The organism is Nocardioides sp. PD653-B2 (genome assembly GCF_002117935.1).
Classification (GTDB): Bacteria; Actinomycetota; Actinomycetes; order Propionibacteriales; family Nocardioidaceae; genus Nocardioides.
In genome coordinates this window covers 1-55142 of the sequence record NZ_BDJE01000025.1, presented here as the reverse complement: position 1 = coordinate 55142, position 55142 = coordinate 1, and the positions used below count along the sequence as shown (strand labels likewise).

Genomic DNA, 55142 nt, shown 5'->3' with positions numbered 1-55142 from the left:
GCGCGCTACGGAGACAGCTTCGACTCCGCCGTCCGCCCGCTTCTCGAGGCGCTCGAGGAGCACGTCATCCTCCTCAAGCTCCTGGGCGAGGCGACGACCGGCGACATGCTCACCGTCCGGATCGGGCACGAAGGCCCCTACCAGGAGCTCTCGTCGACCAGCGTGGTCGCCACCGGCTACGGCCCGGGCGACGAGGGCTTCGCCCGGCTCGGCATCGTGGGGCCCACCCGCATGGACTACCCCGGCTCGATGGCGTCGGTGCGCGCCGTGGCGCGCTACGTGTCGCGCATCCTCGACGAGGCCTGAGCCTCGACCCCCCGCACCCTCCCGAGACCACCACAGAAGGAACAGCTTTGAGTCAGGACCTGTACGAGCTTCTCGGTGTCGACCGTGACGCGGACGGCGACACCATCAAGAAGGCCTACCGGCGACTCGCCCGGCAGTTGCACCCCGACGTGAACCCGGACCCGGACACGCAGGAGAAGTTCAAGGAGGTCTCCCTCGCCTACGAGGTGCTCTCCGACCCGCAGAAGCGCGCGGCGTACGACCGCGGCGGCGACCCCTTCGGCGGCGCCGGGGCCGGGTTCGGCCAGGGTGCCGGCTTCTCCTTCACCGACATCATGGACGCGTTCTTCGGTGGTGGCGGTGCCGCCGGCCAGGGCCGTGGCCCGCGGCCGCGCGAGCGCCGCGGCCAGGACGCGCTGATCCGGCTCGAGGTCGAGCTCGCCGAGGCGGCGTTCGGCATCACCCGCGACCTCAAGGTCGACACCGCGGTGCTCTGCGGCACCTGCCACGGCGAGGGTACGGCGGCGGGCACCCACCCGATCCCGTGCGAGACCTGCCGCGGGGCCGGCGAGGTGGCCCACGTGCAGCGGTCCTTCCTCGGCGAGATCCGCACCCTGCGCCCGTGTGCCGCCTGCCGCGGCTTCGGCTCGATCATCCCGGAGCCCTGCCGCGAGTGCTCGGGTGACGGTCGGGTCCGCTCACGGCGCACGCTGACCGTGAAGATCCCCGCCGGCGTCGACAGCGGCACCCGCGTCCAGCTGACCGGCGAGGGCGAGGTCGGGCCCGGTGGCGGCCCCGCCGGCGACCTGTACGTCGAGATCCACATCGCCCCGCACGACACCTTCACCCGGCACGGCAACGACCTGCACTGCACGGTCACGCTGCCGATGACCGCGGCCGCGTTGGGCACGGTGCTGACCCTGCCGACCCTCGAGGCCGACGTCGTGTCCGGCGAGGCCGCCGACTCCGAGCTCGAGACGTCGTTCGACCTCGAGGTCCGGCCCGGCACGCAGTCGGGTTCCGAGCAGGTGCTCCGCGGCCGCGGCGTGCCCGGGCTGCGCGGCGGCCGTGGCGACCTCGTCGTCAACGTGGTCGTCGAGACGCCCTCGCGGCTCGACCCGCGCCAGGAGGAGCTGCTCCGCGAGCTCGCCGCGATCCGGGGCGAGGAGCAGCCGACCGGCCAGGTGCGCCCGAGCTCGAAGTCGGTCTTCGGCCGGCTCCGCGACGCGTTCAACCAGCACTGATCCGATGTCGCTGCCCGTCCACCTCGTCCCGTCGCTGGCCGGTGTCGCCGTCGGCGGCGAGGTGACGGTCGAGGGCGACGAGGCCCACCACGCGGTCGCCGTACGCCGGCTGCGGGTGGGGGAGTCGGTCGTGCTGACCGACGGGGCCGGCACGTCGGTCACCGGGGCGGTCGGGTCGACGGGCAAGCGCGTCTTCGCGGTGACCGTCGAGTCGAGGACGTCCGTCGGGCCGGCGGAGCCGTCGATCGTGGTGGTGCAGGCCGTCCCGAAGGGCGACCGCGGCGAGCTGGCGGTCGAGGTCCTGACCGAGGTGGGCGTCGCCACGATCGTGCCCTGGTCGGCGTCGCGCAGCGTCGCCGTCTGGAAGGGCGAGCGGGTCGAGAAGTCGCTGGCGCGCTGGCGTTCCACCGCGCGCGAGGCGGCCAAGCAGGCCCGGCGCTCGTGGTTCCCCGAGGTCGCCGACCTGGCCTCGACCTCCGACGTCGTCGACCTGGTCGGCCAGGCCGACCTGGCGGTCGTGCTGCACGAGGAGGCGTCGGTCCCGCTGGCGTCGTTCGAGGTGCCCGACTCCGGCCGGATCGTCGTCGTGGTCGGTCCCGAGGGCGGCCTGTCGCCCGACGAGATCGACGCGTTCGTCGCGGCCGGCGCGGTGGCCGTCAGGCTGGGCGCCGAGGTGCTGCGCACCTCCACCGCGGGGCTCGCGGCCGTGGCCGCGCTGCTGTCGCGCACGTCCCGCTGGGGTTGAGCCTCACTCCACCGTGATGGTCTTCGAGTCCTCCGTCGGGCCGCCGCCCTCGCCGTCGGACGGGTCGTCGGTCATCGCGACGAACGTGTAGTCGCCCGGCTCGAGCCCGGACACGTCGACCTCGGTCTCCCAGGGGTAGAGCTTGTCCATCCAGCCCTCCGCGGTGGCGAAGCCCGTCTCGACGACCTCGTCGCCCTGCCGGATCTGCCAGGGCGTGTTCGCCTCGAACGAGCTGGACACCCCGCTCGCGGTGAACGACCCGCTCACGGTCGCGCCCTCCTCGGGCGAGGTCACACTGACCAGGGCGAGCGTCTCGACCGGGTCGGCGGCGGTGAAGGCGTCCTCCGACGCGATCCCGAAGATCTGGGTCGAGTTGCCGTCGGAGTCGGTGAACGCGACCGGGATCCGCTCCTGCAGCACCCCCTGTGCGGTGTAGACGAGCTGCTGCACCGCGAGCAGCGCGTCGTCGGTGCTCATCCCCTCGGGGGCGCGGGTCCAGGAGTCGTCGGGCAGCGGGATGGCGGCGGTCTCGTCGGTGGTCCCCCCGGCGAAGGTGCCGGCCGGGAGGAGGGTCCGGTAGTCGGCGTCGAGCGCGTCACCGGACGCGGCCAGGGTCAGGGCCTCCCCGAGCGGGTCGGCGGCGTCGACCTTGCGGAACTCGCGGTAGAGCCGCGGCCCCTGCGGGGTGTCTCCCACGAAGTAGACCGGGACGGTGACCTGGTCGGCCGCCGGCTCCGACGACTCGCTCGGCGACGCCTCATCCGAGTGCTGGCCGTGGTGCTTGGTCGACCCGCTCGTGGGCGTGGTGTCGTCAGCCGAGTCACTGCCGCACCCGGCGAGCGCGACGGCGGAGGCGGTGAGCAGCACGGCGATCCGGGCGCGAACAGACATGGCATCCATCTTCCCGGTCCTCGACGGCTATCGGACGACGATCGTGCGCGTGTCGGTGAAGGGACCCGGACCCTCGCCGTCCGACGGGTCGTCGGTCATCGCGACGAACGTGTACGTGCCGGGCGCGACACCTGTGAGGTCGATCTCGGCCTCCCAGCGGTAGAGCCTGTCCACCGAGCCTTCGGCAGTCGTGGAGGACGACTTCACCACCCTGTCGCCCTGCCGGATCTCCCACACGACCGTGCCCTCGTTCGAGTTCGCCCGGCCGCGGGCGGTGAACGAGCCCTCGTACTCGTTGCCCTCGGCGGGGTCGCTGATGCTCACGAGGTTGAGCACGTCGTTCTCCGGCTCCGCGTCGTACGGCCTGTTGCCGCGCTGACCGTCCAGCCAGAACCACACCGGCAGCCGCTCGCCGGCCGCTGCCTGCAGGGTGTAGGCGACCTGCTGGACGGCGAGGTCGTCGGACAGGTCGTTGACGCCCAGCTCGACGTCGATGCCGTCCTCGTCGACGGTGACGTCACCGAACGAGTCGGGCGTCCACGACGTCCGGTAGTCGGGGTCGCTCGCGGGCTGCTCGATGCGGTCCAGGGCCGCCTGCAGCGGGTCGCCGGCCGGCACCTCGTCGTACTCCCGGTAGAGGCGAGGCCCCATCGGGGTGTCGCCGACGTAGTAGGCCGCGACCAGCTGGGTCTGCTGGTCGTGGCCGTGGTGGCTCGGCCCCGCGTCGCCGCCGTCGTCCCGGTCGAGCACCGCGAACGCAGCGACCGTGGCGGCGGTGGCCAGCACGGTCGCACCGACGGCGTAGAACCACGGCCGGGCGGCCGAGCGCATCGGGCTCGCCGTACGCGCCCGGATCTCGTCGAGCCGGTCTGCGGGCTCGACGTCGGCCACGGCGTCGTGCAGCAGCGTGGAGAGGTCGTCGGTCATCACAGGTCCTTCTCGAGCAGGGTCCGGAGGGCGGCCGAGCCGCGGGACGCGTGGCTCTTCACCGCGCCGCGGCTGATGCCCATCGCGTCGGCGATCTCGGCCTCGGAGAGGTCCAGGTAGTAGCGCAGCGCGAGCACCTCGCGCTGGCGCTGCGGGAGCGCGCGCATCGCGTCGAGGACGGCGGAGCGGCGGTCCGAGGCCAGGGCCGGGTGGTCGGCGCCGGGTGCGTCGGCCGGAGCGCTCTCCCGGGCGAGGTGTCGCGACACCACGGCCCGGTGGCGCAGGGCCGAGCGGGACCGGTTCACGACCGTCTGGCGCAGGTAGGCCAGCGCGTGGTCGTGGTCGCGCAGCCTCGACCAGCGGGCGTGCACCGCGACGAACGCGTCCTGCACGACCTCCTCGGCGGTCCCGACGTCGCGGACCAGGAGCACGGAGAGCCGGACCAGCTGGCGCCAGTGCGCGGCGTACAGCTGCTCCAGCGCCTCGTCGGCCGTCCAGGCGGGGCGGTCCGTCACGGTCATCACGCTAATGGCACGCGCCGGAGGTCGATCCGGTTTACTGGCCACCAGGAGGAATCGTGGAGGACTGCCTGTTCTGCAAGATCGTCGCGGGGGAGATCCCGGGCGAGGTCGTGCATGTCACCGAGCGGACGGTCGCCTTCCGCGACCTCAACCCGCAGGCGCCGACGCACGTGCTCGTCGTGCCTCGGGACCACTACGCGAACGCCGCCGAGCTGGCCGCGGCCGACCCCGTGGCGTCCGCCGAGCTGGTCACCACCGCGGCCGCGGTCGCCACCGCCGAGGGCTACGACGACTACCGGCTCGTCTTCAACACCGGTGCCGGCGTCGGGCAGAGCGTGTTCCACACCCACGTGCACGTGCTCGCCGGTCGCCCGATGACGTGGCCTCCCGGATGACTCGCCGCCTGCGCGGCCTCGCCACCGTGGTGGCCGCAGCAGTCCTGGTGCTGCCGCTCGCAGGCTGCGTCCAGGAGGACAGCGACCGTCGGACCGGCTCGCCGACCCAGCTGCTCGACCCGCCCGACCCGCCGGAGGTCGAGGCCGGCCAGCTGGCCGCGATCAAGCCCGGCAAGCACCTGCCGCTGCGCAGCGGTGAGAAGCGGATGACGCTCACCATGCCCGCGCCGTACACGCCCTCGGCGCCGAACGGCACCGGCACCGACGACTACCGCTGCTTCCTGCTCGACCCGTCGCTCGACAAGGACGTGTGGCTCACCGGCAGCAACGTGCTGCCCGGCAACCCCTCGGTCGTGCACCACGTGATCCTCTTCCGGGTCCCGCCCGACAAGGTCGCCGAGGCCGAGCAGAAGGACGCCGCCGAGGACGGGGAGGGCTGGACCTGCTTCGGCGGGACCGGCCTGAGCGGTGACTTCACCAACACCGACGACGCCTCCTGGCTGGCTGCGTGGGCGCCCGGGGGCGACGAGACCAAGGTGCGGGACGGGTACGGCGTCCGCCTCGAGGCCGGCTCCCGGGTCGTGATGCAGGTCCACTACAACCTGCTGAAGGGCGCCGCGCCCGACGTGTCCAGCACGGAGCTGCGCTGGATGGGCGGCGACCGGGACCTGACCGCGCTGCACACCTACCTGATGCCGGCGCCGGTCGAGATGCCGTGCCGGCCCGACCACGCCGACGGGCCGCTGTGCGACCGCGACGCCGCGGTCGCCGACGTGATGTCGCGCTTCGGGAGCGCCGGCAACACCAACAGCCTGCTGCACCTGCTGTGCGGCACCGAGGTGAAGCCGTCCAACACCACGTCGTGCACCCGCACGATCGGCCGGCCGATGACGATTCTCGGCGTGGCCGGCCACATGCACCTGCTGGGCCGCTCGATCACGATCGAGGTCAACCCGGACACCCCGGACGCGCGGACCGTCCTCGACATCCCGGTCTGGGACTTCGACAACCAGGGCACCAAGCCCATCGACCCGGTCCACCTCGACCCGTTCGACACGGTCCGGGTCACCTGCCGCCACGTGCAGTGGCTGCGCGACGTGCTGCCGGCGTTCGAGGGGATCCCGGACAAGTACGTCATCTGGGCGGAGGGCACGACCGACGAGATGTGCCTCGGGATGCTCCAGGTCGCCTACGACGACGAGTGAGCCGTCAGGCTCCGCTGGATCTCAGAACGTGTAGAAGAGCCGCACGACGTACAGCACCACCGGCAGCCCGAAGACCGCGAGCATCACCCACGCGGTGATCCGGTGCATCGGCTTGGTGGAGTCGAGCGAGCCGGCGAAGTCCAGGATCGCGCCGTCGGGGACGGTGTGGTTGAGACCCATCTTGCGGGCGTCGGGCGGTAGGTGCTGACCGGCGTACCAGTACGGCGGGGTGTCGTCGTCGTGGTCGTCGTACGCCTCGTCGTCGTACGCCCTCTCCACGCTCATCCCGCCACCGTACGCCGCGCTCGCTGCTCGTGTCGGCTCAGGGCGAACGCAACCCGCTGGGCCAGGCAGGGAGGCTCCCGTAACATGGAGGGGCTCGACAACCCGACTGGAGAGGCCGCCCGCCCGGGCATCCATGACTGACAGCAACCCCCAGGGAGACCAGCCCGCCAACGCCACGCGTCACACGGTGGTGGTCCCCAACAGCATCAACATGGTCAGCCTGCTCGGCCCCGGTGACGAGTTCCTGGGGATCATCGAGGGTGCCTTCGACGCCGAGATCCACGTGCGCGGCAACCGGATCACGATGAGGGGCGAGCCCGGCGAGGTCGCGCTGGCCGAGCGGCTGCTCGACGAGCTGGTGACGATCATCCGCACCGGCCAGGGCCTGACCAACGAGACCGTCGAGCGGGTGCACACCATGCTGCGCGCCGAGACGACCGAGCGGCCGGCCGACGTGCTCAGCCTCAACATCCTGTCCAACCGGGGCCGCTCGATCCGCCCGAAGACCCTGAACCAGAAGCGGTACGTCGACTCGATCGACAAGCACACGATCACCTTCGGGATCGGCCCCGCCGGCACCGGCAAGACCTACCTCGCGATGGCCAAGGCGGTGCAGGCGCTCCAGGCCAAGAACGTCAACCGGATCATCCTGACCCGGCCGGCGGTCGAGGCGGGGGAGCGGCTCGGCTTCCTGCCCGGCACGCTCAGCGAGAAGATCGACCCCTACCTGCGCCCGCTCTACGACGCGCTGCACGACATGATCGACCCCGAGACGATCCCGAAGCTGCTCGCGGCCGGGACCATCGAGGTGGCGCCGCTGGCCTACATGCGCGGCCGGTCGCTCAACGACTCCTTCATCATCCTCGACGAGGCGCAGAACACCTCGCCCGAGCAGATGAAGATGTTCCTGACCCGGCTCGGCTTCGGCTCCAAGATCGTCGTGACCGGTGACGTCACCCAGACCGACCTGCCCAGCGGCGTGAAGTCGGGCCTGCGGGTCATCGAAGGCATCCTCGACAACGTCGACGACATCGCCTTCAACCGGCTCACCGCCCACGACGTCGTCCGCCACAAGCTGGTCGGCAAGATCGTGGCGGCCTACGACGAGTTCGACGCCCGCGCCGAGCTGCTGCAGGCCAACCGACCCGGGGCGCGCAGTTGACTCACCCCACGAAGTTCCTCGCTCCTTCCGCTTCGCTCCCCCCGCTCACGACTCCGCGGGGACCCCGATGACGATCGAGATCCTCAACGAGTCCGGCCGCGACCTCGACGTCAAGCGGCTGGCCGCGCTGAGCCGCTTCGTCCTGGACCGGATGCGCGTGCACCCGCTGGCCGAGCTGTGCATCAAGGCGGTCGACGAGCCCACCATCGCCCAGCTCAACGAGCAGTGGATGGAGAAGGAGGGGCCGACCGACGTGCTCGCCTTCCCGATGGACGAGCTGCGCCCGGGCCTGGTCAACGAGGAGCCCGAGGAGGGCGTGCTCGGCGACCTCGTGCTGTGCTACGACGTCGCCGAGAGGCAGGCGGCCACGGCCGGTCACTCGACCGAGGCCGAGGTCGAGCTGCTGACCGTGCACGGCATCTTGCACCTGCTGGGCTACGACCACGCCGAGCCCGAGGAGCACGCCGAGATGTTCGGGCTCCAGGACGAGCTCCTGGCCGCGTGGCGCGCCCCGAGCACCTCCGGTGACTAGCGGCGACGTCTGGCTGCTGCTCGCGGCGGCCGCCCTCGTCCTCCTGGCCGGGCTGTTCTCCGCGGCCGACGCCGCGATCGGCTCCTTCTCGCGCGCCCGCGCGGAGGAGCTGCTCGACGACGGTCGCCCCGGCGCGCGCCGGCTGGTCGCGCTGCTCGACGACCTGCCCCGCTACCTCAACACCGCGCTGCTGTTGCGGCTCCTCTGCGAGATCTCGGCCATCGCGCTCGTGACGCTCCAGGCGTACGACCTCTACGACGGCGCCTGGTGGCCGACGATGCTCACCACCATCGGCGTGATGCTGGTGATCTCGTTCGTCGCCATCGGGGTCGCGCCCCGGACCGTCGGCCGTCAGCACTCCGAGCGGGTCGCGCTGATCTCGGCGGCGCCGATCGCCACGGTCACCGCCGTCCTCGGCCCGATCCCGCGGCTGCTGATCCTGCTCGGCAACGCGCTCACCCCGGGCAGGGGTTTCCGCGAGGGGCCGTTCTCGACGGAGACCGAGCTGCGCGAGCTGGTCGACCTGGCCGAGGCCTCCGCGGTGATCGAGTCCGGCGAGCGGAGGATGATCCACTCGGTCTTCGAGCTGGGCGACACGATCGCGCGCGAGGTGATGGTGCCGCGCAACGACGTCGTCTACATCGAGCGCTACAAGAACCTGCGCCAGACGATGTCGCTGTTCCTGCGCAGCGGCTTCTCCCGGGTCCCGGTGATCGGCGAGAACCTCGACGACGTCGTCGGGTTCGCCTACCTGAAGGACGTCGTGCGCCGCGACTTCGAGGCACCCGACGTCGAGTTCACCCAGCGCGTCGACGAGGTGATGCGGCCGGCGTACTTCGTGCCCGAGTCCAAGCCCGTCGACGGCCTGCTCTCCGAGATGCAGGCCAACCGCCAGCACATCGCGATCGTGGTCGACGAGTACGGCGGCACCGCCGGCCTGGTCACGATCGAGGATGTGCTCGAGGAGATCGTCGGCGAGATCACCGACGAGTACGACGAGGAGACCGTCGAGGTCGAGCGGCTCGACGACGGCTCGATCCGGGTCTCCTCTCGTTACCCGATCGACGACCTCGACGAGCTCTTCGGCTTCGAGGTCGAGGAGGAGGACGTCGACAGTGTCGGCGGCCTGATGGCCAAGCACCTCGGCCGGGTCCCGATCGCCGGCTCGACCGTCGAGGCGCACGGCCTGCGGTTCGAGGCCGAGGGCTCCTCGGGCCGGCGCAACAAGATCGACACCGTCCTGATCAGCCGGGTGGCCGACGACGACGAGAACGAGGATGACGATGAGTGATCTCCCTGGGCTGTCCGCCGAGGACCAGAAGCTGGTGACCCTCGCCCGCGCCACCCGTGCGCGCACCGGTGCGCTCGAGGGTGCCGCGGTCCGTGACGCCGACGGCCGGACCTACGCCGCCGCCACCGTGGACCTCCCGTCCCTGCAGGTCTCCGCGGTCGGCGTCTGCGTCGCGATGGCGGTCGCCTCCGGCGCCAAGGGCCTCGAGGCAGCGGTCGTGCTGTCCGCCGCAGGGTCCGTTGCCGACGCCGATCTCTCCGCGCTGCGCGACCTCGGCGGTGCGGGCGTCGTCGTCCACCGGGGTGACGCGCGGGGCGCGATCGCGGAGACCGCCACCACCTGAGTCCTCGGTGGCACGCAGCCCGAGAACCGGGACCGGAAATGCGAACGTCACAGAGCAGGAGTAAGTTCCCAGACGTGAGTTTGCGGGGCTGGCCAGCACACGAGAACGCCGTCGAGCGGCTCAGGTCGTCATACACCCAGATCCCGGCGGGTGCGCCGGTGCGGTTGGCGAAGAAGACCTCCAACCTCTTCCGGCCGCGGGCCGCGACGACCGCACCCGGTCTCGACGTCGGCGGTCTCGACGGCGTGATCGCGATCGACGTCTTGTCGCGGACCGCCGACGTGCAGGGGATGTGCACCTACGAGGACCTCGTCGACGCGACACTGCCGCACGGCCTGATCCCGCTGGTGGTGCCCCAGCTGCGCACGATCACCCTCGGCGGTGCCGTGACCGGTCTCGGCATCGAGTCCACCAGCTTCCGCAGCGGGCTGCCCCACGAGTCGGTCCTCGAGATGGACGTCTTCACCGGCGCCGGCGAGGTCGTGACCTGCAAGCCCGGCGACGACCTCTTCGACGCGTTCCCCAACTCCTACGGCTCGCTCGGCTACGCGACCCGGCTCACGATCGAGCTCGAGGCGGTGCCCGAGTACGTCGCCCTGCGCCACGTCCGCTTCGACGACGCCGAGCTGCTCGCCAAGACGGTGGCCGACATCGTCGAGACGCAGGCCTACGACGGCGTCCGGGTCGACGGCCTCGATGGGGTCGCGTTCGCGCCGGGGGAGTACTACCTGACCCTGGCCACCTGGAGCGACGAGGGCGGCGCCACCAGCGACTACGCCGGTCAGCAGGTGTACTACAAGAGCATCCAGCAGCGCGAGACCGACCTGCTCACGACGTACGACTACCTGTGGCGCTGGGACACCGACTGGTTCTGGTGCTCGGGCGCGTTCGGTGCCCAGAACCCGACGCTGCGCCGCATCTGGCCGCGGCGCTGGCGGCGCTCCGACGTCTACCACAAGCTGCTCGGCCTCGACCGGCGCTTCTCCATCGCCGACCGGCTCGACAAGCGGGCCGGCCGCCCCCTGCGCGAGCGGGTGATCCAGGACGTCGAGGTGCCGGTCGACCGGCTGCCCGACTTCCTCGAGTGGTTCGACGAGGCCGTCGGCATGCGGCCGGTGTGGCTGTGCCCCCTCGTCGCCAGACGAGGGTGGCCCTCCTACCCGCTCGAGCCGGGCGAGACCTACGTCAATGCCGGGTTCTGGGGCACCGTGCACGTCGGGCCCGACGCGCCCGAGGGACCGCGCAACCGCGCGATCGAGGAGAAGGTGCACCAGCTCGGCGGCCACAAGTCGCTCTACAGCGAGGCGTTCTACGACCGCGAGACCTTCGACCAGCTCTATGACGGCGCCAACCTGGCCGCCGTCAAGGGTCGCTACGACCCAGAGGACAGGCTGACCAGCCTCTACGACAAGGCGGTGAAGAGAAGATGAGCCGGACGATCACCATCGGGGACGCTGTGGGCTCTCTGCTGCGCGACGGAATGCCGGTGCGCTTCACGGCGTACGACGGCAGCTCCGCCGGCCCGCCGGACGCCGACATCCATCTCGAGCTCCTCAACCAGCGCGGGCTGTCGTACATGATGACCGCGCCCGGCGACCTCGGCATGGCCCGCGCCTACGTGTCGGGCGACCTCGACATCCACGGCGTCCACCCGGGCGACCCGTACGACGCGCTGAAGCTGCTCCAGAACCACCTGAACTTCCGCCGGCCGTCGCCGGCCGAGGCGCTCGCACTGGTCCGCGGCCTGGGCCTGTCGAACCTCAAGCCCCCGCCGCCGCCCCCGCAGGAGCACCTGCCGCGCTGGCGTCGGGTCGCCGAGGGCGTGCGGCACTCGATGACCCGCGACGCCGAGGTGATCCACCACCACTACGACGTCTCGAACACGTTCTACGAGTACGTCCTCGGCCCCTCGATGACCTACACCTGCGCGGTCTTCCCGACCGCCGAGGCGACGCTCGAGGAGGCGCAGGCCCACAAGTACGACCTGGTCGCCCGCAAGCTCGACCTCCAGCCCGGCCAGCGGCTCCTCGACCTCGGCTGCGGCTGGGGCGGCATGGTGCGCCACGCGGCGCGCGAGTACGGCGTCAAGGCGCTCGGCGTCACGCTGTCGCGCGAGCAGGCGTCGTGGGCGCAGCAGGCGATCAAGGAGGAGGGTCTCGACCACCTCGCCGAGGTCCGGTTCATGGACTACCGCGACGTGCAGGAGACCGGGTTCGACGCGATCTCGTCCATCGGCCTCACCGAGCACATCGGGGTGAAGAACTACCCGGCGTACTTCGGCTTCATCCGCGACCACCTGCGCGACCAGGGCCGGGTGCTCAACCACTGCATCACCCGCCACGACAACGTGAAGCGCGACACCGGTGCGTTCATCGACCGCTACGTCTTCCCGGACGGCGAGCTGATCGGCTCCGGCAAGATCATCACCGAGGTGCAGAACGCCGGGCTCGAGGTGCAGCACGAGGAGAACTTCCGCGTCCACTACGCCAAGACCCTCGCGGGCTGGTGCCAGAACCTCGTCGACAACTGGGACGCCTGCGTCGCCGAGGTCGGCGAGGGCACCGCGCGCGTGTGGGGCGTCTACATGGCGGGCTCGCGCCTCGCCTTCGAGCGCAACGAGATCCAGCTGCACCACGTGCTCGCGACCAAGACGGTCGACGGGGACAGCGGCTACCCGCTGCGCCACACGTTCTGAGCTGCCCCGGACCGAGCTCGCGACCGGCGTGTCGAGACAGGTCAGTAGGTGGTCTCGATACGCCGCCTCGTCCCTCGGCGGCTACTCGACCGACGAGGCCCGATAACGTGTCCCGGTGAGCACCCGGGCCCAGCAGTACGACGCGCAGGTGCTGCGCCGCGAGCCGCTCGCGGCGCACCTCGTGCGGCTGACGCTGGGCGGGCCGGGCATCGCCGGGTTCGTCTCGACGGGCATCCCGGACGAGTGGGTCGGCGTCGTCGTGCCCGGCCAGTTCCAGAGCCGTTACTACACGGTGCGGGCCTGGTCGGCGGGTGAGCTGGTGATCGACGTGGTCGTCCACGACGAGGGCCTGGTGACCGAGTGGGCGAGCGGCGACTGCGTCGGCGACACGGTCACGGTGACCGAGGCCAAGGGCTCCTTCGCGATGCCCGACGACGCCGCCTGGCTGATGCTGGTCGGCGACCTCACCGCGATGCCGGCGGTGGCGCGGATCAGCGAGACCGTGACCACCCCGACCCGGATCTGGGCCGAGGTGCCCGACGACCTCCCCGCCTATCTCCCCGAGGGCGCCGACGTCACCTGGCTCGCCCCGCCTGCCGAGGGGCAGAGCGCGCTGGCCGCGGCCGTCGAGGCGATCGACTGGCCAGCGGGACCCGGCTACTTCTGGATGGCGGGGGAGTCCGCGCAGATGCGGGCGATCCGCAAGCACCTGATGCGCGAGCGGCGGATGCCGAGCGCGGCCTATGACGTGATGGGCTACTGGCGAGGCGGTGCTCAGCGCCAGCCGCGCGCCGTCGACCCCGGTCCGATCTATCGCGCGGGCAAGGCGGCAGGCAAGACTGACGAGCAGATCTGGGCCGAGTACGACGACGCGAGAGCAGCCGAATGACCTCCACGAACGAGCAGGGCCACAAGAGCGGGTTCGTGTCCTTCGTCGGCCGCCCCAACGCCGGGAAGTCGACGCTCACCAACGCGCTGGTCGGCACCAAGGTCGTGATCACCTCCGACAAGCCGCAGACCACGCGCACCGTCGTGCGCGGCATCGTGCACCGCCCCGACGCCCAGCTGATCCTGGTCGACACCCCCGGCCTGCACCGGCCGCGGACCCTGCTCGGCGAGCGGCTCAACGACCTGGTGAAGACCACGCTCGGCGAGGTCGACGTCGTCGCCGTCTGCCTTCCGGCCAACGAGAAGGTCGGCCCCGGCGACCGGTTCATCGTCAACGAGATGGCCAAGGTCAAGCGCACGACCAAGGTCGCGGTCGCGACCAAGACCGACCTCGCCACCCCGGAGCAGCTGGGCCAGCACCTCCTCGACATCCAGCGCCTCGGCGAGGAGACCGGCACCGACTGGGCCGAGATCGTGCCGGTCTCCGCGAAGTCCGGTGACCAGGTCGCGCTGCTCCAGGACCTGCTCGTCGGGCTGCTGCCCGAGGGCCCGCAGCTCTACCCGGACGGCGACCTCAGCGACGCACCCGAGGAGATCCTGGTCGCGGAGCTGATCCGCGAGGCGGCGCTCGAGGGGCTGCGCGACGAGCTGCCCCACTCGGTCGCCGTGGTCGTCGAGGAGATGGGGCTGCGCGAGGACCGGCCGGCCGACAAGCCGCTGCTCGACATCCACGCGAACCTCTACGTCGAGCGCGACTCCCAGAAGGGCATCATGATCGGGCCGAAGGGGACCCGCCTCAAGACGATCGGCACCACTGCGCGCAAGCAGATCGAGGCGCTGCTCGGCACGCCGGTCTACCTCGACCTGCACGTCAAGATCGCCAAGGACTGGCAGCGCGACCCGCGCCAGCTCCGCAAGCTGGGGTTCTGAGGTGGACGCCCCGGGACCCGTCGCCCGCTGGCACGCGATCGCGGAGGCACGTGACCCCGCCGGCCTCGACGACCTGCTCGCCGACGACGTGTTCTTCCGCTCGCCCGCCGTGCACACGCCCCAGCTCGGCAAGCAGCTGACCACGGCGTACCTCACGGCCGCGATGACCGTCCTCGGTCCGAGCCTGCGCTACGTCCGGGAGTGGTACGACGAGCGCTCGGCGGTCCTGGAGTTCGAGGCCGAGCTCGACGGGCTCTCCGTCCACGGCATCGACATGCTGGTCTGGGGCGATGACGGACGGCTGATCGAGTTCACCGTGATGGTGCGCCCGATGAAGGGACTGCAGAAGCTGATCGAGCTGATGGTCGCCGAGCTGACCCGCTAGTCACTCGTTGGTCGAGCAGCCGCCACGAGGATCGAGCGGCGGCGTATCGAGATGCCCGGAGGGGCGGGATCCGTGGAACTTCGCCGCGGCTCACTGGTGGCCTTGCAGGGTCTCGATACGCGCCGTCGCGACCTCCTTCGTCGGTCGCGGACGCTACTCGACCTTCGCTCACCACGTGAGCCGCGACTTCGTCGCGGCTCACTGCTCGCTCGGCGCCCAGCAGAGCCCGTAGGTCTGGCCGGCGGCCCACTGGTCGGCGGTCGGCCACTCGTAGCCCCACCGGAAGTTCAGCGTGTCGTCGGCGACCGCCCGGGCGGCGTCCTGGCAGGGCGTGTCGCCGGCAGCACGCACCTTCTCGAGGCCCGGGTAGGCGCCGGCCCGGAACGGGACCGTCGCGATCGCGCGCCACGAGTGCCGCTCGGAGCAGATGACCCGGGCGAAGTCCGGCGTGCCGGGCTCGGCGGTGCCGCACGTGCCGTACCGCTCCTGGCCCGCGGGCTTGTCGAGCACGCTCGCGAGCCTGCCGGTCAGCGGCGCCAGCTTCCCGTCGCCGGCCAGCGCCGTCAGGTCGCAGCGGAACCAGGACGCGCCGGCGTCGGACTCCTCGACGGTCGGGGTGAACCAGACGGCCCGGAGCATGCTGAGCCGCCGCGCCTCGCGCGTCCCCCCGACGAAGTCGGCCATCCGGCCGGGACAGGTCTCAGCCACCTGGGCCTGCGCGTGGTCGGAGTCGACGGCGAGCAGGTGTCCGTCGACGGCGGTGTCGAGCCTGCCCACCGCGAAGGTCATCGACGTGTGGTCGGCCTGGCAGTCGACCGGGTCCGCGTCGCTGGTGGGCGCGACCGCCTGGTCGTAGTCGAGGTCGTAGCAGGCCCGGTTCTCCGGCACGGGTACGGCGGTCGCCGTCGGCGGCGCAGGGGCCGAGGTGCTGGGGGCCGACGTGCTGGGAGTCGGCTCCGCCGAGGGCTTCCCGCCGCCGGTGCAGGCGGTGAGGGCCGCGACGACGAGCGCGACCAGGAGGGGGAGGAGCAGGCGCCTCATCGGTCCGTCTTCGCCCAGCAGACCGAGCGGCGGTTGCCCGCCTGCCACTCGGCCTCGTGGAACCACGTGTAGCCGAAGTCGTAGTCGACCGGGTAGTTCAGCCACGCGCCGACGGACCGCGAGCAGAAGTCGCGGGTGGTGACCTCGACCAGCCGGTCACCGGGATAGTCCTCGCCGAGCTTGGTCAGCGCGATGGTCGTGACCGCGCGCCAGCTGTGCGGCTCGGTGCACGGCACCTTCACGGAGCCGGAGACCGTCTCACCGTCCGCGCAGACCGACCACCGGTCCCGGGGCTTGCCGAGCAGCAGCCCCTTGGCCGTGGTCGGCAGGTCCACGAACTCCCTGCTCTGCTCACCACCTCCCACGACGTCGCAGCGGTACCACCGGGCGCCGTCGTCCCACGCGGCCTCGGACGGGCGGAACCACGCCCAGCTCACGACGGTGCGCATCACCAGGCTCTCGTCGGCGCCGAGGAACTCCATGAAGCTCGTCGAGCAGGTCCGGTAGGCCCAGGCGCCGAGGTCCTCGTCGTCGCGGTCGGCGTCGTCGAACGAGTCGGGCAGCTCGCCGACGGCGTACGTCTCGGCGGTGTGTGCCTCGGCGCAGTCGACGACCTCGCCGGCGTTGGCCGGCTCGGCGACGTCGTCCGGGGTGAGCACTCGGCAGGCACCCAGCACCGGCGGCTTCTCGTCGGCGACCGGCACCCCGTCGTCCGAGCCGCAGCCGACCAGGGCCAGCGCCGTGGCCACGACGAGTGCGGCACCACGCAGACGTCGGTGCGGGACCAGCGGCACAGCGTCTCCTCGGGTGGGCCTCGTCGGTCGGGCGACGGACCGCGTGATCGTACCGCCGCCCGCCTGTCCTCCCGCGGGGGCGGAGGAGGACGTGTGGCCGTGGGCGGCCGTGGGCACGGTGGGGCATGCGCCGTCGACACATCCTCGCCATCATCCAAGCCGGCGGTGCCGGCAGCCGGATGGACGTCCTGACGCGGGAGCGCGCCAAACCGGCGCTGCCGTTCGCCGGGTCCTACCAGCTGATCGACTTCTCCCTGTCCAACCTGGCGCACAGCGGGATCACCGACGTCTGGCTGTCCGTCCAGTTCCTGGGGTCCTCGCTCGGGGAGCACGTGCTCAACGGGCGCCCGTGGGACCTCGACCGCAACCGCGGCGGGCTCCGCTTCCTGATGCCGCAGGAGGGCACCGGGTCGACCGACGAGGAAGGCTTCGCGACCGGCAACGCCGACGAGCTCTACCGCATCCGCGACCAGATCCGGGAGCACGACCCCGACCTGGTGGTGGTGATGAGCGCAGACCACGTCTACCGCTTCGACCTGATGGACGCGGTGCGCACGCACCGGCGCCACCGGGCCGAGTGCACGGTCGTCACGACGGAGGTGCCGATCGAGGAGGCCGGGGACCACGCGACCGTCGTGGCGGACGGCGACGGGCGGGTCACGGCGTTCGACTACAAGCCGGACACGCCGACCACGACGACCGTGGCCACCGAGATCTTCGTCTACGACCCGGCTGCGCTCGTGGAGGTCGTGGAGGAGCTGCACCGCGAGCTCGGCGGCGACGCCGAGGAGGGCGACACCGGGCTCGGCGACTTCGGGGAGCACCTGGTGCCGCGCCTCGTCGACCGTGGAGGCGTGGTGGCGCACCCGATGCCCGGCTACTGGAAGGACCTGGGCCAGCCGCACAAGTACCTCGCCGCGCACCGCGACTTCCTCACCGACGACCAGGGCGTGCTCGGCGACCCGGACTGGCCGATCATCAGCCACCAGCCGCAGCGCCCGCCGGCGCGGGTGCTCGACGGCGGCCGCGTCGTCGACAGCCTGATCGCCCCGGGCGTGCGGGTCGGCGGTACGGCGATCCGCAGCGTGCTCGGCCCTGGAGTCGTGGTCGAGGAGGGGGCGCTGGTGCGCGACAGCGTCGTCTTCGCCGATACCGTCGTGCGCGAGGGTGCCCGCCTCGACTGGGCGGTCGTCGACAGCGGCTGCGTGATCGAGCGTGGTGCCGAGGTGGGCTCGCCCGACACCGACCCGGACGACCCCGACGCCATCGTGCTGGTCGGCCGCGGGTCGACCGTCGGTGCGGGCGTCACCCTCGGAGTCGGAGCCCGCCTGGAGCCGGGCAGCACGGCGTAGCGCTGACGACGCCCGTGCGGTCCGTGGAACCACTCCCGGCGAGCCGGCGTCCCAGGGGCATGACGGCATCGGTTCGGATGGGTTGCGTCGTCCTCGTCTGCGGGGTGCTCACGGCCTGCGCGGGCAGCACGGGCGGCAGCGACTGCGTGAGTGACTACGCCCCCGTCGCCAGCGCCACCACGTGGGCCGGCTTGAAGGACGCGATGCTGGACACCGTGAGGTGGGGCCGTGTCGACTCCGTCCGCGTCCAGGCCCGAGGACACGATGTCGGCGCGGGCGACCAGGACGCTGTGCGCGTCGTCGACCTGCTCAACCGACACGGTCGCCGCCTGGTCCAGGTCGATGTCTGGCGCACCCCCGGCGGCGGTTGGCAGGCCGGTGCCTGGCGTCAGTGCATCGACTGACCGTCACGGGCAGGGCGCTCACGGCCCCGCGTGCGCCCGGGGCAGGCATCAGCTCAACAGCGCCGCGAGCGTCCCACCCAGCTCGTACGCCGCTTCGCGCTGCTCGTCGCCGACGTCGCCGAGCACGGCGAGCACGGGTGCGGCCTGGGTCCAGGGGAGTGCGCCGACGATCGACAGCACCGACCGCACGGCCCCGGTCGTGTCGTAGCGGCCGTGCACCCACAGCCCGAACGGCTTCTTGCCGCCGCCCGACGCCCCGGCCGACCCGTCGTCGGTGAGCGCGCCGCCGGCCTCGAGGAAGATCGTGTCGAAGAAGTGCTTGAGCGCACCGCTCATGTAGCCGAAGTTCGCGGTCGTGCCGAGCAGGAAGCCGTCGGCCGCGAGCACGTCGTCGGCGTTCGCCTCGAGGGCCTCGCGGACCACGACGTCGACGCCCTCGATCGCGTCGTCGTTCGCCCCGGCGACCACGGCGTCGGCGAGCGACCGGACGGTGGGCGTGGGGGAGTGGTGGACGATCAGCAGGGTGCTCACAGGGCCCGACCGTAGCCCCGGTCGACGCCGACGACCGGGCTGCCGAGCGTGTGGACGGCGGCGATCGCGCCGGCCAGGTCGAGGTCCGGGTCATCGGGATGGATGCGGGTGACGAGCACCCGCCCAGTCTCGATGAGTGGGTCCTGGCCCGCCACCGAGAATCGTGGGCTAGGGTGAGGGGGTCATGACGATGCGCCAGCTTCTCCTTCGCTGCCGTAGCGAGGTCTGAGCCCGAGCCGGACCCCCTCGCTGCGGAGTGAGTGCGTGCGACCGGCCGCCCAGCACCAGCCAGCGAGGACACCATGACCAGCATTCCCCAGCAGAAGCCCAGCGGCATGCCGTTCCAGCGCTACCGCGCCTTCCCGCCGATCGACATCCCCGACCGCACCTGGCCCGACAAGGTCATCACGGAGGCGCCGCGCTGGCTCTCCACCGACCTGCGTGACGGCAACCAGGCGCTGATCGACCCGATGAGCCCGGCCCGCAAGATGAAGATGTTCGACCTCCTGGTGAAGATGGGCTACAAGGAGATCGAGGTCGGCTTCCCGTCGGCCAGCGAGACCGACTTCGCCTTCGTCCGCCAGCTCATCGAGGGGGACCGGATCCCCGACGACGTGACGATCTCGGTGCTGACGCAGGCGCGCGAGGACCTGATCGAGCGCAGCGTGCAGTCCCTGGTCGGCGTACCCCGGGCCAACATCCACCTCTACAACGCGCTCGCCCCGCTCTTCCGCCGCGTGGTCTTCCACGCCGGCAAGGACGAGGTCAAGGACATCGCGACCCGCGGCACCGAGCTGGTCCTCAAGCACGGCGAGAACCACCTCGACATGACGGTGATCGGCTACGAGTACAGCCCCGAGATCTTCACCTCCACCGAGCTGCCGTTCAGCCTCGAGGTCTGCGAGGCGGTCTCCGACGTGTGGCAGCCGGAGGACGGCCGCGAGATCATCCTCAACCTGCCGGCGACCGTCGAGTCCGCGACGCCGAACGTGTACGCCGACCAGATCGAGTGGTTCTCCCGCCAGCTCACCCGGCGCGAGAACACCGTGATCTCGCTGCACCCCCACAACGACCGGGGTACGGCGGTCGCCGCGACCGAGCTGGCGATGATGGCCGGCGCCGACCGGGTCGAGGGCTGCCTCTTCGGCCACGGCGAGCGCACCGGCAACGTCGACCTGGTCACCCTCGCCATGAACCTCTTCAGCCAGGGCATCGACCCGATGGTCGACGTCTCCGACATCGACGAGATCCGCCGCACCGTCGAGTACTGCACCCAGCTGCCGGTCCACCCGCGGCACCCCTACGCGGGCGACCTCGTCTACACCGCCTTCTCCGGCTCCCACCAGGACGCCATCAAGAAGGGGCTCGAGGACCTCGAGCGCCAGGCCGCCGAGCAGGGCGTGCCCGTGGGCGAGCTGCCCTGGGAGGCGCCGTACCTCCCGATCGACCCGAAGGACGTCGGCCGCACCTACGAGGCGGTGATCCGGGTCAACAGCCAGTCCGGCAAGGGCGGCGTCGCCTACATCCTCAAGGCCGAGCACAAGCTGGACCTGCCGCGGCGCGCGCAGATCGAGTTCAGCCGGGTCGTCCAGGAGCGCACCGACACCGAGGGCGGCGAGATGACGCCCGAGGCGATCTGGGACGTCTTCTCGAGCGAGTACCTCACCCGTGAGACGCCGCTCCAGCTCAACTCGGTCCACACGTCGTCGGCCGCGGGGGAGAAGGACGCGCTCGACGTGAACGTCTACGTCGACGGCGAGATCCACTCCCTCCACGGCGAGGGCAACGGCCCGCTCTCGGCGTTCTGCAACGCGATCAACGGGCTCCCGAACGACTTCGACGTGCGGATCCTCGACTACGCCGAGCACGCGCTCACCGCCGGTGGCGACGCGCTCGCCGCGGCGTACGTCGAGTGCTCGGTGCGCGACCGGATCTACTGGGGTGTGGGCGTGGACGCGAACATCGTCACGGCCTCGCTCAAGGCCGTGATCAGCGCGGTCAACCGCGCCTGACGCGGGCCAGCGGGAGCCGCACCGTGAACGTGGTGCCCTCGCGGTGGGCGGAGCGCACGTCGATCCGACCACCGTGGGCGGCCACGATCGCGGCGACGATCGACAGGCCGAGACCGGTGCCCTGGATGGCCATCTGCTGGGCGGTCGAGGACCGGAAGAACCTCTGGAAGAGCTGGGGCTGCTCGTCGTCGGGGATGCCGATGCCGGTGTCGCTGACGACGAGGCACGCCTCGGCGCCGTCGCGCTCCACCCGGCACTCGACGCTGCCGCCGTCCTCGGTGAACTTGATGGCGTTGCCGACCAGGTTGACCACCACCCGCTCCAGCTGGACCCGGTCGCCCAGCACGAGGACCGGGCCGGGGGCGCTGCTGAACGACACGGTGATGTCGCGGCCCGCGGCCATCGGCCGGACGGCGTCCTCCGCCTCGGTCAGGATCGTGGCCAGGTCGATCGTCTCGCGGGCCCAGTGCGTCGCGCCGGAGTCGAGGCCGCCGAGGGTCAGCAGGTCGTTGCACAGCGCGATCAGCCGCTGGGCGTTGCGCGCGATGCTGTCGAGCAGCGGCCGCTGCTCGGGCGCCGGGTCGACCACCGACCCGTCCTCGAGGATCTCGGTGTAGCCGACGATGCTGGTCACGGGCGTGCGCAGCTCGTGGCTCACCGTCGAGATGAACTCGTTCTTGGCCTCGTCGAGCTGGCGCATCCGCTCGACCGCCAGCCGCTCCTTGTCGAGCGCCGCGACCAGCATGTCCTGGCTGGCCCGGGCCTCGGTGACGTCGCGGCCCACGCAGAGGTAGCCGAGTCGGGCCGCGACCGTGTCGGCGGCGACGGTCACCGTCATCGAGATCGTGTGGGGGCGCCCGTCGCGGCTGATCCAGGTCCAGTCCCGCGGCACGGTCGCGTCGGCGTCGTCCCCCGCCACGAGACGGTCGAACGCCTCGTCACGGGTCGCGCCCGGGAAGCGGTCGGCGAGCTGGGCGGGGTCGAGCAGGTCGACGAACCGGGTGCCGACCATGTCCTGCGCGTCGTAGCCGAGCAGGTTCACGGCGCCGGCGTTGAAGACCGTGATCCGGCCGCGCGGGTCGATGCCGATCAGCGCGGTGGTGATCGCCGCCTCCAGCAGGTGCCGGTTGAGCCCGGCCGCCGTGCGCTCCGCGGTCAGGTCGGTGCCGGTCATCACGATGTACGTCGGCCGGTCCCGCTCGTCGCGCACGTAGCCGGTGTTCCACAGGACCCGGCGTCGCGCGCCGGTGCTCGTGATCACGTCGGTCTCGCGGCTGACCTGGGCGAAGGCGTCCGTCGGCAGCCCGGTGGGGTAGCCGGTCGATCCCGGTGAGGCGAACGGGAGGTCCCAGACCTCCTTGCCGACCAGCTCCTCCTCGGCGAAGCCGGTGAGCACCGTGGTCGCCCCGTTGACGCGCACCACCTCGCCGTACAGGTCGCAGACGATGATCAGCGCCGGGGTGGTGTCGAGGGTCGCGCTGGTCAGCTTCTCGGCGGCCTCGATGCGGCGGCGCGCGTCGTACTGCGCGGTGACGTCGAGCAGCTGCGCCGCGAACGTCGGCTCCGGCTCCCGGGAGAGCAGCGAGACCAGCACCTCGACCCGGGCCCCGGGACGGGCGCGCAGGCCGGACTCCGTCTTCCAGCCCTCGAGGGTGCCAGAGAGCATCCGGGCGACCACCAGGTCCAGCGGCTCGGAGGTGCTGAGCACCTCGCCGAGTCCGTGACCCACGGTCGTCCCCCCGTCGCCGAGCAGGCGCGCGGCGGCGTCGTTCATCTCGGTGATCTCGAGCAGGTCCTCGTCGGTGCTGCGCAGCAGGAGCATGCCGACCACGGACTCGGTGAAGTTGCGGCGGAAGAGGCGCTCGCTGCTGGCGGTCCGGTCGAGCAGGCGTCGGTGCTGCTCGAGGCCGATCGCCAGCGCCAGCGCCATGACGAGGCTCGTCAAGATGTAGGCCTGCACCACCGCACCGAGCCCGAACGCGGTCAACGCCCCGCGATGCATGTCGAAGCCGAACGGTCCGCTCCCACGGGCGTTCAGGAGCACGGTCACGACGGCGAACCCGATCAGCTCACCGGCGACGATCCGCACGTCGAAACGCAGCGCTGCCCACATCAGCAGCGGCAGGGGGAGGAAGTCCAGCGACACGGTCTGGCCCGGCCCGAAGATGGCGAGCGTCACCGCGGTCAGGGCCAGCAGCTGGACCAGGAACTCCCCGGTCCACCGCCCGGGCCGCCTCATGGCCGGAGCCATCGCCAGCGGCAGGATCAGCAGGGTCGAGGCCGCGTGGGAGACCGACAGGGCCCGCCAGGCGGTCACGAACGGGCTGTCGGTGAGGATGACCACGCCGGAGGACGCGATCGTCGCGAACGTCGCACCTCCCACGACCGCGGCGACCATCAGTCGCAGGAACGTGTCGAGGTCGGCGAGCTCGGGGAGGGTCTCGCGCCCCCGGCGGAGCAGGGCCGCCACCACCAGCGCCTCGGTCGCGTTGCCGACGGCGTACCAGCAGGACAGGTCGACGGCACGCCCGCCGGAGATGTTGGCCGCGGCCGTCGTCACGGCGATGGCCGGCACGAGCCACCACCACCAGCGCCGCGGCGCCAGGCCGAGCAGCGTGACGGCGATGCCGGCAGCCGGCCACCAGGGGGCGGCCGGGGACCCGGCGGGTGCCAGCAGCACCACCGTCAGCCCGGCGACCAACACGGCCGCGAGGAGCAGGAGGGCCGCAGGCAGTCCGAGGTGCCCGCGACCCGAGTTCGACATGGGTGAAGTGTTGTGCAGTACGGGCCCCAGGGCGAGCCCCCACGCAGCGCGGGACGGGCGGGTTAGGTTTGCGCCATGTTGGTGTCGGAGCGGATCGGGCAGTTCTTCGTCGAGGGAGACGCGGGCCGGGACCGGCTCGAGTACACCGAGTACGGCTCCGGGGACGCCTGGGTGGTGCTGCTGCCCGGCCAGCTGATGCCGCGCCGGATGCAGCAGCCGCTGGCCCGCGTGCTGGCCGCCGAGGGCTTCCACGTGGTCACGCTCGACCCGCTGGGTCACGGCCGGTCCGATCGTCCGGCCGACCCGCACGCCTACTCGGTGACCGCCTTCGCCGAGCAGGTCGTGGCGCTCCTCGACCACGTCGGCGCCGCCCAGGCGGTCGTCGGCGGCTCGTCGCTGGGCGCCAACATCGCCCTCGAGACCGCGGCGATCGCCACCGACCGGGTCCGCGGCCTGCTGCTCGAGGCGCCGATCCTCGACAACGGCGTGGAGTCGGGGATCGTCGCCTTCGGCCCGCTGCTCCTGGCTGCCCGCTTCCTGCCGGTGACGGTGACCGCCCTGCGCCGGGCCACCCGGCCGATCCCGCGCGGCATCGTGCCGTTCTGGGCCGGCGTCGCGCTCGACACCTGCGACCAGCGTGCGGACGCGATGGCCGCCCTGCTGCACGGGCTCTTCTTCGGACGCGCCGCGCCCTCGTCGCGCGAGCGCCGGCGGATCTCCGTCCCGGCGCTGGTCGTCGGCCACCCGCTCGACCCGGTCCACCCCCTCGCCGACGCCGCGATGCTCGCCGCCGAGATCCCGCGGGCGACCCTGCTGCGCTCCCGCTCCGCCCTCGAGTGGCGGCTCCGGCCGGAGCGGCTGGACCGGGCGGCCGTCGAGCTCGCCACCACCTGCTGGAAGACACCCCGCCGCCGACGCCGTACGGCGACGTAGTTTTGCCCGCCCACCGGGCAGAATGAGCGGGTGCCTCTCTACCGCGACGAGGCGATCGTGCTGCGCACCCACAAGCTGGGTGAGGCCGACCGCATCATCACCCTGCTGACCCGCCACCACGGGCGGGTCCGCGCGGTCGCGAAGGGCGTACGCCGCACCACCTCGCGCTTCGGCTCGCGCCTCGAGCCGTTCACCCACGTCGACCTCCAGCTGGCCGAGGGACGCAGCCTCGACACCATCACCCAGGCCGAGACGCTGACCCTCTTCCACGCCGGCCTGGGCCTCGACTACGACCGCTACACCGCCGGCACCGTGATGCTCGAGACCGCCGACCGGCTGGTCGACGAGGAGAAGCAGCCGTCGCTCCAGCACTTCCTCCTGCTCGTCGGCGGGCTGCGGGTGCTGTCGTCGGGCGAGCGCGGCCCGGGCCAGGTGCTCGACTCCTACCTGCTCCGCTCCCTGGCCGTCGCCGGCTACGCGCCGTCGTTCGAGCACTGCGCCCGCTGTGGTGACGAGGGCCCGCACCGCTGGTTCAACCCGTCGATGGGCGGCATGCTCTGCGTGACCTGCCGGGTGCCCGGCTCGGCCGGCCCGGCCGCGGAGACCGTGGCCGTGATGGGCGCGCTGCTCGCGGGCGACTGGCCGGTCGTCGACGTCGCCGACCCGCGCCACCTGCGCGAGGCGAGCACGCTGGTCGCCGCCTACCTCGCCTGGCACCTCGAGCGCGGCCTCAAGTCGCTGGCCTACGTGGAGCGGTGAGCGGCGGGTTTCACCGGTCGGCCGCCGAGCCCCGCACGACACGCCGGGGGCCACCGGCGTGTCGTGCAGGTTCTGGCGGTCAGCCGGTGAAACCCCACAGCACTGACCGACCCCTCATCGCCCCGTAGGCTCGGCCCGTGAAGCGCACGGTCCGCCAGCCCACCCCGCACCCCTCGGGAGCGCGGCCGCCGGCGATCCCGAGGGACCTGGTGCCGAAGCACGTCGCCATCGTGATGGACGGCAACGGTCGCTGGGCCAAGGAGCGCGGGCTGCCCCGCACCAAGGGTCACGAGCAGGGCGAGCACTCGCTCTTCGACGTGGTCGAGGGCGGGATCGAGATCGGCGTGAAGGCGATCTCGGCGTACGCCTTCTCGACCGAGAACTGGTCGCGCTCACCCGACGAGGTCAAGTTCCTGATGGGCTTCAACCGCGACGTGATCCGCCGCCGACGCGACGAGATGCACGAGCTGGGTGTGCAGGTCCGGTGGGCCGGCCGAGCCCCGCGACTGTGGAAGTCCGTGATCAAGGAGCTCCAGGCCGCCGAGGAGCTGACCCGGAAGAACGACGTCCTCACGCTGACCATGTGCGTCAACTACGGCGGCCGGGCCGAGCTCGCCGACACCGCCCGCAGCATCGCCCGCGAGGTCGCCGCCGGGCGGCTGGACCCCGAGAAGGTCGACGAGAGGACCTTCGCCCGCCACCTCTACGTGCCCGAGCAGTCCGACGCCGACCTGGTCTGGCGGACGTCGGGGGAGCAGCGGCTCTCCAACTTCATGCTCTGGCAGGCGGCGTACGCCGAGCTGGTCTTCACCGACGTGCTCTGGCCCGACGTGGACCGTCGGCACCTGTGGGACGCGATCGACCGCTACACGCGGCGCGACCGCCGGTACGGCGGAGCGGTCCCCAACCCCGGCTCGTGACGGTCCGTTCGTCGGTGGACCGGTCCGAGTTCCCCGTCCTGGGCCGTGCTCTCTGCCATCCTGAGGCCACCGACGGGAGGGAGGAGGGTGGATGGGGACTCTCGGGCGAGCCACGGGAACTGCCCGCCGGATCCTTCTCACCGAGGACCCGCACCCGGGGGTGATCCAGGCACTCTTCGTCGCGCTCTACGTCCTCGACCTGGTGCTGCGGGCCGTCGGCGGGGGCGGTGCGCCGTTCGGCCCCGGGCCGCTCGTCGGGCTGGCGCTGGTCGGGATCGTCGGTGTGGTCGCGGCCGTGGCGCCCTGGGCGACGCTGCCGCGCTGGGCCGTCGTCACCGTCCCGCTGCTCGACATGGCGGCGCTGGGGCTCTCCCGGATGGACGCCGCGGGTGCGGGCGCGGGCCTGCTCGCCGTGCTCCCCGCGCTGTGGCTCGGCCGCAAGTTCGGCATGCGCGGCGTCCAGGTCGCGGTGGCAGGTGCGGCCTTCCTGATCGTCATCCCGGACCTGGTCCACCTCGGCGCCTCCGGCGTCAACCTCTCCCGCTCGGTGCTCATCCTGTGCACGGTCGCGTGGGCGTCGCTGGCGATCTCCTCGGCGCTGGAGCGCTCGGAGGCCAACCGGGAGACGGCCGAGCGCGGTCGAGGCGAGCTCGCGGCCGCGCTGGCCGTCATCGAGGAGCAGCGCGCCTTCTCCGAGGCGATCCTCGACACCGTCGACGTGGGGCTGGTGCTCCTCGACCCCGACGGCACGTACCGGTCGATGAACAAGCGGCACGAAGCCTTCATGCGGATCGGCTACCCGGACGGGCACAACGGTCGTGCGGGTCAGGTCGGCCAGATCTATGCCGCCGACGGCGTCACGCCGCTCGGCCCGCACGAGATGCCGACGTACCGCGCCAGCCAGGGCGAGGAGTTCGACGACTGCCGCCTCTGGATCGGTGCCGACCCGCTGACCCGCCGGGCGATCTCGGTGTCCGCCCGGTCAGTGCGCGACCAGGGCGACTTCGCGGGTGCCGCCCTCGCCTACAAGGACGTCACGGAGTTCATGCGCGCGCTCAAGGTCAAGGACGAGTTCGTCGCGTCCGTCTCGCACGAGCTGCGGACGCCGCTCACCTCGATCGTCGGCTACGTCGACATCCTCCAGGACCGGCCGGACCTGCCCGGGGACGTCTTGGCCCAGCTCGACGTGGTCGCCCGCAACACCGACCGGCTCAACCGGCTCGTGGCCGACCTGCTCCACACCGCGCAGGCCGACGACGGGCCGATGCACGTGGTCCGCTCCGAGACCGACCTGGGCGTGATCGTGCGCGACAGCGTGCAGGCGGCCACGCCCGCCGCGGAGCGGGCCGGCGTGGGGATCGAGGTCGACGCGCCCCTCTCGCTGATGGTGATGGCCGACCCGCAGCGGATGGCGCAGGTCGTCGACAACCTGGTGTCGAACGCGATCAAGTACACCGCCGCAGGCGGGCGGGTGCGGGTCCGGGTCGCGGTCGACGGCGCCAAGGTCGAGCTCAGCGTCGCCGACACCGGCATCGGCATCGGGGCCTCCGACCGCGACCGCCTGTTCACCCGGTTCTTCCGGAGCCGCCAGGCCGAGGAGCGCTCGATCCAGGGCGTCGGCCTGGGCCTGAGCATCACCAAGGCGATCGTGGAGAGCCACGGCGGCCGGATCGAGGTCGAGAGCGAGCTCGGGCAGGGCAGCGAGTTCCGGGTCCGGCTGCCGATCGGGACGTGACGCTCAGCCGCAGTCGCGGCAGGTGCCGAAGATCTCCAGGGTGTGGCTGACGTCGTCGTACCCGTGCTCGGTGGCGATCGCGCGAGTCCACCGCTCGACGGCGGGACCCTCGACCTCGACCGTGGCGCCGCAGGAGCGGCAGACCAGGTGATGGTGGTGGGTGTCGGAGCAACGCCGGTAGATCGCCTCGCCGTCCTCGGTGCGCAGCAGGTCGACGTCGCCGGCCTCGGCGAGCCGCTGCAGGGTGCGGTAGACGGTGGCGAGGCCGACGGTCTCGCCGCGGTCGCCGAGGAGCTCGTGGATCTCCTGGGCGGAGCGGAAGTCCGCGAACGACTCCAGCGCCTCGATGACCGCCCTGCGCTGGCGGGTCGGGCGGAGCGGCGGGGTGGTGGCCCCGTGCTGGTCAGTGCTCGTCATAGTGCTGCCCGTGAACGGCATGTCGGTGACCGCCGTGGACGTAGTCGACGTGGTCGCCGTGCTCCACCGCGACGTGGCCACAGTCCCTGCCGTGGTCGTGGGGGTGCTCGTCGATGACCTCGTGGGCGGCGACCTCGACCACGGGGAACGGCTGACGCAGTCGGCGCCGCGACCGCAGGAAGACCCCGACCGGCCAGGCGATGACGAAGCCGGCCAGCGCGACGAGCACGATCGTGGGTCCCGGGGCGACCCGCGCGTAGTTGGAGGTGTACGCCGAGAGCAGCAGCCCGCCCGTCGAGGCGACCGTGCCGAGGACCATCGCGGCACCGAGCGTCGACCGGAAGGACCGGGTCACCTGCTGCGAGGTCGCGACCGGCACCACCATCAGCGCCGAGACCAGCAGCAGCCCCACGGTCCGCATCGCGACGGTGACGGTGACCGCGGCGAGCACCGCGACCAGCACGTTGTAGAAGCGGATGTTGAGCCCGGCGACCCGGGCGAACTCCTGGTCCTGCGCGACCGCGAACAGCTGCGGGGCGAGGCCCACGCAGACCAGCACGATCACGGCGGCCAGCACCATCACGACGATCACGTCGGTGCGCGAGGTCGTGGTGATCGCGCCGAAGAGGAACTCGTTCAACCGGTTGGCGCTCTGCCCCGCGAGCCCGGTGAGCAGGACGCCGCCCGCCAGTCCGCCGTAGAAGAGCAGCGCGAGCGCGACATCGCCGTTGGTGTGTCCGCGTTCGCGGATGACCTCGATGAGGACCGCGCCGAGCACGGCCACGACGACGGCGGTCCAGGTGGGGGACGCGTGCGTGAGGAGGCCGAGCGCGACGCCGGTGACGGCGACGTGGCCGATGCCGTCGCCCATCAGCGCCTGCCGTCGCTGCACGAGGTAGGTGCCGATGGCCGGTGCCGCGAGACCGGTGAAGACCGCGGCGATGATCGCTCGCTGCATGAACGGGTAGCCGAGCAGGTCGATGAAGTCGCTCACGGCGCACCGTCCAGCAGGGACGAGACGTGCGGTGCGTGGTCGTGCCGGACGGGCACGTCGTGGTGGTGGTGATGGCCGTCGAGGTGCGCGGTCGCGACCTCGGCGCTCGCGAGCGGCGGGCCGTCGTACGCGATCCGGCCGTCGCGCATGACGACCGCACGGTCGATGAGCGGCGCCATCGGGCCGAGCTCGTGCGCGACCAGCACGATCGTCGAGCCGCGCTGCGAGAGGGTCTCGAGGGTGTCGGCGAGGACCTGCTGGTTGGGCAGGTCGACACCCGCGGTCGGCTCGTCGAGGAAGAACAGGTCCGGCTCGCCGGCCAGCGCCCGGGCGATCAGCACCCGCTGCTGCTGGCCGCCGGAGAGCGTCGTGACGCCCTCCTGGGCCCGGTGCGACAGGCCGACGACCTCGAGCGCCTCCGCGATGGCGGCCCGGTCGCGGCGGCCGAGCGGTCGCAGCAGCCGGCGGTGCGTGAGCCGCCCGGAGGCGACGATCTCCCACACCGACGCTGGTACGCCGGACCCGGCGCCACCGCGCTGGGGGACGAACCCGATGCGTCGCCAGTCGTGGAAGGCGCCGAACGGCGTGCCGAAGAGCCTGAGCTCGCCGGTGGCGAGGGGCAGGAGACCGGTGAGCGCGCGCACCAGCGTCGACTTGCCCGAGCCGTTGGCGCCCATCAGGGCGACGAAGTCGCCGGAGCCCACGGTCAGGTCGATGCCGCGCAGGATCGGGCGGCCGGCGATCGCGACGGCGCCGTTCTGCAGGTCGATGACGGGCTCGGTCAACAGCCGTTCGCCTCCTCGAGGGCGGACAGGTTGGCGCGCATGAGGGAAAGGTAGTCCTCGTCCGCCGTCTCGTCGCTCAACCCCTCGATCGGGTCGAGCACCTCGCTGCCCACGCCGGTGTCGCGAGCGAGCTGCTCGGCAGTGTCGGGGCTGACGAGCGACTCGGAGAAGACGGTGGTGACGCCGTCGTCCTGGATCAGCTGCTGCAGCCGCGCCAGGTCGGCGGGAGTCGCCTCGGAGTCGGGGGAGAGGCCGATGATCGCGGACATCGTGATCCCGTAGCGCTGGAGGTAGCCGAACGCGTCGTGGCTCACCACGACGGTGCTGCGCTCGCAGCCGGCGAGCCCGTCGGCGTACTCGGCGTCGAGCTCCTCGAGGTCGGAGCGCAGGTCCGCCGCGTTGGCCTCGTAGTCGTCGGCGTGGTCCGGGTCGACCGTCGCGAGCCGGTCGGCGACCGCGTCGCCGACGTCGGCGAGCAGCAGCGGGTCCTGCCAGAAGTGCGGGTCGTCCTCGTCGGACTCGACACCGTGGTCGCGGAACGGCACCAGGTCGACCACCTGGGCGACGTCGAGCACGTCGCCCTCGGCGTTCTCGTCGACCGCGTCGTCGACCGCGGGCTGGAAGCCGCGCTGGAAGACGACCAGGTCGGCTCTCGCGACATCGGCGGTCTCCTTCGGCGTCAGCTCCAGGTCGTGCGGCTCGCCTCCGGTGGAGGTGAGGTTCTCGACACTGGCGTGGTCGCCGGCGACCCGGTCGGCGACGTACTGGAGGGGGTAGAACGCCGCCGCGACCCGGACCCCGTCGGCGGAGGTGGCGGAGTCGTCGGTGAACGCGGCACACCCGCTCGAGACCGAGACGAGCAGGGTGCCGGCGAGGGCCGCGGCGGCGAGCTTCTTCATGAGAATCATTCTCAGAGAGTTGAGAATGATTGTCAAACGCGGGTGTTGTGCGGGGGTGGTTTCGAGGCTCGCTTCGCTCGCACCTCAACCACCGACAATGGGGGCGTTGTGCGGTGGTGGTTTCGAGGCTCGCTTCGCTCGCACCTCAACCACCGACAATGGGGGCGTTGTGTGGGGGTGGTTTCGAGGCTCGCTTCGCTCGCACCTCAACCACCGACAATGGGGGTGTTGTGCGGGGGTGGTTTCGAGGCTCGCTTCGCTCGCACCTCAACCACCGACAGTGAGGGTGTTGTGCGGGGGTGGTTTCGAGGCTCGCTTCGCTCGCACCTCAACCACCGACCTCGGTGGTGGAGGTGTGAGGAGCACCAGCGACGAGCCTCGACACCACCACTACCCTGGGGAGGTGCTGGTCGTGAACAGGTTCCGCGTGCCCCTCGAGGAGGGTGAGACCTTCCGGGCCGAGCTCGAGACCGCCCATGTCGCCCTCGCCGCCTGCGTCGGGTACGTCGACGGCGAGATCGGGCGCAATGTCGACGAGCCGGGCCTCTGGGTGCTGACGACCCGCTGGGAGAACGTCGGCAGCTACCGCCGCGCGCTCTCGTCGTACGACGTGAAGCTGCGCGCGGTCATGGTGCTCAGCCGGGCGATCGAGGAGCCGTCGGCCTACGAGCCCGCCGGTCCCGGCACCACCCTCAATATCGAGTCGACCAGGTCGTTAGGCTGATCGCTCCGCAGCACCCGCCTGACCGGCAGCCAGCCGGTCGAGATCTCAGGAGCTCCACCGTGGCCAAGCCGCCCCCGTCCACCGTCGACCACGTCGTCTCCCTCGCCAAGCGCCGGGGCTTCGTCTACCCGTGCGGCGAGATCTACGGCGGCACCCGGTCGGCCTGGGACTACGGCCCCCTCGGTGTCGAGCTCAAGGAGAACATCAAGCGCCAGTGGTGGAAGTCCATGGTGCAGATGCGCGACGACATGGTGGGTCTCGACTCCAGCATCATCCTGCCGCGCCAGGTGTGGGAGGCCAGTGGGCACGTCGACACGTTCACGGACCCGCTGACCGAGTGCCAGTCGTGCCACAAGCGCTACCGGGCCGACCACCTCCAGGAGGAGTACGCCGAGAAGAAGGGCATCGAGGACCCCGACACGGTCGACATGTCCACGCTGGCCTGCCCCAACTGCGGCACCCGGGGCGCGTGGACCGAGCCGCGCCAGTTCTCCGGCCTGCTCAAGACCTACCTCGGCGTGCTCGAGGACGAGTCCGGCCTCCACTACCTGCGTCCCGAGACGGCGCAGGGCATCTTCATCAACTTCGCCAACGTGGTGACCTCGAGCCGCCAGAAGCCGCCGTTCGGCATCGCCCAGATCGGCAAGAGCTTCCGCAACGAGATCACGCCCGGCAACTTCATCTTCCGCACCCGCGAGTTCGAGCAGATGGAGATGGAGTTCTTCGTCAAGCCGGGCGAGGACGAGGAGTGGCACCAGTACTGGATCGACGAGCGCACGAAGTGGTACGTCGACCTCGGGATCGACCCCGACAACCTGCGCCACTACGAGCACGCGCAGGAGAAGCTCAGCCACTACTCCAAGCGCACCGTCGACATCGAGTACCGCTTCAAGTTCGCCGGCTCCGAGTGGGGCGAGCTCGAGGGCATCGCCAACCGCACCGACTTCGACCTGACCACCCACGCGAAGCACTCCGGCCAGGACCTGTCCTACTTCGACCAGGCCAACAACGAGCGCTACACGCCGTACGTCATCGAGCCGGCTGCCGGCCTCTCGCGCAGCCTGATGACCTTCCTGGTCGACGCCTACACCGAGGACGAGGCCCCCAACACCAAGGGCGGCGTCGACAAGCGGGTCGTGCTCAGGCTCGACCCGCGCCTGGCCCCGGTCAAGGTCGCCGTGCTGCCGCTGAGCCGCAACGCGGACCTCTCGCCGAAGGCGAAGGACCTCGCCGCCGAGCTGCGCCGCAACTGGAACGTGGACTTCGACGACTCCGGCGCGATCGGGCGTCGCTACCGGCGCCAGGACGAGGTCGGGACGCCGTACTGCGTGACCGTCGACTTCGAGACCCTCGACGACCACGCGGTCACCGTGCGCGAGCGGGACTCCATGACGCAGGAGCGGGTGGGCCTCGATCGCATCACGGCGTACTTCGCCGAGCGTTTCGTCGGTTGCTGAGCCGACCCCGCATGCACACTGTCTCCATGTCGAGGGCCCGCACGTTCCTGCACCGTTCCGGGGTGTCTGCGGCCGCCCTGCTCGTCACGGGCGTGCTCCTGGCGGGCTGCTCCTCGGACAGCGGGGGCGAGCCCGACGCGGACGCCAGCTCACCGATGGTCGGCACGACCGGTGCGACCGGTGCGTCGCCGTACCTGCCCGTGCCGGACGGTGTCGCCCTCACCGAGCCCGGCAGCCAGCTCGCCGTCGGCGACCACGCGGTGGTGGCCTACCAGCCGCGCCAGGACCTGGTGGGTGCCTTCGACATCCAGGTGACCGCGCTGGAGAAGACGACCATCAAGGCGGAGTTCTCCGCGTGGCAGCTCAGCGACGACCAGAAGAAGTCGAACCCCTTCTTCGTCCGGGCGACCGTCGAGAACGTCGGCGACACCGACCTCGGCGGGCGTCCGGTGCCGCTCTACATCGTCAACGACGAGAACGTGCTGGTCGAGGCGACGCCGTTCGCGAGCTCGTTCGACGCCTGCCCCAGCACACCGTTGCCGGAGAAGTTCGCCCCGGGCGCGAAGACCGACGTGTGTCTCGTCTACCTCGCGCCCGACCACGGCGACCTGGTCGCGGTGAGCTTCCGCCCCGAGGAGACCTTCAACCCGATCACGTGGACCGGCGACGTCGTGAAGTACGAGCCGCCGAAGCCGGACAAGGACAAGGGCAAGAAGGACAAGGGCAAGGGCGCGAAGAAGAACGGCTGATTTGGGCCGCTCCGCGGTCGGGCCGGACAATGGGTCCATGCCTGCCCTGCCCACCTCGCTGACCCTGGGGTCCGTGCGGGTCGAGACCCCCGTGGTGCTGGCGCCGATGGCGGGCATCACCAACGCGGCCTACCGCCGGCTGTGCGCCGAGCAGGGCGCGGGCCTCTACGTCTGCGAGATGATCACCAGCCGCGGCCTGGTCGAGGGCGACCAGCACACCAAGGACATGCTCGTCTTCGACGAGCTCGAGACCGTGCGCTCGGTCCAGCTCTACGGCACCGACCCGGTCTACGTCGGCAAGGCCGCCGAGATCCTGTGCGCGGAGTACGGCGTCGCGCACATCGACCTCAACTTCGGCTGCCCGGTCCCGAAGGTGACCCGCAAGGGCGGGGGCGGCGCGCTGCCGTGGAAGCGCGGCCTGCTCGGCGAGATCCTCGAGGCGGCGGTCGCCGCGGCCACGCCGTACGACGTGCCGGTGACCATGAAGACCCGCAAGGGCATCGACGACGACCACCTCACCTACCTGGACGCCGGCCGGATCGCGCAGGAGAGCGGGGTCGCGGCCATCGCGCTGCACGGCCGGACCGTGGCGCAGGCCTACTCCGGCACCGCCGACTGGGACGCGATCGCGCGCCTGGTCGAGCACGTCGACATCCCCGTGCTGGGCAACGGTGACATCTGGGAGGCCGCCGACGCGGTGCGCATGGTCGAGGAGACCGGCGCCGCCGGCGTCGTGGTCGGCCGCGGCTGTCTCGGCCGCCCCTGGATCTTCCGTGATCTCGCCGCCGCCTTCGCAGGCGAGCAGGTCGCCACCCTGCCGACGCTCGGCGAGGTGACGTCGATGATGCGCCGGCACGCCGAGCTGCTGTGCCAGCACATGGGGGAGGAGCGGGGCTGCAAGGAGTTCCGCAAGCACGTGTCGTGGTACCTCAAGGGCTTCGCCGCCGGGGGCGACCGGCGCCGGTCGCTGGGCCTGGTCCACACGCTCGCGGACCTCGACCTGCTGCTCGCCGAGCTGGACCCCGCCGAGACGTTCCCGGTGGCCGAGCTCGGCACACCGCGCGGCCGCCAGGGCTCGCCTCGTGAGCGCGTCGTGCTCCCCGAGGGCTGGCTCGACGACACCGACGGGACGGGCAGCCACGTCCAGGAGGACGCGAGCGAGACCAGCGGCGGGTGATCGGGAACACCCGAGATTTGTCCCGGCAAGATTGGGACAGGAGCGTGGGCGTGTGCTTGACTCGGCCGTCGTTGCCTTTTCGTGACCTTTCGGGGGGTCCGCACAGGTGACACGACCCCCGTCAGCAACAGCAAAGGATCAGCGCTGTGGCAGAGCATCGCCACAAGCGGGAGACCAATGCCCGCCGCAAGCCCCGTGCCGCACTCGTGGCCGGTCCCGTCGCCTTCCTGGCGACGGCGTCAGTGGTGACCCTCGGCGTTCTCGCCAGCAGTCCCGCCGCCCGTGACCTCGTGGCCGAGGACACCGCCGCCGACCTGTCCGGCGTCCAGTCCCGCGACACGGTCTCTCGCTCCGACTCCCGCGTCGCCGCCCAGGAGCTGGCGAAGACGTTCGCCGTCGACGCGGACCGCGCGGCCACGCTCCGTGCCGTCCGGACGGCGGACACGAAGCTCTGGACCACCACCGTCCTCAACCTCTGGACCGACTCCGGCAAGGACGCCAGCCAGGTCGGCGAGCTGGAGGCCGCCACGAGGGTGCTCGTCACCGGCCGCAAGGCCGATGACCGGGTCGAGGTCGTCGTCGGCGGCAAGTCCCGCTGGGTCACCGCCGGCTACCTCTCCGAGGACAAGCCGCTGACCGCCGCCGCCGGACTCTCGATGGCCCCGTGCCCCGACCCCGGTGTCGAGAGCGGTCTCACCTCGGCCGCCGTCTACGTCTACCGCTCCGTGTGCCACGCCTTCCCGCAGATCACGTCGTACGGCGGCTGGGACGCCCACGGCGAGCACTCCTCGGGCAGGGCGCTGGACATCATGACCAGCGACGTCGCGCTCGGCAACGCCATCGCGGCGTTCCTGCAGGCGCACGCCGCCGAGCTGAACCTCTACGACATCCTCTGGCGCCAGCAGATCTGGACCCCGGTCCGCGCGAGCGAGGGGTGGCGCACCTTCCCGTCGCGCGGATCTGCGACGGCGGACCACTACGACCACGTGCACGTGTCGACGAACTGAGGCAGCGCCAGCGCTGACGAGGCACGCCGACGCTCGGTCCGTCAGGACGCGGGCAGCAGGCACGCGAGCCGCTTCTTGCGGAGGTTCTCGCGCACGATCCACGCGACGTCCGGGTCCGTCTCGTCCCGGAGCGCGGCGAACGCCGCCAGGCCCGGCCCGGGGTCGGCCGCGACCGCGACGCTCCAGCAGTAGCCGAGGCCCTGGCGCAGGGTCCGGACGTCCGCGTCACGGCGCTCGTCGGCGGGGCGGGCCGCCAGCGCGGCCGTCGCCCGCCGGCAGACCTCGACCGCGGTCGCCGCGGCCTCGGGAGCGCGGAGCAGCCGCGGCTCGCAGACGGCCGCCGCGGCCGCCCGCTGGACGAGGGGATGGGGGTCGTCGACCCACGTGAGCACGATCCGTTCGAGGGCCGGGAGGTCGGCGTCGCCGAGCCGCTGCAGGCCCATGGCTACCGCCTCGCGCACCCGCCAGCGGCCGTCCTTGCTCAGCTCGCGCATCCGGGCGGCGACCCGGGGGTCGGCGGCGGCGGGGCCGATGCCGACCACACCGCAGAAGGTCCGGTACTCGTCGCCCCCGGCGATCAGCTCGTCGAAGAGCTCCGGGTCGCCCAGGTCGGCGACGGCCACGGCCAGCTCGATGTTCCCCCGAGGACCGGGGAGGCCGGAGTGCTCGTCGAGGTAGGCGGGCCACGCCGCCCGCTCGAGACCGGTCAGGTCGTCGCGGTAGTGGGAAACCCCGGGCATGCCTCGACCCTACGATCGGCGAGGGCCGGTGGTCAGGGGCGAAGGTCCCAGGTCGGCGGGTCGGCATAGAGTCACCCCCGATGGACAGTCAGGACCGGTACGACGAGACCGCCCGCGAGCGCCTCGTCGAGGAGCTGCCGAAGCGCGTGGACGCGCCGGAGCGCACGCCGTTCGAGCGCGACCGCGCCCGGCTGGTGCACGCCGCCGCGTCGCGGCGGCTGGCCGCGAAGACGCAGGTCGTGGGGCCGCAGTCCGACGACTTCACGCGCAACCGTCTGACCCACAGCCTCGAGGTCGCCCAGGTCGCCCGCGACCTCTCGCGCGCGCTCGGCAGCCTGCCCGACATCGCCGAGACCGCGGCGCTCGCGCACGACCTCGGCCACCCGCCGTTCGGTCACAACGGCGAGCGCGTGCTCGCCGAGCTGGGTCAGGGCTGCGGCGGCTTCGAGGGCAACGCCCAGACGCTGCGGCTGCTCACCCGGCTCGAGGCCAAGACGTTCTCGCCCGCGGGGGAGTCGGTCGGGCTCAACCTGACCCGGGCCACGCTCGACGCCTGCACGAAGTACCCGTGGCCGCTCGCCGACGCCGAGGAGCCGCGCGGTGTGCACGCCGACGGGTCGCCGCGGTTCGTGCTGAAGTTCGGCGTCTACGACGACGACCGGCCGGTCTTCGACTGGATGCGGCGCGGTGCTGTCGGCACCCGCCAGTGCCTCGAGGCGCAGGTGATGGACCTCGCCGACGACGTCGCCTACTCCGTGCACGACATCGAGGACGGCATCGTCGCCGAGCGGGTCGAGCTCGCGAAGTTCGACGAGGCCGCGGTCTGGGAGACGGTCCGCGACTGGTACCTCCCCGACGCCACCGACGACCTGCTCGACGAGACGCTCGCCGGTCTGCGCAGCGTCGGCAGCTGGCCGACCTCGCCGTACGACGGCAGCCGGCGCTCGCTCGCCGCCCTCAAGAACCTCACCAGCGACCTGATCGGACGCTTCTGTGGCGCCGTCCAGCACGCCACCTTCGCCGCCGGCGACGGCCCGTTCGTGCGCTACGCCGCCGACCTCGTCGTCCCCGAGCAGACCCGCCTCGAGATGGCCGTCCTCAAGGGCATCGCCGCCCACTACGTCATGCGTGCCGACGACCGCGTCGCCGCGATGGTGCGCCAGCGCGAGCTGCTCGCCGAGCTGGTCGCCGTCCTCGCCCACCGCGGCCCGGACGCCCTCGAGCGCCCGTTCGCCGACGACTGGGCTGCAGCTCCCGACGACCGGGCGAGGTTGCGGGTCGTCATCGACCAGGTCGCGTCGCTCACCGACGCCAGCGCGCTCGCCTGGCACACCGCGCTGCGCAGCTGACCCTGTGTGCAGTCGTCCGCCTCTCGGCTAGTCCCAGGTGCGTCTCAGGCGGACGACCCTAGGCTCTGGACCGTGACCGACCGACTCGTCTGGCTGCCGTTCGACCCCGACCTGCTCGGCGACCCGCCGGCAGGACTGCGCTACGAGGTGGTCGACCCGACCGAGCGCGTCCCGGACAGCGTGGCGGACGTCCGGTTCTACGTGCCGCCGTACCAGGTGGGCACCCGCGTCGCGGAGGTGCTGCCGCGGATGACCAGCCTCGAGGTCGTGCAGACGCTGACCGCCGGTGTCGACAACGTGCGCGCGGCGATCCCCGCGGGCGTGACGCTCTGCAACGGGCGCGGCATCCACGACACGTCGACCGCCGAGCTCGCGCTGACGCTGATCCTGTCGAGCCTGCGCGGGATCCCCGACTTCGTGCGCGCCCAGGACCGGCACGAGTGGGCGACCGGGTGGCGGCCGGCGCTCGCGGACAAGCGGGTGCTGCTGGTCGGGTACGGCGCGATCGGCGAGGCCATCGAGGCGCGGCTGCTGCCGTTCGAGACCGAGGTCGTCCGGGTCGCGCGCACCAAGCGCGACGGCGTGCACGGCATCGACGAGCTGCCCGAGCTGCTGCCCGAGGCGGACGTCGTCGTGCTGATCGTGCCGCTGACCGACGAGACCCGGGGGCTGGTCGACGCCGGCTTCCTCGAGGCGATGAAGGACGGCGCGCTCCTCGTCAACGTCGCCCGCGGGGGCGTGGTCGACACCCCCGCCCTGGTCGACGCCCTGGACCGCGAGAAGGTCCGCGCCGCCGTCGACGTCGCGGACGTCGAGCCGCTGCCGGAGGACCACCCGCTCTGGGACGCGCCGAACCTGCTGATCTCGCCGCACGTGGGCGGCGCCAGCAGCGCGATGTGGCCCCGTGCGCACCGGCTCGTGCGCGACCAGCTGCACCGCTACGCGGCCGGTGAGCAGCTGGTGAACGTCATGTCCGGCGCGTACTAGGTCGACCGTAGACTCGCCCCGTGGCAGGCCGGATTCGCGAGGAAGACATCGCCGAGGTGCGCGAGAAGGCGCGCATCGACGAGGTCGTCTCGCAGTACGTCACGCTGAAGAACGCCGGGGGCGGCTCCCAGAAGGGCCTCTGCCCGTTCCACGACGAGAAGTCGCCGTCCTTCAACGTGAACCCCACCCGCGGGTTCTTCCACTGCTTCGGGTGCAACGAGAGCGGCGACGTCATCTCGTTCCTGATGAAGATCGACGGCCTCACCTTCGGCGAGACCGTCGAGCGCCTCGCCGACAAGTACGGCGTGCAGCTGCGGCGCGAGGAGGGCGGCGTCCAGGACGAGCGCCCGAAGGGCCCGCCCCGCCAGCGACTGATCGACGCCAACAAGGTCGCCCAGCAGTTCTACGCCGAGCAGCTCGCCACTCCGGACGCCCTGGTCGCCCGCCAGTTCCTGGTGGAACGCGGGTTCGACCAGGCAGCCGCCGAGACGTTCGGCATCGGCTTCGCCCCGCGCGAGGGAGAGGCGCTGTTCAAGCACCTGCGCGGCCGCGGCTTCACCCAGGAGGAGACCGTCGAGGCGGGCCTCGTGGCGATCGGGCGCTCGGCGTACGACCGCTTCCGCGGCCGGCTGCTCTGGCCGATCCGCGACGCCCCCGGTGACACGATCGGCTTCGGCGCGCGCCGGATCTTCGAGGACGACAAGATCGAAGCGAAGTACCTCAACACCCCCGAGACCCGGATCTACAAGAAGAGCCAGGTGCTCTACGGCCTCGACCTGGCCCGCCGCGACATCGCGAAGTCGTCGCAGGCGGTCATCGTCGAGGGCTACACCGACGTGATGGCCTGCCACCTGGCCGGCGTCGGCACCGCGGTCGCGACCTGCGGCACCGCGTTCGGTGACGAGCACTCCAAGGTGCTGCGCCGCTTCCTCAACGACCACGAGGAGTTCCGCGGCGAGGTGATCTTCACCTTCGACGGCGACTCGGCCGGACAGAAGGCCGCGCTGCGTGCGTTCGGTGGCGACCAGAACTTCGTGTCCCAGACCTACGTCGCGGTCGAGCCCGACGGCCTCGACCCGTGCGACGTGCGGATCAAGAAGGGCGACGCGGCCGTGCGCGAGCTGGTCGCCCGCCGGGTGCCGCTCTACCGCTTCGTGCTGACCAACGTGGTCGGCAAGTACGACCTCGACCGGGCCGACGGGCGGGTCGACGCCGTGCGCGAGAGCGCCCGACTGGTCTCGAGCATCCGGGACAAGTCGAAGGTCGACGCGTTCGCCCGCGAGATCGCCGGGATGATCGGCGTCGACGTCGACGAGGCGCGCGCCGAGGTCCGGCGGGCCGCCCACCGCCGCCCGGCCCAGGACAGCCGCGCTCCGGCCCCCGACGTGACACCGCCGCCGCGGTCCGCCGTACCCGACCTGCGCGACCCGCGCTTCTCCCTCGAGCGCGAGACGCTCAAGCTGGTCGTCCAGCACCCGATGACGATCGGTCGCTCCACCTCGGAGATCGGTCCCAACGACTTCACCCACCCGACCTACCGCGGGGTCTGGGAGCTGGTCGCCGCCGCCGGGGGGCCGGGCGCCGGCGCCGGTGACCCGGGGTGGGTGACCCGCCTGCGTGACGCGGCGACCGAGCCCGCGGTCTCGGCGGCAGTCAGCGAGCTCGCGGTCGAGCCGTTGAAGAAGGAGCCCGACGCCGCGTACGTCGCGCAGCACGTGCTGCGGCTGCTGGAACGCACGACCGGTCGTCGCATCGACGCCCTCAAGTCCAGGCTGCAACGGACCAACCCGGTCGAGCACGTCGAGGAGTTCAACAAGATGTTCGGCGAGCTGGCCGCCCTCGAGGCACACCGTCGCAACCTGCGCGACCGGTTGGCGGGGCCGGCCGAGTGACGATCTTCAAGAGGGATCGCTCGCCGATCCGCACGGAGCGCGGGGAGCGGCTGCTCGCGACCGCCGAGGCCGACGGCGTCCACCTCGGCGGCACCCGCGACGCGCTGTACGTCGTGCGGCCGATCGGCGGCGGCGCGTTCGAGCTGGCCGACACCACCCGGATCCCGTGGGAGGAGGTCGAGGCCGCCGACTGGGACCTCGAGACCTCCACGCTGCGGGTCACCGAGGTCGGCACCTGGGGCGAGACCCGCCCGGAGCACACGTTCGTCATCGAGGAGCCCGGCCGGCTGCTCGAGCTGGTGCGCGAACGGGTCACCGCGAGCATCGTCCTCCAGCGGCACGTCGCGATCGCGGGCCGTCGCGGTGTCCGCGTGATCGCCCGCCGGGCTCCGCGCGGCGACCGGCCGGTGGTCTGGCTCTACGAGTACGACGACGGCGTCGACCCGGCCGACCCGGTCGTCCAGGCGGCCGCCACCGAGGCGCTCGAGGCCGCCCAGGCCGAGGTCGGCCTGCTCTGAGGTCCGAGCTATCGCCCTGGTTTCGAGACGACTCGCTGCGTCCAGCGCTGGCGCGCGGGCCCCAGCCGAGGCTCCTCAACCGAGGCGGTTGACGCTCGTCCCTCGCCGGCTCGGTCCGAACTACCGCCCTGGTTTCGAGACGACTCGCTGCGTCCCGCGCTGGCGGGCGGGCCCCAGCCGAGGCTCCTCAACCGAGGCGGTTGACGCTCGTCCCTCGCCGGCTCGGTCCGAACTACCGCCTCGATTTTTCACTGCCGGACGTGGTTGCTAATCTGTGCGGGCTGCACCGATCCCCTGTAGCTCAACTGGCAGAGCATTCGACTGTTAATCGGAGGGTTGTTGGTTCGAGTCCAACCGGGGGAGCCAGCACCGAAGGGCCCGTCTCATTGCGAGGCGGGCCTTTCGCATTTCTCCAGCCCTCTCGCTGCCCGTCGTTCGATGTCCGGATCCGCTTTCCCGCTCGGAGCGTGGCAGGCTGGCTCGATGAGCGGGAGCGTGAAGCGGTACGCCGACATCGCGCTGCGGCTGCCCTCGACGAGCGACCGGTGGTCGGGCGCGGTGTTCAGGTCCGAGCTGCGGTCCTGGGTCACGCGAGCGGTGGGGGAGCCGACCTCGCTGGAGCCGGTGAAGATCCGGCCCTGGGCGACGGTCTGGCGCGTCGAGACCGACCACGGCGTCTTCTTCGCCAAGCAGAACTGCTCGACGCAGTCCTACGAGGGCGCCCTGCTGGTGGCCCTCAACGACCTCGCCGCGCGCCACGTCGTCCCGCTCACGGCGGTGGAGCCGGGCCTCGGGCTGCTCCTCACCCCCGACCAGGGCGTGCCCCTCGGCGAGACCGCGGGCGACGACATCGACGCGTGGTGCCGGGTCGCGGCGGCGGGCGCCCAGCTCCAGCTCGAGGTGGCGCGCTACGTCGAGCGGCTCGTCGAGGTCGGGCTGACGGTGCTGGCGCCGAGCGACTCCGTGGCGTACGTCGAGGAGCAGCTCGACGCCTTTGCCGGGCTGCCCACCGACGACCCGCGCGCGATGCCCGCCGAGGACCGGGCCGCGGTCCTCGGCCACCTGCCGATCGTGGCCGACTGGGCCGAGCAGGTGGGCGTGGTCGGCCTGCCACTCACCCTGTCCCACAACGACCTGCACGGCCACAACGTCTTCGACGCCGGCGGCGAGCTGCGGTTCTTCGACTTCGCGGACGCCCTGGTCACCGAGCCGCTCGCCGCGCTGCTGATCCCCCTCAACGCGCTCGCGACCCGGCTGCGGGCACCGTCCGACGACCCGCGGCTGCGCCGGGTCGCCGACGCGGCGCTGGAGGTGTGGAGCGAGCACGCACCGATCGCCGAGCTGCGGGCCGCCCTGCCGGCCGCCCTGCAGCTCGGGCGGTTGGCGCGGGTCGAGTCGTGGATCCGGTGCACCGCGCCGATGAACGACGCCGAGCTGGCCGAGTGGGGGTCGGCGGCGGCGTACTGGCTGGCTTCACTGGTTCAACCACCGCCGGTCGGGTACGAGGGGACATGACCTACCGACTGAGCCGACTCCTCTCCACCGCCACCGCCGCGTACGGCGGCTACGCGCTCGCCCGGCCCGCCCACCTCTGGCAGGCGCTCGGGGCCGACCGCAGGAACCGGGAGGGACTCGAGCTGCTCGCCCGCACGTACGGCGTGCGCGACCTGGCGATCAGCAGCCTCGGGGTCTTCGGCCGCTCCGAGCGGACCGTCCGCGCGGCGATGCTGCTGCGGATCGCGATGGACCTCGGGGACGCGGTCCTGCTCTCGACGCAGACCGACGACGAGGACGTCCGCAGGAAGGTCCTCGCGGTCACCCTCGGCTGGGCGGGGCTCAACGCCCTCGCCCTCGCCGTCGACTCGAAACGCGCCGGCGGCTGACCCGTGGGCGAGATCCGCGTCGGCATCTCCGGCTGGACCTATGCCGGCTGGCGCGGCGACTTCTACCCGCGGGGCCTGCCACAGAAGCAGGAGCTGGCGTACGCCGCCGAGCGGCTGGGCTCGATCGAGATCAACGGGTCGTTCTACTCGCTGCAGCGGCCGTCGTCCTACGAGGCCTGGCGCGACCAGACGCCGGACGACTTCGTCTTCGCGGTGAAGGGCGGGCGCTACATCACGCACATGAAGCGGCTGCGCGACGTCGAGGCCCCGCTGGCGAACTTCTTCGCCTCCGGGGTGCTCGCCCTGGGCCCGAAGCTCGGGCCGGTGCTGTGGCAGCTGCCGGAGCGGCTGGCGTTCGACGCCGACCTGCTGGCCGGATTCTTCGCGCAGCTGCCGCGCACCGTGGGGGAGGCGGCCGCGCTGGCCCGGCGCCACGACGACAAGGTCGCCGAGGACCGGGCGCTGACCCGGGCCCCTCGCGGGCAGGCCGACCGGCCGCTGCGGCACGCGCTGGAGTTCCGGCACGCCTCGTTCTGCGTCGACGACGCCTACGCGCTGCTCCGGGAGCACGACGTCGCCTGCGTCGTCGCTGACACGGCCGGGAGGTGGCCGATGGCCGACCAGGTCACCAGCGACCTGGTCTACGTCCGCCTGCACGGTGACCAGGAGCTCTACGCCAGCGGCTACGGCGACGCAGCGCTCGACGCGTGGGCCGACCGGTGCCGCCGCTGGTCCCGGGACGGCGACGTGGTCGTCTACTTCGACAACGACGCCAAGGGCTTCGCGCCGTACGACGCGCTCCGCCTCATCGACCGGCTGGGATGACGATCTGGCTCGAGGCGTCACCCCACGCCTCCCGTGCCCCGGAGTCACCGACGCGGTAGACCTGGACACCGCAGGCGAGCGCGGCGACGACGGCGACCCCCGCGACGATCCTGAGCTGCAGCGCCGTCGGACGCCCGCCCCCGTCGGTGAGGACCGATCGCTCGGACCGCCACTCGAGGTACACCAGGGCCGCCGAGGTGATCACCAGCAGCAGCGCGAACCAGACGAGCTGGTCGCCGAGCTCGGCGTGGTCGCCGACGTCGCCGACGCGCTCCTCCAGTGACTCGCCGCTCGAGGTGGCGATCGGGCAGAGCACGGTGGCAAGCAGTGCGGAGCCAACGACGAGCGGGCCGTAGCGGGTGCGCCACCGGGGCCGGACGGCGATCAGGATCGTGCCGAGGATCGCGAGCGGGAGCAGCACCACCACGCCGTGGACCACGAGCGGGTGGAGCGGAATGCCGTTGATGGTGTCGAACACGGAACACCTGCCTTCGGGACGTGGCGCGGTGGCGCCGGCTCGTCCGAGCGGGCGCCGACCCGGGCTCTGGGCACCATCCTCGTCACCGGCCGCGGCGCGGGGCAGGGCCGGACGTTGCACCGTGCCGGGACCTTGGTCACGACGGGAGACCGCTCCGGCTGGGTGACTCCGGGCGACCGTCACCCACTAGGCTGCCGACCCGAGGCCTGGACCCGTCCAGCGCTCGAGGGGCGGTAGCTCAGCTGGTCAGAGCAGGCGACTCATAATCGCCCATGCCTGGGTTCAAGTCCCAGTCGCCCCACGCGGTGCCGTGGCTGACGGTGGTCAGCGACGGACGAGGCCGGTGGTCCGGAGCACCCGCTGACGACGGCTAGGGCTGGGCGTCGGCGACCTCGGCGTAGTGCGCGAGGGTGCTCGCCCAGGCGTCCGGCGCGTCGAACGTCTTCCGCATGGTCTCGGCGTCGTCGCCGTACGCCGCGAAGTCGCGGTGCTCGATCGAGACCCGGGTGCGCTCGGGGCCCTCGGCCTCGAACGTCACCTCGACCGTGGTGACCAGGTCCTCGTGGTAGGTCCAGTCGCTGCCGATCTGCCAGGTGACGACCAGGCGGTGCGGGCGGTCGTGCACGACGACGTACCCGGTCGAGGTCTGGGTGCCGTCCTGGTGGCGGGTGAACCACCGGCCGCCGGCGTGCGGCTCGATGACGATCTCCTCGATGGGCGCGGAGCCGATGTGGTGCTCGGCCGGCCACCACGAGGTCATGTCGGCGGTGAAGATGTCGAAGGCGCGCTGCTGGTCGACGCCGACGGTGACGCCCCGTCGGACCGGTTCGAAGGTCTCAGTCATCGGATTCCTCTTCTCGGGTTCGTTGTTCGAACGCCGCGAGCGATCGCTGCCAGAAGGCGTCGAGGTGCCGGCGCAGCTCCTCGAGGCCGGCCGGGTCGACGCGGTAGAGCCGCCGGGTGCCGATCTGCTCGTCGAGCACCAGGCCGGCGTCCTTGAGCACCTTCAGGTGCTGGGACACGGCCGGGCGGCTCACCGGCAGGTCGGCGGCGAGCTGTCCGACGGCGCGAGGGCCGTCGGAGAGCCGGTCGAGGATCGCCTGGCGGGTGGGGTCCCCGAGGGCGGTCAGCATTGCCTGTGCGTTCGTCATGGCTAACCGTAAGTAGAGACTAACGGTAAGGCGGTGTCAACCCTGCCGGGAGGCCTTGCGACGTCCCGCTGCGGCTGTGATGCTCCGAGGGCCACGAGCATGTACCGGCGCGAGGGTGACCGCTGGGTGATGGTCGGCCACCACACCGACCCGCTCGGCTAGCGGTGCCCCGAGATCGCGTGCGGCACGTAGCCCGCGCCCAGCTCCTCGAGGTCGCTGTCGGACAGCGACAGGTCCGCGGCCGCGACGGCGTCGGCGAGGTGCCCCGGTTTCGTGACGCCCACGATCGGTGAGGTCACGGCCGGCTGGTGCAGCAGCCACGCCAGGGCTACCTGCGCCCGCGGCACGCCGAGCCGGGCGGCGACGGTGGCCACCTTCTCGACGACCGCCCGGTCCTCGTCGCGATAGAGGGAGGCGCCGAACTCGTCGGTCTCGGCCCGCGCCGTCTCGGCGTCCCAGTCACGGGTCAGCCGACCGCGAGCCAGCGGGCTCCACGGGATGACGCCGACCCCGAGGTCCTCGCAGAGAGGGAGCATCTCGCGCTCCTCCTCGCGGTAGATCAGGTTGTAGTGGTTCTGCATCGAGACGAACGGCGTCCAGCCGCTCATCGCGGCGACGTGCTGCGCCTTGGCGAACTGCCACGCGTACATCGAGGACGCGCCCAGGTAGCGCGCCTTGCCGGCCTGGACGACGTCGTGCAGCGCCTCCATGGTCTCCTCGATCGGGACCTCCGGGTCCCACCGGTGGATCTGGTAGAGGTCGACGTAGTCGGTGCCGAGCCGGCGCAGAGACTCGTCGATCTCGTGCAGGATCGCCTTGCGGGACAGGCCCGCGCCGTACGGCCCGGGCCGCATCCGGCCGTGCACCTTGGTCGCGATCACGACGTCCTCGCGGCGGGTCAGGTCGCGCAGCGCCCGACCGGTGATCTCCTCGCTGCTGCCCGCCGCGTAGACGTTGGCGGTGTCGAAGACCGTGATGCCCGCCTCCAGTGCGTCGCGGATGACGCCGCGCGCGGCCGCCTCGTCGAGCACCCACGGGTGGCCGCCCCGGCTCGAGTCACCCCAGCTCATGCAGCCGAGGGTCACCACGGACACGTCGAGTCCGGTGTTGCCGAGCTTCTCGTAGCGCATGGACTGAGCCTGACACCACGATCAACCCCCGCCGGCATAGGTTCGGACGATGGAGCGCACCCGGCGGCACCGCACGTACTTCGCGCTGATGGGCACCTGCCTGGTCCTCATCCTGCTCGCCTGGAACGTCGTGCGCCTGTGGTCCACGACGGCCGCCGTCGTGATGAGCGTGGTAGCCGCGCTCATCCCGCCGGTCGCGGCCTTCGTCGGCAACCAGGGAGCGCTCGACGAGGCGGCGCCGCAGACGCCGGACGAGGACCGCTGACTCAGTTCGAGGGCTGGGGGACGTCGACGTTCTTGCAGTCGACCTTCGGGTTCACGCCGAAGTAGTTGAGCGGTCCGGCGAGGATCGTGAGCGACGTGTCACCCGCCGACTTACAGCTCACGTCCTGGTCGTCGCCGAAGTAGCCGCGCTGCCAGGCGGCGAGCACGCCGATCACCAGCCACACGACGACGATGATCCCGATGATGCTCTTCATGCTGACTCCTGATCGTTGGCTTCCCCGCGCCGGAGTCGTACCCCGTCGGCTCGGACTCGAACCCTTCAGCCGGAGTACGTCGCCTGGTAGGCCCGCAGGGCCGCCCGGCCGCGGGCCAGGTCGGCCTCGAGCCGGTCCACCAGCGGGGCGGCGCCCTCGGTGGTGCCGGTGTCGGCGAGCAGCTCGATCTCCTGGGCGGTGCGGCCGGCGGCCGTCACGCCGAGGTTGAGGGCACCGCCGGCGAGCTTGTGGGAGACCTGCTTGAGGCCGGCGACGTCGCCTGCGTCGGCAGCCGCGCGGATGGTCTCGAGGGTGCCGGGCGTGTTCGCGATGAAGTTGCCGATCGCCCGGTCGAGGTAGGTCGTGTTCCCGGGGTCGAGATCGCGCAGCTCGTCGAGGCGGTCGCGAGCCAGCCCGGCGAGCAGCTCCGGGTCGGGCGGGGGCGAGGACGGGGTCGGCACGAGCGAGAGAGTACGTGCCGCGGCGGGCTCGCCGTCGGGCATCCAGAGGTCGAGGACCGCGGCCAGGGCCGACGGGTCGACCGGCTTGGTGAGGAAGTCGTCCATGCCGGCGGCCATGCAGCGCTCGCGCTCGCCCTCCACGGCGGCGGCGGTCATCGCGATCACTGGCAGCCGCCGGCCTCCGTCCTCCGCGGCCCGGATGGCGCGGGTCGCGGCGTAGCCGTCCATGCGGGGCATCTGCACGTCCATCAGGACGGCGTCGTACGCCGTCTCCTGGAGGGCCTCGAGCGCCTCGATGCCGTCATCGGCGGTCTCCGCGCTGTAGCCGAGTGCCTCGAGCAGGCCGACGGCGACCAGCTGGTTGACGGGGTTGTCCTCGACGACGAGCACGCGACGGCTCGACACGAGTGCGGCCGCGGCCCGCGGCTCCGGGGTCGGCCGAGGGTCGACACCGGCGAGGTGACGCAGCAGCGCGCTGCGCATCTCGGCGGCGAGCACGGGCTTGACGAGGCACTCGACGATCCCGGCTGCCTCGAGCTCGTCAGGGTCCGGGTTCGTGGCCGAGGTCAGCATCACCAGCGGCAGTGCGCCGTACGCCGGGTTCTCTCGCAAGGCGCGGGCCAGGTCGAGGCCGTCTCGACCGGGCATCGACATGTCGAGCAGCACCCCCTCGAACGGGTCGCCGGTCGCGGCGGCCTCCGCCACGGCGACCTCCGCCTGGTCGGCGCCGGCGGCGGTCGCCGAGCGCACCCGCCACCAGGCGAGCTGCTCCTCGAGGATCAGCCGGTTGTGGGCGTTGTCGTCGACCACCAACACCCGCCGGCCCGCGAGCCAGCTGCGTGCGTACTCGTCGTCCGGGTCGACCGCCGGCCCGCTCGGGGCGTCGAACTCGGCGGTGAACCAGAAGATGCTGCCGCCGCCGGGGTTCGGCTCGAGGCCGATCTCGCCGCCGAGGGCGTCGACGATCTCGCGGGAGATCGCCAGGCCGAGGCCGGTGCCGCCGTACCGCCGGGTGGTCGAGGCGTCGGCCTGGGTGAACGCCTCGAAGAGCGTCTCCACGTCGCCCTCGGGCACGCCGATCCCGGTGTCGGCGACCGTCACGCGCAGCCGGACCCGCCCCTCGGGCAGGGGCTCGGCCGTCGCCCGGACGTAGACCTCGCCCCCGTCGGTGAACTTCACCGCATTCGACCCGAGGTTGGTGAGCACCTGCGCGAGCCGCGTCGGGTCGCCGGCGAGGACCTCGGGCACGTCGGGATGGCACGACACCATCAGCTCGAGGCCCTTGGCCCGTGCCGTCTCGGCGAGCAGGCTCGCGACCTGGTCGAAGACCGGTCGGACCTCGAAGTCGAGCCGCTCCAGCTCCAGCTTGCCGGCCTCGATCTTGGAGAAGTCGAGGATGTCGTTGATGACGCTCAGCAGGGCCCGGCTGGCGACCTGGACACCCGAGGCGAGCCGGAGCTGGTCGGCGTCCAGCCCGGTGCGGAGGAGCAGGTCGTTGAGACCGATGACCCCGTTGAGCGGCGTCCGGATCTCATGGCTCATCGTCGCCAGGAACTCGGACTTCTGGCGCGACGCCTCCATCGCACCGTCCCGGGCGTCGGCGAGCTCGCGCTGCGCGCGCTCGCGCTCCGCCACCCGGCCGAGCTGGACCGCGACCTGCTCGACCATCGACTGGATCATGTCGTAGCGGTAGAGCGGGGGAGCCGACGTGATCGTCACGACCGCCACGACCTCGTCGGCGTACGACACCGGGAAGCCGATCGTCAGCATCGCGTCGTCCCACACGGACGCGCGCGCGGCGAACGCGCGGTTCGCCAGGGCCAGCTCCAGCGCGGATTCGGCCGGGGTGGCGAGGTCCGCGGCGGCATCCTCCTCGGTCAGGTGCAGGGGGACGACCCCGGGTCCGTCCGGATCGGGCAGGAATGCCCGGCCGCGCTCCCAGTCGTCGTGCAGGAGCACGAGGTGCTGGGCCTGGCCCAGGACGTCGGCGAGGGTCTGTGCCTCGTTGGCCGCCGAGGCCACGGCCTGCATGAGGGCGTTCTGCCGGACCTGGTCCTCGAGGGCGACCTCGGCCAGCTTGGCCTCGGTGATGTCCTGGTGGGTGCCCGACATGGAGACGACCCGGCCGGTCTCGTCGGTGTGAGCCACCCCGCGGCCTCGCGTCCACACCCACTGGTCGTCGCTGGACTGCACCCGCGCCACGAACACGAACTCGCCGCCGTCCTCCAACGCCTGGCGGACCTCGGCGTCGACGGCACTGCGGTCCTCCTCGTGCACGATGTCGAGGAACGACGCGTACGGCGCGGGGAACGAGTCCGGGTCGAGCCCGTAGAGGGCGGACAGCCCGTCGGAGCCCCAGATCTCGTCGCGCTCGACGTCCCACTCCCAGCTGCCGATCCGCGCGATCCGCTGGGCTTCCGCGAGCCGGCGCCGGCTGGTCGTCAGCTCGTCGAGGATCAGCCGTCGGTCGTTGTAGTCACTGAGCCGGTGCAGGATGCCCGTGACGGAACCGTCGGGGCCGCGCAGCTCGCTCTCGCTGACCGTCACCCACAGCGACGACCCGTCCTGGCGCACGAACATCGACTCGACGTCGTGCTCGTTGATCCGCCCGGCGCGCACGTCCTCGAGGTGAGCCGCGAACTGCGTCCTGCCGTGGTCGTCGAGCGAGTCGAAGACCGTGAGCCGCGCGACCTGCTCCTCATCGACCCCGAAGAGCTGGCGGAGCGCAGGGTTCGCGTACAGCGTCCGACCCTCCAGGTCGAACACCCAGATGCCGTCCGGAGACTTCTCGACGATGTCCCGATACAGCGGCGACAGTTCCATCGCACCTCCCGGCCCCACGATAGGGCCCGGCATCAGCTCTCGCCCGAGATCAGGTAGTCACCGTCGGTGCCCTCGAGCTGGAGCGTGACGTCGTCCCTCGTCTTCCGGCCGTCCTGGTGGAGGTACTCGACCGTGTAGCTGATCTGGCGGCTTTCGGGGTCGGCCTCCGACGACACGATGTCGGCAGTCTGGAAGCCGCTCCAGAACTGCTTGTACTGCCCGAAGCTCCCGCTCTGCGCCTGGAAGTTCGGCGTGAGCCGCTCCCACGCCGCCGCCGGGTCGGTCGTCACGGTGGCGAGGTAGTCCTCGACGAAGTTCTCCATGCCGTCGGCGGTCACCTCTGCGGAGGGCTTCGTCGCGGAGGACGCGCTCGTCCTGTCCGAGCCGTCCGGCTTCGCGGCGGTGCGGTCGTCGGGGCCGTCACCGGTGAGGGCGACCCAGAGGATCAGGCCGATCGCGACGACGACCGCCAGCGCCGCGAGGGCCGGGGCCAGCCCGGACCGCCGGCGGGGGCCACGCGCGGGCGGGGTCGGCGGGGGTGCCACCGGAGGCACCGGAGGTACGCCGTGGGTCATGACCTGGGTCACCGCCGGCTCCTCGGGAGCGACCAGCGTCGGTGAGGGGGTGGGTGCCGGGAGGGACGCCGACGGGCCGGCGGCCAGGAAGTCGCGCACCTGCGCCATCGACCAGCGCTCCGCCGGTTCGCGGGTCATGGTCGCGAGCAGGAGCTGGTCGAGCCAGCCGGCGTTCGGCAGCCGCGGCGGGTCCTCGTGGACGATCCGGTAGAGCGCGCCGAGCACGTTGTCGCCGACCTCGTAGGGCGGGTGGCCGGCGAGCGCGTGGAAGAGCGTGGCGCCCAGCGACCAGACGTCGCTCGCGTCCGTGGCCTGCTGGCCCGAGGCGACCTCGGGGGCCAGGTAGGCGGGGGACCCCGTGACGAGTCCGGTCTGGGTGAGCGAGGCGTCCGCCTCGGCGCGGGCGATGCCGAAGTCGGAGAGCTTCACCTGTCCGTGGGGAGACACCAGGATGTTCGAGGGCTTCACGTCGCGGTGGACGATCCCGGCCGTGTGCGCCGCGGCGAGGGCATCGGCTGCCTGGCCGATGACGGCTGCCGCCTGGTCCGGAAGGAGCGCGCCGTCGCGCCGGACGAGCTCCGCGAGCGTCACGCCCTCGACGTACTCCATCACCAGCCACTGGACGTCGCCGTCCTCGACCAGGTCGTAGACCGCGACCACGTGGGGGTGGTTGAGCCGAGCCGCCAGCCGGGCCTCGCGTTCCGCGCGCTCGAGGTCGGGACTGCTCCCGCCGGGGAACATTCCCACCCGCTTCAGCGCGACCTGGCGTCCGAGCACCTCGTCGAGGCCGAGCCAGACGGCACCCATGCCGCCGCGACCGATCTCCCGGCCGAGCGTGTACCTGCCTGCGATCAATTGACTCGTCCCTCTCCAGATCCTGGCCAGCCTAGCGACGGGCCCAGGACAACCGAGTGGGCGTCGGGACCACGGATACGGCAGGCTTGACCCCGCATTACCCACCGCGAATCGACCGCACACCGCTCGGAAGGCCCACCGTGTCCATCGACCCCACTCTCCTCGACGACCTCGAGTGGCGAGGACTCATCGCCCACTCGACGGATCTCGACGCGCTGCGTGAGGCGCTGACCCAGGGGAGCGTGCGCTTCTACGTCGGGTTCGACCCGACCGCGCCGAGCCTGCACATGGGCAACCTGGTGCAGATCGTCACCGCCCGGCGGCTCCAGGACGCCGGGCACACGCCGTACGCCCTGGTCGGCGGCGCGACCGGCATGATCGGCGACCCCCGAGACTCCGGGGAGCGCACCCTCAACACCCTCGACACCGTCAAGGACTGGGTCGAGCGGGTCCGCCGGCAGATCGAGCCGTTCCTGTCCTTCGAGGGCGACAACGCCGCGACGATGGTCAACAACTACGACTGGACCGCGAGCCTGTCGACGATCGACTTCCTACGCGACATCGGCAAGCACTTCCCGGTCAACCGGATGCTCGCGCGCGACGTCGTGAAGAGCCGCCTGGAGGCCGGGATCAGCTACACGGAGTTCAGCTACGTGCTGCTCCAGTCGATGGACTTCCTCAACCTCTACCGCGACCACGGAGTCACGCTGCAGTTCGGCGGCTCCGACCAGTGGGGCAACCTCACCGGCGGCGTCGAGCTGATCCGGCGTGCCGACGGCGGCAAGGCCCATGCCTTCGCGACGCCGCTCGTGACCAAGAGCGACGGCACGAAGTACGGCAAGACCGAGGGCGGCGCCCTCTGGCTCGACCCGGAGATGATGTCGCCGTACGCCTTCTACCAGTTCTGGCTCAACGTCGAGGACGAGAAGGTCGGCGAGCTGCTCCGCATCTTCAGCTTCCAGAGCCGCGCCGAGATCGAGGCGATCGAGGCCCAGCACGCCGACAAGCCCTACCTGCGAGTCGGACAGCGCGCCCTGGCCGAGCAGGTGACGACGCTCGTGCACGGCGCCGAGGAGACCGCGCAGGCCATCGCGGCCGCGGAGGCCCTGTTCGGTGGCGGTGATCTCACCGGCCTGAGCGCGGCGACGCTGGCTGCGGCCCTGCGGGAGGCCGGGTCGGCCACCGTCGACGGTGACGAGCCGCTGCCGAGCGTCGTCGACCTGCTCGTGCTCTCCGGGCTCGCGAAGAGCAAGGGCGACGCGCGGCGCACCGTGTCAGAGGGTGGGGCGTACCTCAACAACGCCCGCGTCGAGGACCCCGACCAGGTCCCCGGCCCCGACGACCTGATCGGCGGCAGCTGGCTGGTGCTGCGCCGCGGCAAGAAGAACTTCGCAGGCGTCGAGGTCCGCTGACGGTGACGGGCCGATGAGCGACCCAGCGCGGCGGCTCGCGTCGTGGGAAGAGCGCGCCCGCGCGTCCCTCGCGCCGGAGCTGCTGGAGTACGTGCTCCAGGGTGCTCGCGAATCGGTGTCGGCCGGCGAGGCCGCGGCCGCCTGGCGTGCGCTGCGGTTCCTCCCGCGGGTGCTGCACGACGTGACCCACGTCCAGACCTCGGTGCGCCTGCTCGGTCACGAGTGCGCGGTCCCGTGGGGCGTCGCTCCGACGACCCTGCAGCGCGCCGTCCACCCCGAGGGCGAGGTGGCGATGGCTCGGGCGACGGCCGAGGCCGGGTCGATGATGGTCGTGTCGAGCAACGCGGGATCGACGTTCGCGGACATCGGGGCCACGGGCGTGCACTGGTGGCTCCAGGCCTACCTGCCGGCCGACCGCACCCTCGCCGAACCGATGCTCGACCGCGCGGTCGCCGCGGGTGCCGCGGCGGTCGTCCTGACAGTCGACACCCCGGTCGTCGCGACGAAGTACGCCACCTCGGGCACACCGGTCGTCTGGGACACGGTGGACCCGGCACTGCTGCGGGTGAACTCCGATCCCGGGTACGACGACCTGCCCGGCGCCGAGAAGGCGCTCGACCTCGGCCCGCACGACATCGGGTGGCTGGCCGACCGCACCGGCCTGCCGATCGTGGTCAAGGGGGTGCTGCGGCCCGAGGACGCGCTGCGGTGCGTCCAGGCCGGAGCCAGTGCGGTGTGGGTCTCCAACCACGGGGGCCGCCAGCTCGACCGGGCCGCGCCGACGGCCGTCTGCCTGCCTGCCGTGGTGGACGCCGTGGGGGAGCGCGCCGAGGTCTACGTCGACGGCGGGATCCGCACCGGTCTCGACGTGGTCGGCGCGCTGGCGCTCGGCGCGGACGCCGCCTTCCTGGGTCGGCTCCCGCTGTACGCCCTCGTGCAGGGGAGTGACGGTGTCGCCGCGTTGCACCGCGAGCTGCTCCTCCAGACGGTCGAGACCCTCCGCCTGGCCGGAGCCCGCACCGTCCGCGACACGTGCGGTCTCCTCGCGCCGGAGCGGCCGAACCGCCTCTGACCTGCGCAAACGCGTTTGTGGCTCGGCTCACGTGGAGCCGATTTGAACTCCACGGCCGTGTCCCCTAATGTTCTCCGAGTCGCCAGGGAGCGGCGGGAGGCAAGACCGCGAGGTCGGGCCACCGGCCCCGGGCAGACCACCTCCATCATCACGACTTCTAGATCGACGAGTGCGCGCATCAGCGGCCTCCGAAATCCAGAGGCTTTGTGGCGTGCGCGAGGTGAGGGAAGAATTAGCCCGGATTTGCGCCGGGGAATTCAACCCGCTAAGTTTTACCAAGTCGCCGCAGAGCGGCCGAGAAATCGGTTCAATCACGGTGTGCGTCTGATTTTTG

57 protein-coding genes and 2 tRNA genes (1 of these 59 running past the window's edge) are annotated in these 55142 nt (G+C 71.8%); 38 read left to right on the top strand and 21 right to left on the bottom strand.

Translation table 11 applies throughout. The features are described 5' to 3' along the window. The 3 genes in view from hrcA to PD653B2_RS10995 are tightly spaced (at most 47 nt apart) and all read left to right on the top strand, a layout consistent with a single transcriptional unit that may run on beyond the window. Positions 1-306, top strand: partial view of a heat-inducible transcriptional repressor HrcA gene (gene hrcA / locus PD653B2_RS11005; protein WP_085872423.1) — the 3' end only. It extends 708 nt beyond the left edge of the window; only the last 306 of its 1014 coding nucleotides appear in the window; its start codon lies off the left edge, out of view; its stop codon occupies positions 304-306. Between the two features lie 47 nt (positions 307-353). After that, positions 354-1529 (top strand): molecular chaperone DnaJ, encoded by a 1176-nt coding sequence (gene dnaJ / locus PD653B2_RS11000; protein ID WP_085872422.1) that lies wholly within the window; start codon positions 354-356, stop codon positions 1527-1529. A gap of 4 nt (positions 1530-1533) precedes the next feature. After that, the gene (locus PD653B2_RS10995; protein WP_085872421.1) at positions 1534-2274 is read left to right on the top strand and encodes a 16S rRNA (uracil(1498)-N(3))-methyltransferase; all 741 of its coding nucleotides are present in this window, start codon (positions 1534-1536) and stop codon (positions 2272-2274) included. 3 nt (positions 2275-2277) lie between these two features. On the opposite strand, the gene PD653B2_RS10990 is transcribed toward PD653B2_RS10995, so the two are convergent. Genes PD653B2_RS10990 through PD653B2_RS10980 form a run of 3 tightly spaced genes read right to left on the bottom strand, consistent with a single transcriptional unit; the run spans position 2278 to position 4613 of the window. Continuing rightward, positions 2278-3165 (bottom strand): Gmad2 immunoglobulin-like domain-containing protein, encoded by an 888-nt coding sequence (locus PD653B2_RS10990; RefSeq protein WP_089503936.1) that lies wholly within the window; start codon positions 3163-3165, stop codon positions 2278-2280. 27 nt (positions 3166-3192) lie between these two features. After that, complete coding sequence (locus tag PD653B2_RS10985; protein WP_085872419.1) at positions 3193-4092, bottom strand: Gmad2 immunoglobulin-like domain-containing protein; 900 nt, start codon at positions 4090-4092, stop codon at positions 3193-3195. Next, positions 4092-4613, bottom strand: coding sequence for a SigE family RNA polymerase sigma factor (locus PD653B2_RS10980; protein ID WP_085872418.1), 522 nt, complete (start codon positions 4611-4613; stop codon positions 4092-4094). The genes PD653B2_RS10985 and PD653B2_RS10980 overlap by 1 nt, the downstream gene beginning before the upstream one ends. 56 nt (positions 4614-4669) lie before the next feature. Here PD653B2_RS10980 and PD653B2_RS10975 point away from each other — a divergent pair, with 56 nt between their 5' ends. Both PD653B2_RS10975 and PD653B2_RS10970 read left to right on the top strand, forming a co-directional pair. Then, the gene (locus PD653B2_RS10975; RefSeq protein ID WP_085872417.1) at positions 4670-5008 is read left to right on the top strand and encodes an HIT domain-containing protein; all 339 of its coding nucleotides are present in this window, start codon (positions 4670-4672) and stop codon (positions 5006-5008) included. After that, positions 5005-6213, top strand: a complete 1209-nt coding sequence (locus PD653B2_RS10970) for a hypothetical protein (protein ID WP_085872513.1) — start codon at positions 5005-5007, stop codon at positions 6211-6213. The genes PD653B2_RS10975 and PD653B2_RS10970 overlap by 4 nt, the downstream gene beginning before the upstream one ends. Before the next feature lie 21 nt (positions 6214-6234). Here the strand turns inward: PD653B2_RS10970 and PD653B2_RS10965 are convergent, their stop codons facing one another. Continuing rightward, the gene (locus PD653B2_RS10965) at positions 6235-6498 is read right to left on the bottom strand and encodes a hypothetical protein (protein WP_085872416.1); all 264 of its coding nucleotides are present in this window, start codon (positions 6496-6498) and stop codon (positions 6235-6237) included. Positions 6499-6631: 133 nt separating this feature from the next. Between PD653B2_RS10965 and PD653B2_RS10960 the strand changes: the two genes are divergently transcribed. The 9 genes from PD653B2_RS10960 to PD653B2_RS10920 all read left to right on the top strand — a co-directional run bounded on the left by PD653B2_RS10960 (position 6632) and on the right by PD653B2_RS10920 (position 14724). After that, positions 6632-7660, top strand: a complete 1029-nt coding sequence (locus PD653B2_RS10960; RefSeq protein WP_085872415.1) for a PhoH family protein — start codon at positions 6632-6634, stop codon at positions 7658-7660. A gap of 67 nt (positions 7661-7727) precedes the next feature. Continuing rightward, positions 7728-8192 carry an rRNA maturation RNase YbeY gene (gene ybeY / locus PD653B2_RS10955; protein WP_085872414.1) on the top strand — a complete coding sequence of 155 codons (465 nt, stop codon included), beginning with the start codon at positions 7728-7730 and terminating at the stop codon, positions 8190-8192. Next, entirely contained in the window at positions 8185-9483 is a 1299-nt protein-coding gene (locus PD653B2_RS10950; protein ID WP_085872413.1) for a hemolysin family protein, read from the top strand. Before ybeY ends, PD653B2_RS10950 begins: the two co-directional genes overlap by 8 nt. Continuing rightward, positions 9476-9826 carry a cytidine deaminase gene (locus tag PD653B2_RS10945; protein ID WP_085872412.1) on the top strand — a complete coding sequence of 117 codons (351 nt, stop codon included), beginning with the start codon at positions 9476-9478 and terminating at the stop codon, positions 9824-9826. The genes PD653B2_RS10950 and PD653B2_RS10945 overlap by 8 nt, the downstream gene beginning before the upstream one ends. A gap of 74 nt (positions 9827-9900) precedes the next feature. Next, positions 9901-11256, top strand: a complete 1356-nt coding sequence (locus PD653B2_RS10940; protein ID WP_242665244.1) for an FAD-binding oxidoreductase — start codon at positions 9901-9903, stop codon at positions 11254-11256. Next, complete coding sequence (locus PD653B2_RS10935; RefSeq protein ID WP_085872410.1) at positions 11253-12521, top strand: SAM-dependent methyltransferase; 1269 nt, start codon at positions 11253-11255, stop codon at positions 12519-12521. Before PD653B2_RS10940 ends, PD653B2_RS10935 begins: the two co-directional genes overlap by 4 nt. Before the next feature lie 115 nt (positions 12522-12636). Continuing rightward, the gene (locus PD653B2_RS10930) at positions 12637-13410 is read left to right on the top strand and encodes a siderophore-interacting protein (protein WP_085872409.1); all 774 of its coding nucleotides are present in this window, start codon (positions 12637-12639) and stop codon (positions 13408-13410) included. Next, positions 13407-14339 (top strand): GTPase Era, encoded by a 933-nt coding sequence (gene era / locus PD653B2_RS10925; protein ID WP_085872408.1) that lies wholly within the window; start codon positions 13407-13409, stop codon positions 14337-14339. The genes PD653B2_RS10930 and era overlap by 4 nt, the downstream gene beginning before the upstream one ends. Before the next feature lies 1 nt (position 14340). After that, positions 14341-14724, top strand: a complete 384-nt coding sequence (locus PD653B2_RS10920) for a nuclear transport factor 2 family protein (protein ID WP_085872407.1) — start codon at positions 14341-14343, stop codon at positions 14722-14724. Positions 14725-14922: 198 nt separating this feature from the next. Here the strand turns inward: PD653B2_RS10920 and PD653B2_RS10915 are convergent, their stop codons facing one another. Together PD653B2_RS10915 and PD653B2_RS10910 are read right to left on the bottom strand one after the other, a co-directional pair. Then, the gene (locus tag PD653B2_RS10915) at positions 14923-15765 is read right to left on the bottom strand and encodes a septum formation family protein (RefSeq protein WP_085872512.1); all 843 of its coding nucleotides are present in this window, start codon (positions 15763-15765) and stop codon (positions 14923-14925) included. Beyond that, positions 15762-16559, bottom strand: coding sequence for a septum formation family protein (locus PD653B2_RS10910; RefSeq protein WP_085872406.1), 798 nt, complete (start codon positions 16557-16559; stop codon positions 15762-15764). The genes PD653B2_RS10915 and PD653B2_RS10910 overlap by 4 nt, the downstream gene beginning before the upstream one ends. Positions 16560-16684: 125 nt before the next feature. Between PD653B2_RS10910 and PD653B2_RS10905 the strand changes: the two genes are divergently transcribed. Then, positions 16685-17911, top strand: coding sequence for a glucose-1-phosphate adenylyltransferase family protein (locus PD653B2_RS10905; RefSeq protein WP_085872405.1), 1227 nt, complete (start codon positions 16685-16687; stop codon positions 17909-17911). A 59-nt stretch (positions 17912-17970) separates the two neighbouring features. Continuing rightward, the gene (locus PD653B2_RS10900) at positions 17971-18315 is read left to right on the top strand and encodes a hypothetical protein (RefSeq protein WP_133059029.1); all 345 of its coding nucleotides are present in this window, start codon (positions 17971-17973) and stop codon (positions 18313-18315) included. 48 nt (positions 18316-18363) lie between these two features. On the opposite strand, the gene PD653B2_RS10895 is transcribed toward PD653B2_RS10900, so the two are convergent. Further along, positions 18364-18846, bottom strand: coding sequence for a flavodoxin family protein (locus PD653B2_RS10895; protein ID WP_085872403.1), 483 nt, complete (start codon positions 18844-18846; stop codon positions 18364-18366). Continuing rightward, complete coding sequence (locus PD653B2_RS25870; RefSeq protein WP_278247492.1) at positions 18843-18965, bottom strand: hypothetical protein; 123 nt, start codon at positions 18963-18965, stop codon at positions 18843-18845. The genes PD653B2_RS10895 and PD653B2_RS25870 overlap by 4 nt, the downstream gene beginning before the upstream one ends. 183 nt (positions 18966-19148) lie before the next feature. Between PD653B2_RS25870 and leuA the strand changes: the two genes are divergently transcribed. Beyond that, complete coding sequence (gene leuA, locus PD653B2_RS10890; protein ID WP_085872402.1) at positions 19149-20858, top strand: 2-isopropylmalate synthase; 1710 nt, start codon at positions 19149-19151, stop codon at positions 20856-20858. On the opposite strand, the gene PD653B2_RS10885 is transcribed toward leuA, so the two are convergent. Beyond that, the gene (locus tag PD653B2_RS10885) at positions 20845-23622 is read right to left on the bottom strand and encodes an ATP-binding protein (RefSeq protein ID WP_085872401.1); all 2778 of its coding nucleotides are present in this window, start codon (positions 23620-23622) and stop codon (positions 20845-20847) included. The genes leuA and PD653B2_RS10885 overlap by 14 nt on opposite strands. A gap of 75 nt (positions 23623-23697) precedes the next feature. Between PD653B2_RS10885 and PD653B2_RS10880 the strand changes: the two genes are divergently transcribed. From PD653B2_RS10880 to PD653B2_RS10865, 4 genes are all read left to right on the top strand, one after another. Beyond that, positions 23698-24555, top strand: coding sequence for an alpha/beta fold hydrolase (locus tag PD653B2_RS10880; protein ID WP_085872400.1), 858 nt, complete (start codon positions 23698-23700; stop codon positions 24553-24555). 30 nt (positions 24556-24585) lie between these two features. Then, positions 24586-25314 carry a DNA repair protein RecO gene (gene recO / locus PD653B2_RS10875; RefSeq protein WP_085872399.1) on the top strand — a complete coding sequence of 243 codons (729 nt, stop codon included), beginning with the start codon at positions 24586-24588 and terminating at the stop codon, positions 25312-25314. Positions 25315-25451: 137 nt separating this feature from the next. Continuing rightward, the gene (locus PD653B2_RS10870) at positions 25452-26234 is read left to right on the top strand and encodes an isoprenyl transferase (RefSeq protein ID WP_085872398.1); all 783 of its coding nucleotides are present in this window, start codon (positions 25452-25454) and stop codon (positions 26232-26234) included. A gap of 91 nt (positions 26235-26325) precedes the next feature. Then, entirely contained in the window at positions 26326-27969 is a 1644-nt protein-coding gene (locus PD653B2_RS10865) for a sensor histidine kinase (RefSeq protein ID WP_133059030.1), read from the top strand. A gap of 3 nt (positions 27970-27972) precedes the next feature. On the opposite strand, the gene PD653B2_RS10860 is transcribed toward PD653B2_RS10865, so the two are convergent. The 4 genes from PD653B2_RS10860 to PD653B2_RS10845 are packed head-to-tail and all read right to left on the bottom strand — an operon-like array spanning position 27973 to position 31064. Beyond that, entirely contained in the window at positions 27973-28386 is a 414-nt protein-coding gene (locus PD653B2_RS10860; RefSeq protein WP_085872396.1) for a Fur family transcriptional regulator, read from the bottom strand. Beyond that, positions 28373-29380 (bottom strand): metal ABC transporter permease, encoded by a 1008-nt coding sequence (locus PD653B2_RS10855; RefSeq protein WP_242665243.1) that lies wholly within the window; start codon positions 29378-29380, stop codon positions 28373-28375. The genes PD653B2_RS10860 and PD653B2_RS10855 overlap by 14 nt, the downstream gene beginning before the upstream one ends. After that, positions 29377-30165, bottom strand: a complete 789-nt coding sequence (locus PD653B2_RS10850) for a metal ABC transporter ATP-binding protein (protein ID WP_242665242.1) — start codon at positions 30163-30165, stop codon at positions 29377-29379. The genes PD653B2_RS10855 and PD653B2_RS10850 overlap by 4 nt, the downstream gene beginning before the upstream one ends. Continuing rightward, positions 30162-31064, bottom strand: a complete 903-nt coding sequence (locus PD653B2_RS10845; RefSeq protein WP_207559432.1) for a metal ABC transporter substrate-binding protein — start codon at positions 31062-31064, stop codon at positions 30162-30164. The genes PD653B2_RS10850 and PD653B2_RS10845 overlap by 4 nt, the downstream gene beginning before the upstream one ends. A 412-nt stretch (positions 31065-31476) precedes the next feature. On the opposite strand from PD653B2_RS10845, the gene PD653B2_RS10840 reads away from it, so the two are divergent. The 5 genes from PD653B2_RS10840 (at position 31477) to PD653B2_RS10820 (ending at position 36178) form a co-directional block, all read left to right on the top strand. Beyond that, positions 31477-31788, top strand: coding sequence for an antibiotic biosynthesis monooxygenase family protein (locus tag PD653B2_RS10840; protein ID WP_242665241.1), 312 nt, complete (start codon positions 31477-31479; stop codon positions 31786-31788). A gap of 59 nt (positions 31789-31847) precedes the next feature. After that, positions 31848-33245 (top strand): glycine--tRNA ligase, encoded by a 1398-nt coding sequence (locus tag PD653B2_RS10835; RefSeq protein WP_085872393.1) that lies wholly within the window; start codon positions 31848-31850, stop codon positions 33243-33245. Positions 33246-33271: 26 nt separating this feature from the next. After that, positions 33272-33994: a hypothetical protein gene (locus PD653B2_RS10830; RefSeq protein WP_133059031.1), complete on the top strand. Its 723-nt coding sequence runs from the start codon at positions 33272-33274 to the stop codon at positions 33992-33994. Positions 33995-34031: 37 nt separating this feature from the next. After that, complete coding sequence (gene dusB / locus PD653B2_RS10825) at positions 34032-35171, top strand: tRNA dihydrouridine synthase DusB (protein WP_085872391.1); 1140 nt, start codon at positions 34032-34034, stop codon at positions 35169-35171. A gap of 146 nt (positions 35172-35317) precedes the next feature. After that, positions 35318-36178 (top strand): hypothetical protein, encoded by an 861-nt coding sequence (locus PD653B2_RS10820; RefSeq protein ID WP_085872390.1) that lies wholly within the window; start codon positions 35318-35320, stop codon positions 36176-36178. Between the two features lie 41 nt (positions 36179-36219). On the opposite strand, the gene PD653B2_RS10815 is transcribed toward PD653B2_RS10820, so the two are convergent. Next, the gene (locus PD653B2_RS10815) at positions 36220-36918 is read right to left on the bottom strand and encodes a HEAT repeat domain-containing protein (protein ID WP_085872389.1); all 699 of its coding nucleotides are present in this window, start codon (positions 36916-36918) and stop codon (positions 36220-36222) included. A gap of 80 nt (positions 36919-36998) precedes the next feature. Here PD653B2_RS10815 and PD653B2_RS10810 point away from each other — a divergent pair, with 80 nt between their 5' ends. From PD653B2_RS10810 to PD653B2_RS10775, 8 genes are all read left to right on the top strand, one after another. Next, the gene (locus PD653B2_RS10810) at positions 36999-38267 is read left to right on the top strand and encodes a deoxyguanosinetriphosphate triphosphohydrolase (RefSeq protein WP_085872388.1); all 1269 of its coding nucleotides are present in this window, start codon (positions 36999-37001) and stop codon (positions 38265-38267) included. Positions 38268-38339: 72 nt separating this feature from the next. Continuing rightward, entirely contained in the window at positions 38340-39254 is a 915-nt protein-coding gene (locus PD653B2_RS10805) for a 2-hydroxyacid dehydrogenase (protein ID WP_085872387.1), read from the top strand. Between the two features lie 20 nt (positions 39255-39274). Then, positions 39275-41146, top strand: coding sequence for a DNA primase (dnaG, locus tag PD653B2_RS10800; protein ID WP_085872386.1), 1872 nt, complete (start codon positions 39275-39277; stop codon positions 41144-41146). Then, positions 41143-41664: a hypothetical protein gene (locus tag PD653B2_RS10795; RefSeq protein ID WP_085872385.1), complete on the top strand. Its 522-nt coding sequence runs from the start codon at positions 41143-41145 to the stop codon at positions 41662-41664. The genes dnaG and PD653B2_RS10795 overlap by 4 nt, the downstream gene beginning before the upstream one ends. A gap of 290 nt (positions 41665-41954) precedes the next feature. After that, positions 41955-42030 (top strand) — tRNA-Asn (locus PD653B2_RS10790). Positions 42031-42147: 117 nt separating this feature from the next. After that, positions 42148-43179 carry a hypothetical protein gene (locus tag PD653B2_RS10785; protein ID WP_133059032.1) on the top strand — a complete coding sequence of 344 codons (1032 nt, stop codon included), beginning with the start codon at positions 42148-42150 and terminating at the stop codon, positions 43177-43179. Then, the gene (locus PD653B2_RS10780; protein ID WP_085872383.1) at positions 43176-43547 is read left to right on the top strand and encodes a hypothetical protein; all 372 of its coding nucleotides are present in this window, start codon (positions 43176-43178) and stop codon (positions 43545-43547) included. Before PD653B2_RS10785 ends, PD653B2_RS10780 begins: the two co-directional genes overlap by 4 nt. 3 nt (positions 43548-43550) lie before the next feature. Next, positions 43551-44372, top strand: a complete 822-nt coding sequence (locus PD653B2_RS10775; protein ID WP_085872382.1) for a DUF72 domain-containing protein — start codon at positions 43551-43553, stop codon at positions 44370-44372. Here PD653B2_RS10775 and PD653B2_RS10770 read toward each other — a convergent pair. Then, on the bottom strand, positions 44353-44850 hold the full coding sequence (locus PD653B2_RS10770) for a DUF2231 domain-containing protein (protein WP_085872381.1): 498 nt from the start codon (positions 44848-44850) through the stop codon (positions 44353-44355). The two genes, PD653B2_RS10775 and PD653B2_RS10770, sit on opposite strands and share 20 nt — an antisense overlap. A 227-nt stretch (positions 44851-45077) precedes the next feature. On the opposite strand from PD653B2_RS10770, the gene PD653B2_RS10765 reads away from it, so the two are divergent. Then, positions 45078-45151: transfer RNA gene (locus PD653B2_RS10765), tRNA-Ile, on the top strand. Between the two features lie 69 nt (positions 45152-45220). Here the strand turns inward: PD653B2_RS10765 and PD653B2_RS10760 are convergent. From PD653B2_RS10760 to PD653B2_RS10750, 3 genes are all read right to left on the bottom strand, one after another. Further along, a complete protein-coding gene (locus tag PD653B2_RS10760; RefSeq protein WP_085872380.1) occupies positions 45221-45694 on the bottom strand; it encodes an SRPBCC family protein in 474 nt (157 codons plus the stop codon). Continuing rightward, positions 45687-46001 (bottom strand): ArsR/SmtB family transcription factor, encoded by a 315-nt coding sequence (locus PD653B2_RS10755; RefSeq protein WP_165763430.1) that lies wholly within the window; start codon positions 45999-46001, stop codon positions 45687-45689. The genes PD653B2_RS10760 and PD653B2_RS10755 overlap by 8 nt, the downstream gene beginning before the upstream one ends. 158 nt (positions 46002-46159) lie before the next feature. After that, the gene (locus PD653B2_RS10750; protein ID WP_085872378.1) at positions 46160-47131 is read right to left on the bottom strand and encodes an aldo/keto reductase; all 972 of its coding nucleotides are present in this window, start codon (positions 47129-47131) and stop codon (positions 46160-46162) included. 49 nt (positions 47132-47180) lie between these two features. Between PD653B2_RS10750 and PD653B2_RS10745 the strand changes: the two genes are divergently transcribed. Then, positions 47181-47396: a DUF3099 domain-containing protein gene (locus PD653B2_RS10745; protein WP_085872377.1), complete on the top strand. Its 216-nt coding sequence runs from the start codon at positions 47181-47183 to the stop codon at positions 47394-47396. A gap of 1 nt (position 47397) precedes the next feature. Here the strand turns inward: PD653B2_RS10745 and PD653B2_RS10740 are convergent, their stop codons facing one another. From PD653B2_RS10740 to PD653B2_RS10730, 3 genes are all read right to left on the bottom strand, one after another. After that, positions 47398-47610 carry a hypothetical protein gene (locus PD653B2_RS10740; protein ID WP_085872376.1) on the bottom strand — a complete coding sequence of 71 codons (213 nt, stop codon included), beginning with the start codon at positions 47608-47610 and terminating at the stop codon, positions 47398-47400. Between the two features lie 65 nt (positions 47611-47675). After that, a complete protein-coding gene (locus PD653B2_RS10735) occupies positions 47676-50894 on the bottom strand; it encodes a response regulator (protein WP_165763429.1) in 3219 nt (1072 codons plus the stop codon). Positions 50895-50926: 32 nt separating this feature from the next. Further along, complete coding sequence (locus PD653B2_RS10730; protein WP_085872374.1) at positions 50927-52324, bottom strand: serine/threonine-protein kinase; 1398 nt, start codon at positions 52322-52324, stop codon at positions 50927-50929. Between the two features lie 140 nt (positions 52325-52464). On the opposite strand from PD653B2_RS10730, the gene tyrS reads away from it, so the two are divergent. After that, positions 52465-53736 (top strand): tyrosine--tRNA ligase, encoded by a 1272-nt coding sequence (gene tyrS, locus PD653B2_RS10725; protein ID WP_085872373.1) that lies wholly within the window; start codon positions 52465-52467, stop codon positions 53734-53736. Between the two features lie 13 nt (positions 53737-53749). After that, positions 53750-54808: an alpha-hydroxy acid oxidase gene (locus tag PD653B2_RS10720; protein WP_085872372.1), complete on the top strand. Its 1059-nt coding sequence runs from the start codon at positions 53750-53752 to the stop codon at positions 54806-54808. The last annotated feature ends 334 nt before the right edge of the window (positions 54809-55142 follow it).

Bases quoted from the DNA above. Each gene is read 5' to 3' on its own strand.
- PD653B2_RS10995 (WP_085872421.1), top strand. From the start codon at position 1,534: ATGTCGCTGCCCGTCCACCTCGTCCCGTCGCTGGCCGGTGTCGCCGTC.
- PD653B2_RS10990 (WP_089503936.1), bottom strand. From the start codon at position 3,165: ATGTCTGTTCGCGCCCGGATCGCCGTGCTGCTCACCGCCTCCGCCGTC.
- PD653B2_RS10985 (WP_085872419.1), bottom strand. From the start codon at position 4,092: ATGACCGACGACCTCTCCACGCTGCTGCACGACGCCGTGGCCGACGTC.
- PD653B2_RS10980 (WP_085872418.1), bottom strand. From the start codon at position 4,613: ATGACCGTGACGGACCGCCCCGCCTGGACGGCCGACGAGGCGCTGGAG.
- PD653B2_RS10970 (WP_085872513.1), top strand. From the start codon at position 5,005: ATGACTCGCCGCCTGCGCGGCCTCGCCACCGTGGTGGCCGCAGCAGTC.
- PD653B2_RS10965 (WP_085872416.1), bottom strand. From the start codon at position 6,498: ATGAGCGTGGAGAGGGCGTACGACGACGAGGCGTACGACGACCACGAC.
- PD653B2_RS10960 (WP_085872415.1), top strand. From the start codon at position 6,632: ATGACTGACAGCAACCCCCAGGGAGACCAGCCCGCCAACGCCACGCGT.
- ybeY (WP_085872414.1), top strand. From the start codon at position 7,728: ATGACGATCGAGATCCTCAACGAGTCCGGCCGCGACCTCGACGTCAAG.
- PD653B2_RS10945 (WP_085872412.1), top strand. From the start codon at position 9,476: ATGAGTGATCTCCCTGGGCTGTCCGCCGAGGACCAGAAGCTGGTGACC.
- PD653B2_RS10935 (WP_085872410.1), top strand. From the start codon at position 11,253: ATGAGCCGGACGATCACCATCGGGGACGCTGTGGGCTCTCTGCTGCGC.
- era (WP_085872408.1), top strand. From the start codon at position 13,407: ATGACCTCCACGAACGAGCAGGGCCACAAGAGCGGGTTCGTGTCCTTC.
- PD653B2_RS10915 (WP_085872512.1), bottom strand. From the start codon at position 15,765: ATGAGGCGCCTGCTCCTCCCCCTCCTGGTCGCGCTCGTCGTCGCGGCC.
- PD653B2_RS10905 (WP_085872405.1), top strand. From the start codon at position 16,685: ATGCGCCGTCGACACATCCTCGCCATCATCCAAGCCGGCGGTGCCGGC.
- PD653B2_RS10900 (WP_133059029.1), top strand. From the start codon at position 17,971: ATGACGGCATCGGTTCGGATGGGTTGCGTCGTCCTCGTCTGCGGGGTG.
- leuA (WP_085872402.1), top strand. From the start codon at position 19,149: ATGACCAGCATTCCCCAGCAGAAGCCCAGCGGCATGCCGTTCCAGCGC.
- PD653B2_RS10885 (WP_085872401.1), bottom strand. From the start codon at position 23,622: ATGTCGAACTCGGGTCGCGGGCACCTCGGACTGCCTGCGGCCCTCCTG.
- PD653B2_RS10880 (WP_085872400.1), top strand. From the start codon at position 23,698: ATGTTGGTGTCGGAGCGGATCGGGCAGTTCTTCGTCGAGGGAGACGCG.
- PD653B2_RS10865 (WP_133059030.1), top strand. From the start codon at position 26,326: ATGGGGACTCTCGGGCGAGCCACGGGAACTGCCCGCCGGATCCTTCTC.
- PD653B2_RS10860 (WP_085872396.1), bottom strand. From the start codon at position 28,386: ATGACGAGCACTGACCAGCACGGGGCCACCACCCCGCCGCTCCGCCCG.
- PD653B2_RS10845 (WP_207559432.1), bottom strand. From the start codon at position 31,064: ATGAAGAAGCTCGCCGCCGCGGCCCTCGCCGGCACCCTGCTCGTCTCG.
- PD653B2_RS10830 (WP_133059031.1), top strand. From the start codon at position 33,272: ATGTCGAGGGCCCGCACGTTCCTGCACCGTTCCGGGGTGTCTGCGGCC.
- dusB (WP_085872391.1), top strand. From the start codon at position 34,032: ATGCCTGCCCTGCCCACCTCGCTGACCCTGGGGTCCGTGCGGGTCGAG.
- PD653B2_RS10815 (WP_085872389.1), bottom strand. From the start codon at position 36,918: ATGCCCGGGGTTTCCCACTACCGCGACGACCTGACCGGTCTCGAGCGG.
- PD653B2_RS10810 (WP_085872388.1), top strand. From the start codon at position 36,999: ATGGACAGTCAGGACCGGTACGACGAGACCGCCCGCGAGCGCCTCGTC.
- PD653B2_RS10785 (WP_133059032.1), top strand. From the start codon at position 42,148: ATGAGCGGGAGCGTGAAGCGGTACGCCGACATCGCGCTGCGGCTGCCC.
- PD653B2_RS10780 (WP_085872383.1), top strand. From the start codon at position 43,176: ATGACCTACCGACTGAGCCGACTCCTCTCCACCGCCACCGCCGCGTAC.
- PD653B2_RS10760 (WP_085872380.1), bottom strand. From the start codon at position 45,694: ATGACTGAGACCTTCGAACCGGTCCGACGGGGCGTCACCGTCGGCGTC.
- PD653B2_RS10755 (WP_165763430.1), bottom strand. From the start codon at position 46,001: ATGACGAACGCACAGGCAATGCTGACCGCCCTCGGGGACCCCACCCGC.
- PD653B2_RS10750 (WP_085872378.1), bottom strand. From the start codon at position 47,131: ATGCGCTACGAGAAGCTCGGCAACACCGGACTCGACGTGTCCGTGGTG.
- PD653B2_RS10745 (WP_085872377.1), top strand. From the start codon at position 47,181: ATGGAGCGCACCCGGCGGCACCGCACGTACTTCGCGCTGATGGGCACC.
- PD653B2_RS10740 (WP_085872376.1), bottom strand. From the start codon at position 47,610: ATGAAGAGCATCATCGGGATCATCGTCGTCGTGTGGCTGGTGATCGGC.
- PD653B2_RS10735 (WP_165763429.1), bottom strand. From the start codon at position 50,894: ATGGAACTGTCGCCGCTGTATCGGGACATCGTCGAGAAGTCTCCGGAC.
- PD653B2_RS10720 (WP_085872372.1), top strand. From the start codon at position 53,750: ATGAGCGACCCAGCGCGGCGGCTCGCGTCGTGGGAAGAGCGCGCCCGC.